Below are 47,053 nucleotides of genomic sequence, written 5' to 3' on the forward strand. Positions count from 1 at the left end.
CGCCGGCGGAGGCGCTTGACGATCTTCTGTTATGAGTGAAAGTAACTGGTGTTGCGACGACCGTTTGAATCCGCCCAGGATCCCACCAACGTGAATGTTCGTGCGATTGCGCTGTGATTTTCAGCCAAGGTGCCAGGCTGCCGCTTTCGAATATCTGCAAACAGCGTCCTCGCGCCGAAGACGGCACGGTAGGAGAGGGCTTGATAATCCAACCGGATCGAGCTTAGAGCGGACGTTTGGCCACTGCGATCGAGGGCGGGATGTCCGCAACCAGGCGGCCAAGCAGTTTGGCGGCGATCATCACCGCCATCGGCTGGATGCAGCGTGTCGATGAGACCGGCAGCGTTGAGCCTGGCCACATGGGCGGTCACAAGAACGCGGTTTCGGGAGACCACGCTGTGTGGTTATCGCAGCGGATCAGGGACCGCGATTTCACCATCCGCGGTCTCGTTGCCGAGCTCGCCCGTCGCGGCCTGAAGGTCGATTACCACTCGGTCTGAGACTTCGTGCATGCCGAGAAGCTCAGCTACAAAAAAGGCGTGGGCGGGTGGCGAACGCGATCGACCCAAGGTCGCGAGGCGGCGAGCGCAGTGGACAAAGTACCAAGATCGCGTCGAAACTGAGGGGCTGGTCTTCATCGACGAGGCATGTACCAGGACCGACATGGTGCCCCTGCGGGGATGGGCGCCGCGCGGACACAGACTTCAAGCGAAGGTTCCTCACGGCCGCTGGAACGCGCCACGCGGCTCAAATAGACGTCAACCCTCGCTCAAGAGGGCCGCAGAGCTACGCTTACTATTCAGAATTAAGCTGGCACTGAAATAGGCAAAGCTGTCAGCTCAAGGGCTGTACACCCTCCGCGCTTCAATTGAGACATGTGAAGGGATCTGCGCGATCGCGCCGTCACCAGAGATTGAGACGCTGCCGCCTCGCAGCAAGGATGGTGGCTCAAGCCGCATCCTTACAGCGGCGCGCGGGGACCGAATAGCCACTGACGGCCGCGCTCTCTAAGGCCCCCGAGGTCGGACTGCGTGAATAGGCCTAGCTTACTCTTCCCAGCTGAGCGGTGCGACTGCCTAATAGAGAGATAGTTTCGGCTGCTGTTTGCGTTCGGGCGGGCTCGGCTGTGAAAGCCACCATGGGTTATGACCCTCCCCGGTTGAGATGCAACGTTCACCGGCACCTTCTTCGCCAACAAGGCGCTCCAGCGCGAAGATACGTCCTGGCGTAGGTTCGTTTATTCCGCAATATGGCGCACCGCGCAGGTCCAAATCGTGCTCGCCATATTAAGCAAACGCAAGAGTACTACCACTCTTAGTAGGTTCGCCGTGACGGGCTTCTCAGCTAACTAGCGGAGATGAGACCCACATGGGGAAAGACGTGGCCCGTGACGAGCCGCCCGTTATAGGGCGGCTGCGTCTGAAGATAACGTGCTTGTTCGTCGAACCAGCTGCCGAGGAGGCAACCATGGCTAACGCACTCGACCAGTCGCGCAAAATGGAACGTTTCGAAATCCTCGAGTCCAATGTTCGCTCATACTCACGTTCGTTTCCTGCCATTTTCAGCCGCGCTCGCGGCTCTATTATGCTAACCGAAGATGGCCGAAAGGTCATTGATTTCTTCTCTGGTGCCGGAGCACTGAACTACGGCCACAACAACCATCCTAGCACCGCTTTACCGCTCGCGGTAACAGGAAGACAAGGTGCAAAATGAAACGGCCCAATCCGCTTCAAATTTCGCGCTTCCTCCAAGTGTATGACACTGCCGCTATTCAGAAAGGCGTCAAGCTTTCGATAGGGTTCGATTTTGATGAGTACGTCTCTATAACGAGCGGCATCCCGACAAAGGGGCGGACATACCCAAATTTTCGCCCCGATCGGTCCCCCATTAGACCCGGCGACGGTTATTGGGTCGTAGGCGCTAACGAGAATAAGGAGGTCGTTCTCGTCGAAGCTGCGAGACTATATGACCTATCGAACAGCAATCTTGCCGAACATCTTGAGAACTTGAATTTTTTCTACGCTCAGCCAAGCAAGCATGCACATCCCGGTGATCGTTGTATTTGCAAAGCCCCAATTGCGCGGCAGATCACTGGAAAGGTTGCCTATCACGGCGATCTTTGGGTGCGCAAAGATTTTAGGGGACAGGGTATGGTCAATATCACGGCCGGAATCATGCGGGGCGTTTCTCTTGCGATGTGGGCTCCCGATTTTACCTGCTATCTTGCCGGGCGGTGGTCCGTCGAGAAGCGCGTCTACGACGCATCCCAATGTGAACCGGGTGGTTCAATACTACGTCTGGTGGCAGAGGGTATTGTGGACGACGATTGGCTTTTTTGGAAAACCGGCGAGGATTTAATGAGGTCGGTCAATGCTCAGACAGAAACGCGGTGACACTGCCGCCGCGACAATCACTGGACGCTCTTCTCGCTGACCGGATCGCGCAAAACGCCGCTTATCGCAAGTGGAACGCTGCGACATGATCGGTTGGATGCAGGCCGCGAGTGGAATAGTAAACGAGATAGTAGGTTTTATCGTTCAACGAGAACGAAATTCGTTAGTGCCCAGGCTCCTGCTGCGCTAAATAATCAATGCCCCGCAGCCGCGCCTCTGGCGCAATGCCGCGAAGGGCGCGGTAGTGGTCGCCCTTATGAGCAAGGCAACTCAACCGGTCTCACCGTAACCACTTTGGTGAGTGGTCGCGCTGGTCTCGATCCCATGAGCTACGGCGAGGTAAGAAGGAGAGAGGGATGTGATCCATCCCGCAGCACGGTTGGCTACGAGGCGACCCGCCATCGCCGAGCGATTGCGAGACGGCAGGCGCCCGAGCTTCGAAATGTCCACGGCAAGTTTCGCGAGTTCTGTTGGCATGCCGACCAACCTACCCGCAACGTTTGTGGCGACAGATCTTCAAGGTGCTCTCTGGCTCAGAGGAGGCGCGCAGGAGGTGGACCCGGCAGGCCAAGCATGGTTCTGAGGAGAGCTTGGCACTATAGTCTTGCTTCGGCCTGCGAACTTGCACGGATCGAGAAAGGGCAACGGTCAGTCTTCGTGTTGGAAAGTTTCAGCCGATTCCACGGCGTCGCGCCGCAGGATGTGTAGAGTCTTCCGATGGATTAATTTGACTGTTGTTGCGGTTTAAATGCGCGAGGTGCGCTAAAACAATTGGGCACAGCAAGCTTCATATTACGGCTCAATTGCGGCTTTCAGGCGATCACCTGAGCACACTGCTACTTCATATCTTGCGAACTGCACTCTCGCGACCAGCGTTCCCCGGGGCAAGTCAACTCCTCTCTTTCGATAGTCGTCCTGAACAAAGGCGCATGCCATTGCTCTTACCAAGCGCCGCTGAATCAGAGATGCCTGCTCAGAATGCAACACCAGAGGTATTTTCTTTTCAATGCTTCCGACGCTTGTGAGCCATCCCGAGAATTCAGGCGACCTGCCTTTGCTCAACTACGGTCCCGGTTGTTGTGAGTGTTCACACTTCGCGCAATAAAAGGGCATTCACTGCGGAAAGGACTCGCTCATTGCGTCGACTGCAAAGCAGATTGAAAATGCGCTGACGTCAAAGATGGATCGGATCGAGTTGGCCCGATTTGCAATGCGCAGCTCAGTTTGGAGCGAGAGTTACCTATGAATGCACGTGTCCAGCGAAGTCGATTACCGGCGGCTATCGCGTCCAGACTTGTGGTACCGCTTGTGGCAGCGCCGATGTTCTTCGTGTCGGGGATGGAGCTTGTGACCACTGTCTGCCGGTCTGGTGCGATCGGCGCCTTCCCCACTGTGAATGCTCGATCGGTTGAGAAGCTCGATAACTGGCTAACTCGAATCGACCATGATCAGGCTCAGCTAGACCGGCCGGCAGCCCCCCATTGTCCAAACTTGATCGTACGACACCCGCGAATAAAGGATGATCTTGCCTGTCTCATTCGTCACAAGGTGGAAATTGTGATAACCAGCATGGGATCGCCCAGCTTGGTGACCGACGCCTTGCACGAAATCGGCTGTTTGGTGCTCGCCGCCGTTCCGTCGCTCCGCCATGCTGAAAAGGCGATCCGGGCCGGTGCTGACGGCTTGGTTTTGCTTACCGCGGGAGCGGGAGGCCATACCGGCTGGGCGAATCCGTTTGCGTTCGTGAGGGCCGTTCGTGCCGCGTTCGACGGTCCTATTATCCTTGCGGGTGGCATAAGCGATGGAATTGCCCTTGCGGCAGCACGTTTGCTTGGCTGTGATCTCGGGTACATGGGGACTCGCTTCATCGCAACACGAGAGAGTATGGCAAGCCCTTCCTACCGCGAAATGTTAGTCGCCAGTACGCTGGACGACGTGGTCTTGACCAAAGCCTTTACGGGATTAGAAGTTAGTATGCTAAGGCCGTCGATCGTAGCCGCAGGTCTGGACCCTTCTAAACTCGACGAAACCATCTCCCAGCCACGTGCCGCGCAGATATATGGCGGGAACGATTCGAGCGAAGGGCCACGGCGCTGGGTTGATATCTGGAGTGCAGGTCACTCCGTTTCTGGGGTGAGCTCGATCGTTAGCGCGGCTGAACTGATACGAGAGATCGCCGAACAGTACAACGAGGCTGTACTAGATGCGATTCCGCAAATACGATAGATAATGCGGCCTCTCTACTTCGGTCATCATGCTGTGGAGCGAGCCGTGCGCGTTGTCATTGGATAGATTAGGTAGTCGTCCGTTAAGAAGCCGAATTGAGCGGGACTGGAGATGCAAGCGTATGCGATAGCTGGATCATGAAGAGGCACAAGAGTTCTCTGAGCCAGGCGAGGATACGGCGGAAGTTGTGTCCGACTGCTGAGAGCACGACGTTAACGGCGTCGCCGGCGCGGCCTTTGAGATAGCAGCGGCCAAGGTGACCTTCGGCCTTCAGATGTCCGATGATGGGCTCGATGGCGGAGCGGCGCCGGAGCTCGCGCTTGATGGCGCCGAACACGCCGCGCTTCTGGCCCGAAATGAAGACGCGACGGGGATTTTGCGTGTCGTGGCCGCGATATCCCTTGTCGACATAGGCCCGCTCGATCGGACAGCCGGTGAGCGCCTCGGTGCGGTCGATGACGTCCCGCAGGGTATGACCGTCGTAGGGATTATCGGGCAGCGACCTGGCGTGCAGTACGAACAGGCCACCGGGCGCCCGGCGGCTGTTGGTGACGATGGAGGCCTTCACGCCGAACTCGTAAGGCGCGGCGGCCTTGCCTTTGCCGATGCATTCCGCCTCCGGGGCATGGAAGGAATAAAGCTTCCAGCCGCGCTGGCGCTGCTGCTGGGAGCGGATTTGCACGGCCCGGCCAAGCGGGAGGGCGAATGCCTCCTCCAGTGCCGGCTGGCCCTCGATCCTGCGGCGGGTGTCGCGGATGATCAGGCCGAGCCGGCTGCGCAGAATGCGCAACTGCCGCTGATACCGGACGCGCACCGCGAAGGCTGTTGACATGGTGGACGCTGACGCGTTGACCACATGCCCACAGCAACGGCAGCAGACAGAGTCTCTAGCAGCATGATAGAAAGTGATCAGGAGCGGTCAGCTTCCGAACTACCAAACCGGCTCAGGTGGTCCCGCTCCGCGGGTCCATTTTACGGATCGTATCGGTGGCGACCTGCGTCTAGCGCGCTGTCGACGACAAATTATTGTGCCCGAGCAAGACCTGGATGATCCGGATATCGGTTCCGTTCTCGAGAAGATGCGTCGCTAAGCTGTGGCGCAGCGTGTGGAGCGTGACGCGCTTGGTCAGGCCCGCAGCGTTCACCGCCGACCGACAGGCGGCGTGCAACACGGTCTGATCGATCGGATGATCTTCGTCATGACCAGGGAACAGATAAAGCCGCGGCCGGGCGAGCCGCCAGTAGGTGCGCAGGATGCCCAGCAGCTGGGGCGACAGCATCACGTTGCGATCCTTCGCGCCCTTGCCGTGGCGCACCTGGATGACGCCGCGGGCGCTGTCGATGTCTTCGATCCGCAGTCCCGCGACTTCGGAGGCCCTGAGTCGGGCCGCATAGGCCGTGGTGAGCGCGTCGCGGCTCTTCAGGCTGGACACAGCCTCGAGGAACTGAACCACTTCGTTGGCGCTGAGAACGACCGGCAGCTTGCGCGGTTCTCGCGCATAGGGATGCGCTCCGGGATGAGCGCCTCGCCGAGCGTGGCGCCGTAGAAAAACCGCAGCGCACGGACGATCTGGTTCAGCGCTGGCCATGAGATGCCGGTCGAGACCAGATGCACCTGGAAGGCGCGGACGTCTTCCAGCTCTAACCGGTCAGGCGATCGGCCGAAATAGCGGCTGAACTTCGAAACCGCGCTGATGTAGGATCGCTGCGTCGCCGGCGACAGATTGCGGAGTGTCATGTCCTCGATCATGCGGCGGCGAAGAGGGCTCAAATGCTCAAATCGGTCATCTCAAACCGCGGCAGCGGCTTCGTTCAATCCACAAACGGAAATTGCAAGGTTTGGGGGCCTCAAGCCCCCAATCCCTACAATCTCAAATGCCACCGCAACCGAAAACTGAATCCTGCTCAATCGCTTAGAGCCTTGTTCACGGACGACTCCTTTCCGAAGAGCCACTGGTCCAACTGGGGGGCGATCGTTGGATCGAGCAAGCTGCGCTTTGCCATCCAGTCCTCGTTGAAAATCGTGCTCAGATATTTCTCGCCCCCATCGGCGACCAGTGTTACGACAGTACCGGTGAGCTTGCCTGCGGCGATGAATTCCAGAGCTTTGTAGATAGCTCCGCCGGAAGACCCACCGACTAAAAGTCCTTTGCGCCTAGCGATGTAACGCGCGGTCTCGAAAGCTTGAGTATCGGTCACCTGTACGCCCTCATCGATGCATCCATAGTCCAGGACTTTGCCGACCGCGTCACCCGCGGGCATGCCAGTGCCGGACTGGTAATAGGCATGCGCGGGTTTTCCGAAAATGATGGATCCAGCCGGCTCCACACCGATCGTGCGCACCGTCTCTTTGTAGCGCTTGAGCCGTTGCGCAATACCGCTCATTGACCCGCCGGTCCCAACGCATCCGACAAACGCGTCGATGCCGTTGGGAAGTTGAGAGATCAGCTCATCAACGAGAGCGGCGTAGCCTTCCGGATTTGCGGGATTGTCAGATTGGTTCATGAACAGTGCGCCGCTAAGATCTGCGGCGAGCTGTGCCGCTAGGCGCTGCCTCTCGACAACGGCGACTTCGTTTTCAGCAAACTCGCCTTCGACGTAGCGGATTTCGGCGCCGAGGGCCTGCATCATCCGGACTTTGTCGGGTGCCGCATGGTGGTCGACCACGGCGATGAAGCGCAGGCCAAAGTCCAACGCGGACAGAGCCAAGCCTATACCGGTATTACCAGAAGAAGATTCAACAATGGTGCCGCCTGGAGCGAGGCGCCCATCCTTCAGTGCAGCCACAACCATGCTTCGCGCCATGCGGTCCTTCATCGAGCCGCCGGGATTGTTTTTTTCGATTTTTAGCATCAAACGGGTGTCCCGGTTGGGAATATCAATCGACATTACCGGCGTCCGCCCGATCAACTGCGTTATGGTCTGGTGCAGCATAGCGTGCCTCTCCTCCTGCTTTGTAATGAGTGGAACGACCCTTGTGCTGCTCTCCACGCCACAGCGGGCGGGCCGGGGCCAGTGGTGGAATTTTGTTTCGAGGTGACCCAACTGCCGCCGCGATAGGCTGGTTCTAGTCAGTAGCTTGCTCGGCGCGGATGCGCTGCACCGCATATTCCATCGTGCCCTTCACGCATTGCACGGAGGAGGAGATGCCGAGGATGCCGCGGATGGACGGCATAGCGACGCTGCGGCGCGGGCGGAAATCCGTAATCTGCTGCTGAGAACGCCCTCATCCAAGCAGGCACCGCCGGTCGCGCCGGCAATGTAGGCTCGCTGAGATTTGGGTGCCTGGAATGCCTTGCCAACACAAGGGTCAAAAGGAACACAATGATCACACTTATCCTCCCAAACCGATCTTGCGTTCAAGAATGTTTTGAGGGCCGCTTGGGCCGAAGTGAGTCGCGCCCGTATCCCGAAACCCCGACTTCAGGTAAACAGCTCTAGCTGTCTCATTGCGTACATTGACGCCAAGCATGAGACTGTTAACAGATGGACGGTTTGTAGCGACCCATCGAGCGGCAAGTTTGATCGCTGCCCTACCATATCCATTGCCCTGGCATGCTCGGTCCACGCAAAGGCTGTGCAAAGTCATCGCGTTTGGGAGGGCCCATTCAGGCAACGCTGCCCCTTCTCGGAGAACAAAAAAGCCGACGATCTCATCGCTGGCGACGATTGAGAAGGCGTGCGCAAGGCCAGCCCATGAGTTATTTTGAAGTTCGGAGAAGACCAACTCCAGTGAGTCCACAAAGTCTTCTTGCTCTGGCTCTATCTTTAGATGGGCCACCACCGCGTAATCAAAACGAGACAAGCTTTTCAGCGCCGCGCGCATACTAAGTCTCCGTATCAGCCGCCGTTTTGCCCTTTGGCGAAAAGGGAGAGAATGATATCTCGCTCGAGACATGATTATCGTTGTAGCTCGTTGGGTTCTGACGGCAGGCTCTCAAAACTCGTGCCAATTGACGCAGTCCAATGAATGTCCATTTATAGTATTAATTTCAAAGGCTTACATCATGGCGGGAAGAGGCGAGGCGCTGAGAGCATATGTCGCGGACTCGACAAACCTAACAGACAATTGTCTGCCATTTCCACGATGCGGTACCCCTCGTGCCTCGCTGGGTGAGAGCTTGTCGCCCACTCTCGGGTTCAATTCCGACGCGCCAGGTCTAGTTCTGCCCGTGCCGTCAACATTCAGTCATGCAGCGGGCTTGGCATTAGTGTGATCTCCCAACTGTGACTACTCAACTATCAGGCTACCGTTCAGGCGCTCCCGTTTCACGACCAGAAAGCCGGCATTGTGCGAACCTCACCGGGCCAGCAAAGCTTGCCGCCTTTAGGACAAGCAGTCGCGCATCTTCGCGGTGCTCGCGTCAAGCGCTCAATAGCCTCGTCGCAGATCAACCAAATTCTTCAGCGGCAGTCCTTTAAGGTAGCGTTCGATGTTGTCTGCAACAATTTCAAACGCTCGCTCCACATAGTCTGTGACGATTCCTGAAATATGTGGCGTTACAATCACGTTTGCCATGCCCCACAGCGGGCTATCCTGCGGCAGCGGCTCGCGCTCGAACACGTCGAGCATCGCGCCTGCGAGTGTGCCCGCCTGTAGGGCGCCAATCAATTCGGACTCCACGACGACGCTGCCCCGGGCGATGTTGATCAAGAATGCATCACGTCGCATACATGCGATCTCGTCGGCACCGATAAGACCGGCTGTCTCCGGCGTAGCTGGCACGGACAGAACCACGAAATCGCAGAGCGGCAGTAAACCCTTCAGCTCATCGGAGCCGAACAACCGGTCGATACCTTCGACCGGGACTGAAATATCCCGCTTCGCACCCAAAACAGTCATCCCCGCGCTCTTCGCGCGCCGAGCGATCGTCGTCCCGATCGAACCCAACCCGACAACGCCAAGCGTTTTGTCGGCCAGTGGCGTTACCGATCGAAAGTTCCATTTGCGGTCCGCCTGCTCGCTCAGAAGTTTGCGAAAATCCCAATTCAGCATCGTCACGCCGCCCATGACGTAATCCGCAATTAAGCCGCCATGCATCCCACGAGCATTGGTCACGATTATGTCGTCCGCTCTGTCACGGATCGGTAACATGGAATCAACACCCGCGCTAAGGGATTGGAACCAACGCAGTTTCGTTGCCCGGTCGAACAATTCGACTGGGAATTGATAAGCAAGCAACGCGTGCGCCTCACCTATGTATCGCTCTAGCCGATCAGAATCCGGCGCCACAATGACTCGGACTTGCGGAAAACGTTCACCCAACACTCGCGCATAAGCTTCGGCCTCAGGGTGGTTGATGACAATGGTGAAGGGGGGGCTTTCAATCGTCATGTTACCTTCATGGCTATGCGTTGGCGGATGTCTCGACACCAATTCTTGTTCGGCCAAGACACCCTCCTGGTGAATCGGAGCGAAGATCTGCACAAACCGATGCATAGGGCCGAAGGTATGTGCGCCTTCGTGGGCTCGGCGAAGCGCCTGGGACTCGCGTCAGCAAATGCCGTTCCAGACCCGCGGAATTTAGCGAAATTAAAATTGGAAATTCTTTGATGGGGCGCCGCCACTGTCCGAAATTCTGCGTCCTTGCATTGATTCCACAGAATTTGCTCACACTTCGGCCTTGCCGCGGGATAGTCAGCAGTACAAGCCCCTGAAATATTTCCCTATGCTGGGTCAACGCGGAGCATCGTTCAGCCTAACAACACATCATGATGATCGCCTTTCGGACGGTGGATGGGAGGGAATGGAGTGGCGGATGATGATCCTGTCGGGCTTCCTTCACAAGGCGCAGCACGCGTCGGCGTTCGATTAAAACGAGCGCGCCGACGGACGAGCGCAAGCGGTCGGGGAAGCTCGTCACGAAATCGGCGAGACGCAGACAAACTTCCTGCCCCTCGATTGGTCTTCGATTGCTTGCAGCTTCGGCCGATGCCCCTCAGTCAGGCCGGGAAGGTCGTCAAACACTAGTATCTGCAGCGAGCAGCTAGGACCCGCGCCGATTCCGATGGGTAGGATTGTTAATGACTCGGTTGCCCGCGCCGCGCTTTCCAAGACCAACGAGAAACAACCTGATTCCTGCAGGCGAAAGACGTCCTCGAGCAGGCGCAAGACATCATCCGCCCTGCGGCCCTGCACCTTGACCCGCTATGGCGTTGACGCTTTGCGGGGCGAGGCCGAGATGGCCCATCACTGGGATCTCGCAATCGACCTGGAAACGCACCATTTCGATCCGCTTGCGCCCTGCCTTGAGCTTCACGGCAGCCGCGCCCCGCTGCAGAACTGGCATGACGGATCGTGTCCTCAATGCCGAGGTGAAAGCTGAGAAAGCGCATATCGGCGACGAGCAACGCGCGCGGCTTGGTACGAGCGACCGCTTCCACGTGGTGGTTCATCACCGCCATACTGATTGGCAACGTATTATCGAAACCGAGGGCAGACATTGCCGACGCTGTCGGACGACGAGCATCATCTCGACCACCGGATCAGCGATGTGAGCCGTCGCCGCGTCATAAGTGGTCGTCATCAAGCAGAGGGCCTTCCGCTTTCCAACGCGTCAGCAGGAATGGTCACCTGAGTGGCCGGCTATTCGGATATGTGATTCGGATATGTGACTCATCGCACGCATCCTGACATCCGGATTCTAGTTTAGTCTGCACTGGCGGTGCGAAGCGGCATGGGTTCGGCTCGCCCGCATCTCCCACTATCGCTTAAGTGATAGCGCCCGGCTCCGTCGCGATTCACCGAACAGGTCGACACATCGACGATCCGGTCGTCGGGGTTAAAGACGAGGGCCTTCGACTTCAGGTGTTCAAACCGCACAGGATGATCTGGCGTATAGCTGATGTGCGTCCAATCGCACCATTAACGACAAAATAGCGCGAGCCGGGTTGGTAGCAAGGCGAAATCACCGCCGACATCTTCGCGTTCCTCACCTGCGAACCGATCGCCGAGGTGGTACGCATCCATTCAAACCGCGAGCGAAGAGGCCGGTATCAAACCTGGTGGCACGTCTTGGCTTGCTGACCGCCCGACGTTGCTGCTGGCTTTCAAGCCATCGTCCGCCTCGTTCGCAATAAGCTTCATAGACCTCGGTTCCCCGTTAGCCGCCACTTGGTAGAAGTAGAGCGCGCAACGAGAACGGCTCCGCGGCCGGGACGGAGCGTCAGCTCTCCAGCTAATCCAACTTCAGCACCTCGCCGGAAGTTGTGTTCGATCAGTATTGGAGGGGCAAGCGCTTGCGCTGCGGCGATTAGTCAGCGCCATTGGCAAGCGGCGAAGAAATACCGCGGCGGCGGCAGGCGGCCTCGATCGTATTCCTGAGCAGGCACGCGATGGTCATCGGACCCACTCCGCCCGGAACTGGTGTCAGCGCGCCGGCGACGCTGCGCGCACCTTCGAAATCCACATCGCCGACCAATTGCTGCTTGCCGTCGCGTTCAATGCGATTGATGCCGACGTCGATGACGATTGCACCGGGTTTGATCCAATCGCCACGAATGAACCCTGCCCGTCCGGCCGCGGCAACCAGAATGTCCGCACCACAACACACCAAAGGAAGATCCTTGGTCCTGGAGTGCGCTATGGTAACCGTACAGTTTTCTCGTAACAGGAGTTGTGCCAGCGGCTTCCCGACTATGTTTGAACGGCCGACGACGACTGCGGAAAGCCCGGCAAGATCCTTACGGACGCCCTTGATCAAAAGCATACATCCGAGTGGCGTGCATGCGACCAAAGCGGGTGCGCCGAGCGACAGGTTGCCGACATTGATAGGATGGAAACCGTCCACGTCCTTTGCCGGATCGATGGCGGCAGTCACTTTCTGGGCATCAATGTGAGGGGGTAGCGGCAGTTGAACGAGAATGCCGTCAACGTCTTCGGCCGCGTTCAGGCGCTTGATCAACGCCAGGAGATCACTTTCACTGGTTGAGGCGGGCAGCTCGTGATGGAACGATCGCAATCCCGCTTCGACCGACCTGCGCACCTTGTTGCGAACGTAAACCGAGCTTGCAGGATCATCGCCAACGAGCACAACGGCAAGACCAGGGGTCGCCCCCCGTTCCACGAGAGTTTCGACGGCACTGCACAACTCGTCGTGAAGCTGCCTCGCAGCGTTAACGCCGTTGATCAGCACTGCGCTCATCTCCCGTTTGCCCGTATCGTGATGCTCATCGAAAGACCACCGTGCGATCGCCGTTCAACAGGACCCGGTTCTCGGCGTGAAACTTGACGGCTCGCGTCAATACTGCGGCCTCCACATCTCGTCCGACCGCCGAGAGTTCCTCGGGCGTGAGGGAATGATCAACGCGTAAGACGTCTTGCTCGATGATCGGCCCCTCATCCAGGTCCGCGGTGACATAGTGGGCTGTCGCGCCGATCAACTTGACACCCCTTAACTGGGCTTGATGATACGGACGCGCTCCCTTGAAGCTCGGCAGGAACGAGTGATGGATATTGATGACCCGTCCGGACATCTTCTGACAGAGCCCATCCGACAAAATCTGCATGTATCGGGCCAAGACAATCAAATCGATGCGTTCCTGCTCGACCCGCTCCATTAGCTTTGCTTCCTGGACGAGCTTTGTGTCGGCAGTGATCGGCAGATGATGGAAAGGAATGTCGTAGGACGCGGCGAGGCGATAGAAGTCCTTATGATTTGAAACGATCAACGGAATTTCGAGATCGAGCATTCCCGTGGAATATTTAAACAGAAGGTCGTTTAGGCAGTGTCCGGCGCGGGAGACCATAATCATGACCCGTGGCTTCGAACTGGAATCATGCAATTGCCACGTCATGTCAAATGACTTTCCGACTTCGGAAAACTCCGACTGCAAGCGTGAGATTGCGATTTTATCCAGCGCGTCGAATGAAATGCGCATGAACAGTTTTCCGACGCTGCGATCGGAGAATTGAGCGCTGTCTCGGATATTGCATCCATGGCTCGTGAGGAAGCCAGAGACAGCGTGAACAATGCCGATCCGCTCCGGACAGGAGAATGTCAAGACAAAGTCGGGCCGATTGATTTGTTCCTTCAATCCCGGGACAGGCGAACTCTGTGCAAAGGGGCTGGTGGATATGATGCTAATTTTAGACATGACACTTACCGATCAGGAAGCCGACGCAGACAGGGCCCCAGCACCTTCGACGTCCTTCACCCGATTGTTGGCGGGATCATAGAACGCGCGTAGCGAAGCACGGGCGGGCACACGCACGCCTGCGACCTCGACCTCCAATTTGCCGCCCTGCAAATAAGCCGCATCGACTCCTCCGCCGTCGGGGTTCTCGACATAGCCCAGACCAAGAGAGGCTCCGATGCTGTGACCGTACATGCCGGACGTCACGCGTCCTACGAGCCGACCATCGTGCCAAATTGGTTCATTGTGGTAGAGCAGCGGCGCGGGATCCTCTAGAGCAATGTGGACCATCTTGCGCTTGGGCCCGGCTTCCTTCTGACGCAGCAAGGCATCGCGCCCAATAAATCCTTGCGGCTTCGACCAAGCGACGGCGAAGCCGAGCCCGGCCTCCAGCGGGGTATCTTCGTCCGTGATGTCGTGTCCCCAGTGCCGGTACCCCTTCTCCATTCGCAATGAATTCATCGCGTGATAGCCGGCGAGGCGCATGTCGAATGAAGCACCCTCTTCCAGAAGAACGTCGAATACGCCCTGGACGAACTCGGTCGGAACGTACAATTCCCATCCCAGTTCGCCGACATAGGTAATGCGGCTTGCCCGCACCTTGGCATAACCAAGATCGATGACCTTCGAGGTCGCGAATGGAAATGCACCGTTCGACAGATCGGCATCCGTCAGCTTGCTCAACAAACTCCTGGACTTCGGACCCATCACACCGAGGACCGAGTAAGCCGAACTAACGTCGACGGCCACCGCCCGGGCACCTTCCGGAATGTTGCGGTTCAACCAGGCCAAGTCCCTGACCTGCGTGGCGACGGCGGTTACGATGAGGAAGCGCTTTTCGCTTTCGCGGGTGATCGTCAGATCCGCCTCGATGCCACCACGCTCATTGAGCCACTGAGTGTATACGATGCGCCCGACCGGAACCGAGACGTTATTCGCACAGATCCTATTGAGAATGTGCTCGGCGTCCTCGCCCTCGAACACGAGTTTGGCGAAGGACGATTGATCGAATAGCCCGACGCTCTCGCGCACCGCGAGATGCTCCTCGGCGGAATAGTCGAACCAATTTTGCCGCCCGAAGCTATATTCGTACTTGGCTTCGTGCCCCTTTGGCGCATACCAATTGGGTCGTTCGAAGCCCGCGACCTCACCGAAGCAGGCCCCCCGCGAGAGCAAGCGATCGTGGAGTGCGGAACGTCGGACACCTCTCGCTGTCTCCGGCTGCCGGAACGGCCAGTGCATTGCGTACAGCAAGCCGAGCGACTCGACCGTTCGATCGCGGAGATAGCGACGGTTCGATTGGAACGGCATCACGCGTCGTATATCGACGTCCCACAGGTCCATCGGCGGGTGACCATCGACGATCCAATCGGCAAGCACCTTGCCTGCTCCACCCGCAGAACGTATACCAATGGAATTGAAGCCCGCCGCCACGAACAGATTTCGTACCTCCGGCGTCTCGCCAAGCATATAGCGATCGTCCGGGGTAAAACTCTCCGGTCCGTTGAAGAACAACTGGATTCCCGTCTTCGCCAGCATCGGAACGCGACGGATCGCCCCCTCAAGCAGCGGCTCGATGTGATTGAGATCATCCGGCAGCGTATCGAACTCGAAACTCTCGGGTATCCCCTCCATCCCCCAAGGCTTCGCAACGGGTTCGAACCAGCCGACCAGCAGCTTGCCGGCATCTTCCTTAAAATAGGTGCAAGCATCGGCATCACGCAACACGGGAAGATGCCTTTTGATCTCGGGCAGCGGCTCGGTGACAATATAGAAGTGCTCGGCCGCGTGAAGCGGGATGGTCGTACCCGCGCTTGCACCGAGGTCCCGCGCCCACATGCCCGCGCAATTGACCACAAATTCGGCGGCGATTTCGCCGTCCTTCGTGCGAACACCGACCGCGCGACCATTTTCGATCACGATCTCGGTTACAGCGGTGCCCTCAAATATCTTCGCCCCACGAAGCTTGGCGCCCCTCGCGAGCGCGTGCGTCGTGTCCACCGGATTGGTCTGCCCATCCTTGGGAAGATGAACCGCACCCACAAGATCTTCGGTTGCCATTGACGGCCAAAGATCGCCCGCCTCCTTCGCCGTGAGGACGTTTACCTCCAACCCAAAACAACGAGCCATTGACGCTCCGCGCTTCAACTCCTCGAAGCGCTCCTGATGTGTCGCAATTGCCAGTGACCCGATCTGGCGGTAGCCAGTGTTTTGACCCGACTCTCGTTCGAGCTGCCCATAGAGTTCGGTCGTATATTGGGCCAACCGCGTCAGATTGTGGGTTGCCCCGAGCTGACCCACCAAACCGGCCGCATGCCATGTCGTTCCGGAGGTGAGTTGCTTACGTTCAAGCAGCACGACATCGGTCCAACCGCGAAGAGTCAGATGGTAGGCCAGACTGCAACCCATGATACCGCCGCCAACAATGACGACCTGAGCCGACTTTGGAAGATCCGTCATACCTAAAGCTCCAACGACCATTCGTGAAATCCTGTATCAGTTTTTCACAAATGTGAATATTAATTTCATACTTGCGGGTGTTTTTTTCCAAATCGTCCCTTATAAAGAATCAGCGCCGTTCAGGCGGCCGTATTGCTCGCGTTCCAGCGATTGAGCCGCGATTGACGTCAGAAAGCGGCTTGCTTGACGAGGCTGCAGGGGCGGCTTGTCCTGACAGCAACGCGCCCCGCTTGAGGACCAGAGACGATGGCGACTAGATCGATACGCGCAGCTGATGAATGGGCGGCCTCTGAAGCGAAAGGTGACTTGGATCTGGAGGCCGCCGTCGGAGGACAGATTCGCGAGTTACGCAAGCTCAAGAAGCTGACACTGGCCCAGCTTGCTCAAGCCGCCGACATTTCGGTCGGCTACTTGAGTCAGCTCGAACGAAACCAATCGAAGCTGCCGATCGGGGTATTAAAAAAGCTGAGCGACGTTCTCGGCGTGCACATGAACTGGTTCTTCAACGGCAATATGCAGGCGACGGCCGACGAACGGGACGTCGTCGTTCGCAAGGCGCACCGCCGCCGATTAACCTTCACCGGCCTCGGGATCGTCGAGGAGCTTCTCTCTCCCAATCTCGCCGGCCCGCTAGAACTGCTCATGAGTACAATTGAGCCGGGCGCCGACAGCGGGGAATACAGCCATGACGGCGATGAGGCGGGGGTGCTAGTCGCGGGGCAACTGGACCTGTGGGTCGACGGCAAGCTGTTTCAGCTCGAGGAAGGAGACAGCTTCTCCTTTAGCAGCACTTCGCAACATCGCTGCGCGAACCCTGGGACGGTGCCTGCTAAAGTCGTGTGGGTGATCACTCCACCGCACTACTAGCAAGGCTCAGCGTTTCGAAAGCGAGACTCATCAAAAGGTCGCTTAGACCGAATGCACGATATGCAAAGTGATTGAAAACCCGCGGGCGTGTACTAATCGAGCAAGAGAAACGGCGTACCGATGGCTCGTCATGACTTAATCACTTGGCGTCCTTGGGACGGTGGTGGTGCAACGATCGTGGATCCATTCCCGAGAGACCGGATCGCACGATAAATAGCTAGGAGCCGGCCGCAACAGAAATCAATACGTCGAACGGCTTGCGATCGGCACCGTGAAGAACCCCATGCCAATTGAAGTGTAGACTCGCGCGCGCAGCGAGCCTCCCCTTCTGGCGCGCTCTTTCGGTTAGCGATGGCGATGCTCTGCTTGTGATCGCGACGAGTGCCGGGCCCTCGTAATTGTTTGGCACAGTCCGAGGCATGCCCCCGTGTCATCTCAACCAGTTCGCAGTTGGTGACGAGCCCCTCGCCATTGCTTTTGTTGTTTTGGGTCCAAAGCAGCGCCCGCATGTTTTCGGGGCTACCAAGCATCACATCATGAAATTACTTCCTGAATATTCACGTTGACAGAATTGTTGAGACTATTTATTCAGACGGTAGTCTTGTCATTGCGAATTCCAGTGCTCACCTAGCCACGCGCACTTCGCACAGCAAAGTGTGGTGGGCGACGGAGCGTAACCGTTGCCGCAGGCTCCGAGGATATGCCGCGATGTTGCTTTTCGCCCAGGAGCAACAATTACCGGTTACGATCGTGTCCGGCTTTTTGGGTGCTGGCAAGACGACTCTTCTGAACAACATACTGCAGCACACCCGGCAGCGGCTGGCTGTTCTCGTCAACGATTTTGCCGCGCTCAATATCGATGTGAAGCTCGTTTCATCGCAGAGCGACTCCATCATTTCTCTCACAAATGGATGTGTTTGCTGCAGCATCAAGGATGATCTCTTAAGTTCAATTCTGTCTATCGCGTCTTCCGAGCCGGGGTTTGACGGAATTTTGCTCGAGACGAGTGGCGTGTCGAATCCGATGGCTATCGCCGATGCATTTATGCAGCCGGCGGTATCCCGCCGACTGAAGGTTGATCGTACGATTTGCGTTCTCGACGTCGAGAATTTTCCGAGGCTCAACTTCGAAAACACTGAGTTGGCGATCGATCAGGCCGCGGTCGCTGACTACGTGTTGCTCAACAAGACCGACCTGGTGACGCCAGGAGCCGTCGACGAAGTTATCGCGACACTCCGCGGCGCGTTGCCGATGATGAGAATTATAAAAACGCGCAATGCCGTCCTTCCGGCGTTCATGTTGCTCTCTGATCCCGATGTTGAGGCGCGCCACCAGCTTCGTTCGGCTCGTAAGACGACGTTTCGCTGTGACCAAGCCGAAAGTCCATGCCGCAATCGAGCCTGTGCCGACTGTAGCGGGACCTACATGACTCGCGATCACTCCGGCACGTTTGAGAGCTGGTCCTGGTCAGGAAATGTCGGCAGCCAAGCCAACTTCGCTGCGATCGTAAAGGCTCTTCCTGCGTCGATCCTGCGCGCAAAGGGTATCGTTCGATTCTCGGATTTGGCGAATCAGAGCGGCGTTTTCCAGCTGATCGGCAAGCGCTCGACAGTCGATCTACGCCTTTCATCCTCGGGCGATCAGAGAAGCGAGCTCGTTTTCATAGGAATGCGCGGCGAACTGCCAACCGGCAGACTCACCGAAATCTTTGAACGGCAGATCAACAGCGCTTGACGCCTGGAATCAGGCAGGAGGAGCACAGATGGGTGCAGACACGATTTTTCACGGCGGCCCGATCGTCACGATGGATCGCGACCAGATGCAAGTTGAAGCGGTCGCGATATCTAATGGAAAAATACTGGCCGTTGGACCTTGGGAAGCCGTAAGCAGCTACCGTAATTCCGAAACCACCATGGTCGATCTCGATGGGCGCACGATGCTGCCTGGCTTCGTCGAAGCACATGGCCATCCTCTGCTCAGCGCTCTTTGTTGGGGCGATCCGGTGGTGGATATTCGATCAGTGCACACGCCTACCTACGAGGCGGCACTCGCCAAGATCAGAAGAAGAGTTAGCAAGGCAAAGGAAGGAGATTTCCTTTGGTTCCTCGGCCTTGACGCCCAGCTCCACGTGGGCGCCAAAGAGCCTAGCAAAGCAGAGCTCGACGAACTTTCACCCACGATTCCGATCGCCGTGCAGGTGTCGAACATGCACGGAATATTTCTTAATACCGCGGCCCTTAAGGCGCTTAAAATTACACGAGCAACTCCGGTCGTTCCTGGGGGGCATGTTCGTTACGACGAGAATGGTGAACCATGGAAATTTGAGGAGCGCTCGCGCGACTATATCGTCGAGAGTTTCTACGCGATCTGTGGCGAGCAGCGAGGGATCGACTCGTTACGGGATTGGCTGTGGAAGTTCTCAAAGTCTGGATATACAACCAGCTCGGAAATGGGACTGACGCCAATGACCAGTGTCTTCTACAAGAAGACTCTGGAGCGCGAGCAAATGCCCATTCGGGTCTTTTGCTATCAGAGAGCCGTTCCCGGAGGAATCGAGACGATTCCCTTTGAGGGAGGAAACGATCGGTTTGCCATGACTGGCATCAAGATGTGGGGTGATGGGTCCGTCCTCATGGGGAACGTCTGGTTGACGAAGCCATACCTCAACAACGAAATCACCCTTACGAGCATGGGTCTTCCGCGCGATAGCGTCGGCCATATGAACTACAAGCCCGAAGAGCTGAAGCGAATAATCAGGGCTTACGCGGCCCGCGGGCATCAAATGTCGGTCCATACGCATGGCGATCGCACGATCGACGCGGTTCTGGATGCGTACGAGGTGGCGCTCAAAGACTTTCCCGAAGCAAAGCGTCCATTTCGGCTCGAGCATTGCGGAACGTTGCGCGAAGACCAAATAGACCGCTGCAACAAGCTGGGCGTCGTCTGCAGCTTCTTCTTGCCTTACCTGTATTATTGGGGCGAAGCACTCCGCGACGCGCTCCTTGGACCGGAAGCGGCCGCAAAGTTTGTGCCAGCCGGGAGCGCAGTCCGAAAGGGGATGCGGAGTTCGCTCCACTGCGATCCACCAATGACTTGGCCGCATGCGCTTCTTTGCCTACATCTAGCGACAACTCGTCGAAGCCGGGCCGGAAACGTCATTGGTCCGGATCAGATCATGGACATCGACTCGGCCCTCCGCTCCGTGACAATCGACGCCGCCTTCCACCTCAGAAAGCACAACGAAATCGGGAGCATTGAGGTCGGCAAATATGCAGATTTCGTGCTCCTCGATAAGAACCCACGTACCGTCGATCCCGAGCACGTGCTCGATCTCAAGGTCCTCGGCACGTATGTCGAGGGAGAACGAATTTGGGAGTGCTCGGCCCATGAAGCGACGACCGGACGCGAAGCGGCATAGCGCGGGCGACGCAAGTCTCAAGAATGCATGTCCGCTTCGCGGGGACTCCGTGGGCGCCATTGCCTCATCTCGTCGTTAACTGCGAGTCCTCGTGTGATGGAGCTGAGCATGCATGCCATGCCGCGACGACGCCGAACACGCGAGGCTCCACCAAGGGCGGTAAGAGGTCGGTCGCTGGGTTGGCGGCCGAGCTCGCGGTCGGCGAGACCACGATGCGGCGTTGGCGCGGCCGGGGCGCCGTCGCCGACTAGCCGCATGCGCCAAAGACCCCGCGAACCAGTTTGAAGGCGGTCGAAGAGTCGCAGGTCCGCAACTCCGGCTATTCTGCGCCGACAGGTTGTTCTGCACCGATCTTCCTTGTGGTTCAGCCCCGACGCGTGAGAACTCCGTCGGAGTTTCCGATATTTTCTGCCGGATGAGGCCGCCGATGAGGCGGCAATCGCGTCCGTGCTTTGCCAAATCTGAAGATTCCATTGCGGAGTTCGCCGCCACAGCATCGTCGGATCGGCTCTTCCGCCGATTGCCATCTCCAGCATTCGCACGCGCGGTGCCCTGCACCCATCAAGGCAACGCAATCGGTCGCGTCAAGGCGCCTTCGCGCCTCAGCTTCCCTACCCAGGTGTGGCAACCCCGCTGTCGATCAATTCCAGCGCCAGGCGCGGCGGGGCGGCTGCAATCCAGCGCTGATGGATGAACTTCGCCCAAAAACCCTGCGGCCCGAATGTATCTTGCCTTGTCCGCGGGTTCGCTATGCCAGCGCGAGCCGTGGAGAGCGGGCCAACGATGGATTTCCGGCGTGGCCGGACGTCCTTAGAGCGAACGTCAGGAATTCGGGAGGGAGAAACTGAGGCATGGCGCAGAAGTTCGCGATGATGACGCACGAGATGAACACGGTCTCGCCGCCGCCCACGCCAATCGAGGCCCTTTTGCGCGTGGTACTCCTGTGATCGGCGGCGACGACCTGGCGCGGGTCGCCGAGGCGGCGAGGACTGGCCTGAAAGCGGCGATTCTGCCGGTCGTCGACGAGATCGCCCAACGTGTACTGGGCCATCGGCTGCTGACCGTGATGCGTCTGCACGCCGCGACCGTGGAGCTCGAGCGCCTCTACAGCAGCGACGCCGAGGCTTATCCCGTAGGAGGGAGGAAGTCGAAGCGCGGCCTGCCCTGGACCGAGCATGTACTAGTGCGAGGCGAGGTGTTCATCGGAAGCCAGCCGCACAACCTTGAATCGGCCTTCGATGACCATGCGAAACTGGCGGGTCTCGGGCTGGGCTCGGTAATCAATACGCCGATCCTGTTTGACGGACGCTGCCTGGGCGCCCTGAACCTTCTGCACGAACCCGGCCGCTATCGCCCCGGCGACGAGGCGGTCACCAAGCCGCTCGCCTATTTGCTGACCCCACTGCTGCTCGCCGCATGACCACGCTCGTCACCACCCTCCCGAGATCCGACTCGTTCACAGGCGGCATTCTGGCGGCTCTCTGCGGCTCCAAGAAGAGCCTGTCGCCCGGCGCGCCGATAGCAGGCGCGCTCTTTCCATCCGCGGCGGTCGGCAAGGTGATCCTGCCGCTCGTGGTCCTCCACAAGATCCCGCTCGCCGTCCGTGCCGAGCTGGCTCGGCGCCACGCGGCTCGCGAGGCGACAATCAAAGGCGAGGTCGCGCCATGAGTATCGATTCCCTGTCGGGGCTGGGCACGGCCCACCGCCTGGCCTCGATGCGTCCGACCATTGCCGGGACGAGCCACGTCGTCTCCGCGGGCCACTATCTCGCGGCGCAGTCCGCGCTGCAGATCCTCGAAAGTGGCGGCAACGCGACCGACGCTGGCGTGGCCGCGGGCCTTGTGTTGAGCGTCGTGCAGAGCGAGCTTGTTAACGTCGCCGGCGTCGCGCCGATCATTCTCTACCTGGCCGAACGCGACGACGTAATCACCATCAGCGGCTTGGGCTGCTGGCCTCGCGCCCTCGATCCAGATTTTTTCATGCGCGGGCACGGCGGCACGATCCCGGAGGGGGTCCTACGGACTGTCGTTCCAGCCGCGCCGGACGCCTGGATCACGGCTCTGGCTCGCTACGGCACCATGAGGTTCTCGGAGGTGGCGCAAAGCGCCATCGGTTTCGCACGTGATGGTTTCGTCATGTATCCGCTGATGGCGGAGCTGCTGCAGACCTACGCCGACAGCTATGCGAGATGGCCCAGCTCCGCGGCGATCTATCTGCCGGAGGGACGTCCGCCCGAGGTCGGTGATCTGTTCGTCCAGTCCGATCTTGGCCGCACTCTGCAGTACATGGCCGACTGCGAGACGGCGGCGCGAGGCCGGAGCCGTGTCGAAGGCCTGAAGGCCGCTCGAGACGCCTTCTATCGGGGCGACATCGCGCGAACGATCGTGGCTTTCCACGAGGAGAATGGCGGCTTGCTGTCGATGGAGGATCTGGCGGACTTCCAGGTCGGCATAGAGCCGGCGGTCAGCGCCAAGTTCCGTGGATCGACGATGTACGCCTGCGGCCCCTGGTGCCAAGGCCCGGCGCTGCTGCAGATGCTGACAATGCTGGCGGGCGTCGACCTGGCTAGTCTGGGCCACAACAGCAGCGCCTACGTTCACACCCTGGTCGAGACCATCAAGCTGGCCTTCGCCGACCGGCATCGCTACTTCGGCGACCCGCGCTTCACGGATGTTCCTTTGGGCTTGCTGCTCGACCCGGCGTACGCCGCCGGCCGGCGGGAGCTCATCGACCCGCGCCGGGCCTGGCCCGACATGCCACCGGCTGGCCTGGGCGGCGGTGCGAGTATCGACGGCGGGGTCCTCGCGGCCAACAAGCTCGCCGCGCTCGACACCTCCTACCTCGCGGTTATCGACCGTCGGGGCAACGTGTTCTCCGCCACTCCCAGCGACGTTTCGTACGACACACCGGTGGTCACTGGAACCGGGCTGTGCCCGTCTTCGAGGGGCAGCCAGTCGTGGGCCGACCCGCGGCATCCTTCAGGCGTCGCGCCCGGCAAGCGGCCGCGCCTGACACCCGCGCCTTTCCTTGCCCGAGCGGCGGATGGCGCCTTCACCGCCATGGGCACTCCGGGCGGCGATGTGCAACTCCAGGCCCTGCTCCAGGTCTGGCTGAACCTGGAAGTCTTCGGAATGCAGCCGCAAGCCGCGGTCGAGGCGGCTCGGTTCGCGAGCTACAGTTTCCCAGACTCGTTCGAACCGCACGCTGCGCATCCGGGCCGCCTCAACATTGAAGAACGCCTAGGCCCGCAACAGATTTCCGATCTCCGGATGCTGGGTCACGATGTTGCGGTCTGGCCGGACTGGGCGTGGCGCGCGGGTGCGGTATGCGTCGCCCGCCAACGGGCTGAGGGAACGCTCGAAGCCGCCGCGGATCCCCGTCGCCCGGCCTATGCGCTTGGCCGATAGGCGGATCAAGGGTGTTATTGTCACATCCGATGAAGCGGACAATAGGTAGCTCGTTCAAGTAGCGGGCGGCGAGGTTCAGCTAGCTCCGGCCAATCCGTTGGCCGCGTAAGAGTGTACTGCTGTTTGTCCCGAGCGGTGCAAAAGAGACTGTTGAGGCGGCTCTTTCCAAGCACGCCCGTTGGACCAGTACCCGTTTATGTGCCAGATTGTTTCGCGAGATTCCTCGTGATCACAAATCTCTCTCGATTCGGGCCGTCCGCACCGAGCCGATGCACCTGAATCCTTGTGCTTTGATTGCCATCTGACGCCGCCTCGTCCGATAAGCGGGTGCCAATCTGGACTACCCGGTCGATTCATCGCCTCTGCGTCCGGCCATTCAGTCCGATACGAACGAGGCCCTCTCGGCCTTCACGGATCCGGAGATGAACCGATGCACCTCTTGGACCCGGCGTGTTTGGTGTGTATCGGGATGAGAGGTGATCCAATAGTTGCGCACGAACCGGACCTCGGGCAGCAAGCGCTTTAGTTCCGGATAACGTTGCGCAGCATAGTCGTGGAGGATTCCTATGCCATGCCCGGCGCGAACCGCTTCCATTTGCGCGACCACGCTACCGCATTCGTATCGACGTGACATGAGGCGACCGAGAACGGAAGCATAATCCAAGGCGCGGCTGTAAGTCATGTCCTCGACATGCGTCACGAACAAACGGCCGGCGAGTTCATCCTGGCCCGTGATCAGGCCCTCGCGCCCAAGATATTGCTCCGCCGCATAGACGGTGAGTGTGTAGTCGGTCAGCTTCGACAGGATTAGTCGCCCCTGTTTGGGGCGATCCAACGTAATAACGATGTCGGCCTCTCGCCGCGACAGCGAAAATGTGCGTGGTAACGGCACCAATTGAACAACGAGCCTCGAATGTTTCGCGGCGAGCATGCCGAGCCGATCTGCAAGGAAATAGTTGCCAAGACCGTCGGGCGCACCGACGCGTACGGTACCTGCGAGTGCTTGGCTGGTAGCGCCGATTCTGGAGCCTACCCTGAGAAATTCGCTCTCCGCGCGCTCCGCTGCCGCGACCAACGCCTCGCCCGCCGCGGTCAGAATGCACCCGGACGTATGTCGTTCGAGCAGCTTGGCGTTCAAGCTTCGCTCAAGGGCACTAAGCTGCCGCGCTACCGTCGCATGATGCAATCGAAGACTCTTCGAGGCCTTCAGGATTTGTCCTGCTCGCGCGACCTCAAGAAATATCCGAACCCGTTCCCAGTCCATCGACTACAGTTTCTGCACAACGGAGCCGCACATTCGCTTGTTGATGCACGATTGTATGCGCTGCATACCAACGGTGATCAAGCTCTGTTTGCAGGGAAATGCTCAATGCCGACAAAGATTCCGAATTTCATCAATGGCGAGCTGGTGTTAAGCCGCGGCACCCGTACCGTGGCCATATACAATCCCGCCACGGGCGAACAGTCGGGGACGCTTGGATTGGCTTCGGTCCAAGACGTCCGTGCGGCGGCGACGGCGGCACGAAAGGCGTTTCCGGCCTGGGCGAGCACCCCTCCGTTGCGCCGCGCCCGAATTCTCAATCGCTTCTTGCGAATTCTAGAGGATCGGATCGACGAACTCGCCCAAGTAATTACGGGCGAGCACGGCAAAGTGCTGTCGGACGCAAAAGGGGAGATTCAGCGCGGCATGGAAGTCGTGGAGTTTGCCACCGGCGCACCTCATCTTCTCAAGGGAAAGGTGACCGAGAACGTCGGAGCTCGCGTCGAAGTTACTCTCTACGTCAACCGCTCGGCGTTGTTGCCGGGATTACACCATTCAATTTTCCGGCGATGGTACCGATGTGGATGTTTCCGGTCGCCCTCGCGTGCGGCAACACTTTCATTCTCAAGCCGTCCGAACGCGATCCGTCCGCCTCGCTCATACTGGCGAAGTGGCTGAAGGAGGCCGGATTGCCCGATGGCGTCTTCAACGTCGTTCATGGAGACAAGGAAGCGGTCGACGCCATCTTGTCCGACGCCAACATAGTGGCCGTGAGCTTTGTCGGGTCCACTCCGATTGCCCGCTACATCCACGAAATGGCCACTCGAAACGGAAAGCGCTGTCAGGCGCTTGGCGGCGCCAAGAACCACATGATCATCATGCCGGACGCCGACATGGATCAGGCGGTTGACGCGCTGATGGGCGCCGCCTACGGCGCCGCGGGCGAGCGTTGCATGGCGATTTCGGTCGCGGTCCCGATCGGAGACACGACCGCCGACCGGCTGATCGAAAAACTTGCGCCCAAGGTTCGCGCTCTGAAGATCGGCCCGGGAGCGGATCCCGATGCCGAGATGGGGCCGCTTGTGACCAAACAGCATCTCGACAAGGTTCGCGGCTATATCGATATTGGTGTAGACGAGGGAGCAAACCTGATTGTCGATGGGCGGGACTTCCGGCGCCAGGGTTACGAGAAGGGATATTTCATCGGCGGGACGCTGTTCGACTACGTCACGACCGATATGAAGATCTACAAGGAGGAGATCTTCGGACCGGTGCTCGCCATCGCACGCGCCAAATCATACGATGAGGCCGCCGAGATGATCAACGCGCACGAGTTCGGCAACGGCACCGCCATCTTCACGAGGGACGGAGATGCCGCGCGCGAATTTGCGCATCAAATTCAAGTCGGGATGATTGGCATCAACGTACCGATCCCGGTTCCGATGGCATTCCACTCATTCGGCGGGTGGAAGGCGTCCCTGTTTGGTGATCACAACATGCATGGACCCGAGGGGATACGGTTCTACACTAAATTAAAGACGATCACGACACGGTGGCCTACTGGCATTCGCTCTGGAGCTGAGTTCGTCATGCCGACGATGAGTTGACGGCGAAGTGCACGGATCATCGATCTTCGCTAACGGGCTCAGCGGGTCGCGGCTTCGCGATGCAATGTCCGAGCGTTGGAGCCGCGATGGTCGGTCTCGGGAACGCCTCAGCATATCGACAAGGGCTTCGTGCACTATGCGTTCCGATGTCTCCAACGCCGGTGCCCACGGCAGCCCGCTTCTCGTTCTTCCCAGGCGTCCCGGCAAAGAAAATGCACAGTTCATGCGGGCTGGCGCAGGTAACGACGGCTAGCTTAGCGGTGAGATCGAACCTTCCCTGATTCCGCTGCTCCGCCATTGCCAGACGCGTAAGCGAGGAGGCAATCCAGAATGTCTCGCGGAAAAGATACTGAATTGCTTCGTTTCGCTCGCGACCCGGGCTCATCGCTTCCGCCTTCGCTCCTTGAGCTTCGGCGGACAGGTCGCGATGGCCCGGGATGACGACCATTGTCAGATCACCCCACCCGCGTCCCCGACGCGGCGCTGGTGGTAGTCGGTGTCGCCAAACGAGTTCTCAATCATGGTCAGGCGCTTGAAGTAGTGGCCGATCTTCGCCTCCATGGTCATGCCGATGCCGCCGTGGAGCTGGATCGCCTGCTGTCCCACGAACTTCAGCGACTTGCCAATCTGCACCTTGGCCGCGGCAACCGCGCTGCTGCGCTCCTTGGCGTCCTCAAAATCAACAGCCATGGTCGCAAACATGGACATCGATCGCGCCTGCTCGGTGGCGACGAACATATCGGAGGCGCGGTGCTGCAGCGACTGAAACGAACCGATCGGCACGCCGAACTGCTTGCGCGTCTTGATGTACTCGACCGTGGTCTTGAGCGATTCGTCCATCAGGCCGACAGCTTCGGCGCAGAGCGCGATGCGGGCTTCGTCGACCACGCGCTCGATCAGCGCGAGCGAGTCGTCGGGATTGCCGAGCGCCGCATCGGCGCCGATTTCGACGCCGGTGAAAGTGATGTCGGCGGCGTGCAGGCCGTCTTGGGTCGGATAGGACTTCTTGGTCACGCCCTTGGCGTTCGCCGGGACCAGGAACACGCCGATGCCAGACTTGTCGCGGCGGTCGCCCTTGGTGCGGGCTGTGACAACCAGCGTCTCCGCGTTCTCGCCGTTCAGCACGACGAACTTCTCGCCGTCGATGACCCAACCGTCGCCCTTCTTCGCCGTCGTGGTGACGTCGAACAGATCGTAGCGCGAGTTCTTCTCGAGCTGGGCGAACGCCAAAGTCTTGCTGCCGCCGATGATGCCAGGAACGTGCGCGGCCTTCTGCGCATCGCCGCCGGCATGGCGCAGGAAGCCGCCGCCGATCACGACGGTCGCCAGATACGGCTCGAGCACCAGCGCCTTGCCGAGCGCTTCCATGACGATCATGGTCTCGACACCGCCGCCGCCGAAGCCGCCATCGGCGTCCGCAAAGGGCAGGCCCAAGAGACCCTGCTCTGCGAGCTTGCCCCAGACGGCTTTGCTCCAGCCTCCCTTCTCCTTCATATACTTCTTGCGCTGCTCGAAATCGTAGGAATCGGTCAGCAGACCGTCGATGCTTTCCTTGAGAAGCCGCTGCTCCTCGGTCAAACCAAAATCCATGCTGCTCTCCAAATGGGCGGGAATTGCCCTGCCCTCGGCTCACCCTCAGACGTCGACCCCGGGAAGGCGGGGAACCAATAAACGCGGCCGCCTGCCGTGCTCGCGACCGCCGCGGCCTGTTGGATCCCGCCCCACCGCGCAATTGCGTAATTCGCGGGTCAAACTCCTAGCACCGCTTTGGCAATGATGTTTCGCTGAATCTCGTCGGAGCCGCCGTAGATCGAGACCTTGCGGTTGTTGAAGTAGCTCGGCGCGATCTGGGCGGTCCAGTCCATGGCTTCGTTCGAGCCGTCGTCGCCGTGCACGTCATAGGGTGCTGCGAACGGGCCGATCACTTCCATCAGCAGCTCGGTGGTGGTCTGCTGGATCTCGGAGCCCTTGATCTTCAGCACTGAGGATGCCGGGTTGGGCTTTCCCTTGCCGTGCTTGCCTTCGTCGGCGACGACGCGGAGCTGGGTCAGCTCGAGCGCCTTGAGCTCGATCTCGCAGGCCGCGAGCTTGTCGCGGAAGGCCGCGTCCTGGATGATCGGCTTGCCGCCGGATTCGACCTTCCCGGCGAGATCGCGGATGCGGCGCAGCCGCTCCTTGGAGAGGCCAACGCGAGCCAAGCCGGTCCGCTCATGGCCGAGCAGGAATTTTGCGTAATCCCAGCCCTTATTCTCCTCGCCGATCAGGTTCTCGTAGGGGACCTCGACGTCGTCGAAGAAGACTTCGTTGACCTCATGGCCGCCATCGATGGTCTGGATCGGGCGCACCGTGACGCCCTTCGACTTCATCGAGAACACGATGAAGGAGATGCCCATCTGCTTCTTGGCGGAAGGATCGGTGCGGCAGAGGCAGAAGATCATGTCGGCGTGCTGGGCCAGCGTGGTCCAGGTCTTCTGGCCATTGATGATCCACCTGTCGCCGCTGCGCTCGGCCTTAGTCTTCAGCGAGGCGAGGTCGGAGCCGGAGCCGGGCTCGGAGAAGCCCTGGCACCACCAATCGTCGACATTGGCGATGCGTGGCAGGTACTTCTTCTTCTGCTCCTCGTTGCCGAAGGTGTAGATGACCGGACCGACCATGCTGACGCTAAAGGCGAGCGGTGGCTGTGCCGGATAGGACTGTAGCTCCTCGGTGAAGATGTAGTGCTGCACGCTTGTCCAGCCGGTGCCGCCATATTCCTTGGGCCAGTGGCTGACGCCCCACCCCTTCTTGTTGAGGATGCGCCACCACGTCACCATCTCGTTCTTGGAGAGGTGGCGGCCCTCGACCAGCTTGCGCCTTGTATCCGGCGGCACGTTGTCGCGGAAGAATGTCCGCACTTCCTCGCGAAACGCCTGCTCTTCCTTCGTGAATGCGAGATCCATCGTGTCCTCCTGTAAGGGGCGCCCCGAAGGTCGGGACCCATAACCGCCAAGCCTTCGTTGTTACGAAAGCCACTCCCGTCCTTGCCCCAAAATCCGGCCGCGGAGCATGGGTCCCGGCCGCGCGTGCGCAATTACGCAACTAGGTTACGGCAAGACCTCGAACAAACCCGCCGCGCCCATGCCGCCACCGACGCACATGGTGACGACCGCGTATTTGGCTTTGCGGCGACGGCCCTCAATCAAGGCGTGGCCGGCCAGGCGCGCGCCGGACATGCCGTAGGGATGGCCGATCGAGATCGCGCCGCCGTCGACGTTGATTCTTTCGGGATCGATGCCGAGCTTGTCGCGGCAATACAGCACCTGCACAGCGAAGGCTTCATTTAGCTCCCAGATATCGATGTCCTCGACCTTGAGGCCGTGGCGCTTGAGCAGGATCGGCACGGCGAAGGCCGGGCCGATGCCCATCTCATCTGGCTCGCAGCCGGCGGTGACGAAACCGCGGAAGATGCCGAGCGGCTTGAGGCCACGCTTGGCCGCTTCCTTGTCGCTCATGATCACGGAAGCGCTGGCGCCGTCCGAGAGCTGGCTGGCATTGCCGGCGGTGATGGTGAAACCTTCGCCGCGCACGGGCTTGAGTCCGGCCAGTCCTTCGGCCGTGGTTTCGGGGCGCGGGCCCTCGTACCGCGACAACGTCACCTCCTTAAAGGAAACCGCGCCGGTCGCCTTATCCGTCACCGTCATCTGGGTCGTGACCGGCGCGATCTCCTCCCTGAACTTGCCGCCCTGTTGGGCGGCCGCGGCGCGGCGCTGGCTCTCCAGCGAATATTCGTCCTGCTTCTGGCGCGAGATGCCGTAGCGTTTGGCCACCACCTCGGCCGTGTCGATCATGGGCATATAGGCATCGCCCTTGATCTTGAGCAGCGCCGGATCTCGCATGTGGAACGAATTCATCTTGTCGTTCTGCACGAGGCTGATCGACTCGCCACCGCCGCCGACCGCGATCTCGACGCCGTCGAAGATCACCGAACGCGCCGCGAGCGCGATGGCCTGAAGTCCCGAGGCGCATTGTCGGTCAACCGTGGCGCCGGAAACGGTAACGGGCAGGCCAGCGCGCAGCAGCGCCTTGCGCGCGATGTTGCTGCCGGTTGAACCCTGCTGAAGCGCCACCCCCATCACGACGTCCTCGACCTCCTTGGGGTCAATCTTGGCGCGGGCGACGGCCTCACCGATAACGTGGCCGAGCAGGGTCGCGCCCTCCGTGGCGTTGAGCGCACCGCGATAGGCCTTGCCGATCGGGGTGCGGGCGGTGGAAACGATGACGGCGTCGGTCAAGAACGACCTCCTGATGCGGGTTGGGTGAATTGTGACTATTTCTGCTGCCGCGCCCTCGGCCATTTACCGTGAGTTCGTTGGGCGGTCGCGAAACTCCAGTGCGTGCGGGCGGTAGTCAGCGGCTGCTTTTGACAAAGACGTTGGGCACGCGCCCTGGACGATGGTGTCGCCCCAACCCGCGCCCTGAAGATAAAACTGTTCGCCGGGATAGGTCATGGTTCCGCAACACGTCACTCGTCATTCCTGGGTGCGATCACCGGGGCCGCGGCAAGTGCGGCTCGATGACAGACTCCGTCGCGAGCTATGATGCGCAATTGCGCGACGTGGAATAACGGCAAAGAGGTAGCGATCATCACGCCGCTTTCGAAGCCGCCGCGAGCGACGCGAAGGTCTTGCCTTCGGCCGCGAGCTTCTTCAGCAGCGGCGCGGGCTCGAGGCTGGGGTCGTTGGTCTCCTTGGCGTAGAAAGAGAGACGATCGGCAATGTGCTTGAGGCCGACGGTATCGGCCCAGAACATCGGGCCGCCGCGGTAGATCGGCCAGCCATAGCCATAGAGCCAGACCACGTCGATATCGGACGGGCGCGCGGCGATGCCTTCCTCCAGGATCTTCGCGCCCTCGTTGATCATCGGATACATCATGCGCTCGAGGATCTCGTCGTCACTGACGACGCGCTTTTTGCGGCCCATGCGCAGCAGCGTCTCATCGATCAGCTTCTCGACTTCGGGATCCGGCAGCGCCGAACGGGAGCCGGCTTCGTATTTGTAATAGCCCTTGCCGGTCTTCTGGCCGAAGCGCCCGGCTTCGCAGAGCGCGTCCGCGATCTCCGACTTGATGCCGCGGTCCTTGCGCGAGCGCCAGCCGATGTCGAGGCCGGCGAGGTCACCCATCGCGAACGGCCCCATCGGCATGCCGAATTTCGTCACGACGGCGTCGACCTGCTGGGGCAAGGCACCTTCGAACAGCAACTTCTCCGACTGCTTGCCGCGCTGGGCCAGCATGCGGTTGCCGACAAAGCCGTCGCAGACGCCGACCACGGCCGGCACTTTTGCGATTTTCCGTGCGATGTTGACCGCGGTCACGAGGGCATCCGGCGCGGTCTTGTCGGCGCGCACGATCTCACACAGTTTCATGACGTTGGCGGGCGAGAAGAAGTGCATGCCGAGCACGTCCTGCGGACGCTTGGTCGACTTCGCGATCTCGTCGATGTTCAGGTACGAGGTGTTGGAGGCGAGCACGGCGCCCGGCTTGACGTACTGGTCGAGCTTGCCGAACACTTCCTTCTTCACCGCCATGGTCTCGAACACGGCTTCGATGACGAGGTCGGCATCGCCGACGTTCTCGATGCCGACGACGCCGTTGATCAGCGCCATGCGCTTGGCGGGCGCGTCCGCCGGGATGCCGCCGCGCGCCGCGGTCGCTTCCCAGTTCTTCTGCATGATGCCCATGCCGCGCTTGAGCTGCTCCTCGCCGGTCTCGATCAGGGTGACGGGAACGCCGGCATTGGCAAAGGACATCGCGATGCCGCCGCCCATCGTGCCGGCGCCGAGGATGGCGACGCGGTTCACGGGCCGCGGCTTGGTCCCTTCAGGAACACCGGCGATCTTGCTGGCCTCGCGCTCGGCGAAGAAGGCATAACGCTGCGCCTTGGACTGATCGCTGGCGACGAGCTTCAGGAAGCCCTCGCGCTCCTTCTTGAGGCCCTCGTCGAACGGCAGGTCGAGGGCGTAGCCGACGGCGTCGGCCGCTGCGAACGGCGCTTCCAGGCCGCGCGACTTCTTGGTCATGGCGGCGACCGCATTGGTGAAGATCGAGCGGTCGGCCTTGGCCGCCGCAATCTTGGAGTCGTCGTCACGCAGACGGCGCAGCGGACGCTTTTCAGCCAGCAGCTTTCGTACGAAGGCTTCGCCTCCGGCGGCCGGGCCCTCGACGATCTCCTCGATCAGACCGTTCTTCAGCGCTTCCGCAGCGCCGATCGGATCACCGCCGACGATCATCTTGACCGCAAGCTCCGGCCCGACTGCGCGCGGCAGGCGCTGGGTGCCACCGGCGCCCGGCAGCAGGCCGAGCTTCACCTCGGGCAGGCCGAGCTTGGCTTCCTTCACCGCAACGCGGAAATGACAGGCGAGCGCGACCTCAAGGCCGCCGCCGAGCGCGGTGCCGTGGATCGCGGCCACGACCGGCTTCGGTGAATTCTCGATCTCGGAAAGCACGTCGTTGAGGGCGGGCGGCTTCGGCGGCTTGCCGAATTCAGTGATGTCGGCGCCCGCGATGAAGGTGCGGCCGGCACAGGTCAGCACGATGCCCTTGATCGCGGGATCGGCGACCGCGGCCTTGATGCATTCCAGAATTCCGCCGCGAACCGCGGCGCTCAGCGCGTTGACCGGAGGGCTGTCGACCGTGACGATCCCGACTTCGTCATGACGCTCAAGCTTGACCACTTCGTTCACGGTGGGCTCCTCAGTGAAACAATAAAATCGGGTGGGTAGCGGACCAGTTCAGCTAGCAAGGCTCAAACGCTCGGTGCGATGCCTCGAACCAGCTGCTGATGATGACTGCCAGACATACGCTCTGCCGTCGGTGTGAGTCGCAAGGGACGAATTTCCGGGGGACTGATTTATTGCCGAACTGGTTGGGTTGCCCTGTGGGGCCGCACTAGTTCGGGTCCGAGCAGCATCAGGTTGCACCGCCACCGGATTAATTGCTGCAAATCCCGCCTGCTGCGTCGGAAACACTCGGCATGCTTGATCATGCGGAGGCGGTAAAAGTATTTAAACATGCCTAGCTACCATGTCCTTGGGACAACCGTCCTTATTGGAACCCCATCCGAACAGGTTCAGTTGGGAGGCAGTAGAGTAACAGGAGGTCCATATCGATTAATGCAATGGCCCGGAGATTTATGCTGTATTTCTGCGCAACATCCCCTTTTTCGGCCGGAGTTGATCATGAGCCGTCGGGCTACTCGATTCGAGCAATCACGACGGATTTTGCGCTGTTTGCGAGTGCCGATTGCCTAGCACCATAGTGGCATGAGCCAAAAACCAGACCCCCTCCGTAGTCAATCGAAGGTCGCACGACAGCGATTTCGCCGAGCTCGGGCGAACGGCGAGCGAGCGTTAACCCAACCGCGCAACCGTTGGACTTGGGGTCGGGAGCACAACAGCCAGTTCAACCGCTCGCTGATCCGCTCGACCGGGCAGCGACTTCGAGGTATTCGAGAATGAGACCCGTAAAGCGCTTGAGGAACGGAATGGCCTGTGCTTCCTCACCGTTCTCGCTCGCGCGCCGCTTTTCGTGGACCGGTACAAACGGTTACCAGAGACAACAGTAGTCCCACGCTCGCCATTGCGGACGTGACCCGAGCGACAGCTCCTAGCGGAAGGTAAGCCATGGCCAACGACCCTGTCGCAGCCGGGATACCCCAGGGCTGTACCCACGGCACTCGGCCGGCTCAAGTTCGCCTAAAATCTTCTTGCTGATTTCGTCGTCCGGTCCTCGCCGGTGCGCGCCCGAAGATAGTATCTGGACATCGCTGATCTCCGCGACGGGCACCGCGAGCCTCTCTCGCAGCCTGTACCCCCTCGCGGCAAAACCCGACCGGCACTCTTAGTCTCAGCTTCTTTAGGCGGAATCGAGGTGGCGTGATTTGCGAGGCGCCGCACGCACACAAACGACGGAATGCGAAATCTGCAACGCGCTCCGCCTTACGTTCCATTGTTCAGGACTTGTTACTTTAGGGCCGCAGGCCCAACCAGGCGTGCGCCAAGGGCGCGTCGCCCCAAGGCAAAATGGCACCCGGAGAGCGAGCATAGCGCCCCAAGGGGCACACTGGTCGAATGCAGCGACGAGACCGGCTGGCCCTGCTTCGGCCGAAGTCTGACCCGAACCTTTTTCGATTAAATGCCGTTTCAGTTCAGCTTTCGGAACATCGGGACCCCGGATCGGGCCTGTTTTTGTGACGTTTCGGATTGGTACCCCAGTCGTCCCGCTGCGGAACGCCAACAACAAACATATCGAGGCAGTCTTCCGTCAGTCGGAATCGCAGGAAGTTATTGTAAGCGCCGATACGAAGCGAACTGAAGGCATCGTTTCGATTCTAAAGACAGGCGATGATATATGCAACCGAACAGCGTGCTCCCAACCAGAAACACGATCGCAACATCTCGGCGGTGAGCAAGAAGCACCTCCACATCTAGCACTACTCTCCCCGCCAAGCGAAGTGCTCTTTGTTGAGCCTATAGCGCGCGGCGCAGATGAGGACGCCTACATGGGCGGCCGCACGGACGTCGCTAGATAACTAGATCTTGAACCTGGTCGAGACCTCCTGCTTGATTGTGTAACCGATCAGGGACACTCCAAAAAGGCGGCTATCAACGCGTAGACGTCTCGGGCCGGTAGAGCAGCGAGATGAGGGCGGAAAGCAGGAAGTAGATCTCGCCTATCAGCAGGGAGAAGTCCCAGTTCGTGAAAGCGAAGAAGACGTTCTTGAGCGTCAGCCCCTTGCAGGTCGAGAATGAGGGGTATACGGCGCAGCTACTGTTCTTGGCATCAGTATAACCCGACATAGCGCCGAGCTTCAGCGCCTCACGGGGATCAACGAAACCAACCGAAACATCTTGTGTGAGCTGGTGGGTCGGATCCAGGAATGCCCCTCCGCAGCCCGACCATCAGCGGCCACTCATGAGGACAAGTAGAAAAAGGCAAAACCTGCTCTATCGTCCAATGCGACCATCGCGTTCGCAGTCTGGCCTACGACTAGAAACATTCGGAGAGCATGCCCGCTAGACCTCGATAATAAACGAAGCCTTGCCATCGCGCGGCAGCACTGAAGATACCCCCTCAGAAAAGCAACACCGGCCGGAGTTTATGGCTCCGGCCGGTGTTTTAGCGCGTTTTACTTGCCGAGCTTGCCGAGTTCGGCGGTCAGCTCCGGAACCGCCTGGTAGAGGTCGGCGACCAGGCCGTAATCGGCAACCTGGAAGATCGGCGCGTCCTCGTCCTTGTTGATCGCGACGATCACCTTGGAGTCCTTCATGCCGGCCAGATGCTGGATCGCGCCGGAAATGCCGACCGCGACATAGAGCTCGGGGGCCACGACCTTGCCGGTCTGGCCGACCTGCCAGTCGTTCGGGGCATAGCCCGCATCCACCGCCGCACGCGAAGCGCCGACGCCGGCGCCGAGCTTGTCGGCGAGCGGCTCGATGTACTTTGCGAAGTTCTCGCGGCTCTGCATGGCGCGGCCACCGGAGACGATGATCTTGGCCGAGGTCAGTTCGGGACGATCGCTCTTCGCGACTTCCTCGCCGACAAAGGACGACAAGCCCGGATCGGCCGCCGCCGCGACGCTCTCGATCGACGCGCTGCCGCCTTCACCCGCTGCGGCGAAGGTGGAGGTGCGCACCGTAATGACCTTCTTGGCGTCCTTCGACTTCACCGTCTGGATGGCGTTGCCGGCGTAGATCGGACGCTCATAGGTGTCGGGGGCGACCACCTTGGTGATCTCTGAGACCTGCATGACGTCGAGCAGGGCCGCGACGCGCGGCATCACATTCTTGAAGCGCGAGGTCGCGGGCGCGACGATGGCGTCGTAGCCGGGAGCCAGCGAGACGATCAGCGCGGCCAGCGGCTCGGCCAGATCGTGCGCGTAAAGCGCGCCGTCGGCGAGCAGCACCTTCTTCACACCGGCAAGCTTTGCGGCGGCGTCGGCCGCAGCCTTGGCGTTCTCGCCGGCCACCAGAACCTCGACATCCGCGCCGAGCGCCGCCGCTGCGGTCAGGGCCTTGTTGGTCGCATCCTTGAGCGACGCATTGTCGTGTTCGGCAATCAAAAGCGTCGTCATCAGAGCACCCCGGCTTCGTTCTTGAGTTTCGACACCAGCTCGGCGACGTCCTTGACCTTGACGCCCGCCTTGCGGCCCGCCGGCTCGGTCGTGTTGAGAACCTCGAGGCGCGCGGTGAGATCGACGCCGTAATCGGCGGCCGTCTTGTCCGCGATCGGCTTCTTTTTGGCCTTCATGATGTTCGGCAGCGAGGCGTAGCGCGGCTCGTTGAGACGGAGATCGGTGGTGACGATCGCCGGTCCCTTCAGCTTCACGGTCTGCAAGCCGCCGTCGACTTCGCGGGTGACCTTGAAGTCGCTGCCTTCAACCTCGAGCTTCGAGGCGAAGGTCGCCTGCGACCAGCCGAGCAGCGCGGCCAGCATCTGGCCGGTCTGATTGCTGTCGTCGTCGATCGCCTGCTTGCCGAGAATGATCAGGCCCGGCTGCTCTTCGTCCGCAATCTTCTTCAGGATCTTGGCGACCGCGAGCGGCTCGACCGCACCCTCGGCCTTCACCAGGATGCCGCGATCGGCACCCATGGCGAGACCGGTGCGGATCGTTTCCGACGCCTGCGCCGGTCCGATCGAGACCACCACGACTTCGGTCGCCTTGCCGGCTTCCTTCAGGCGCAGCGCTTCTTCGACCGCAATTTCGTCGAACGGGTTCATCGACATTTTGACGTTGGCGAGTTCAACACCCGATCCATCGCTCTTGACGCGGACCTTGACGTTGTAATCGACCAACCGCTTTACCGGCACCAAGACCTTCATCGATCCTCTTTCACTCAATCTGGGAGGGAGTTATCACGAATTGATTGAGTCCATCCGCGTGGATCGCGACCAAAGCGCAGATTTTGTGCGCTACAGGTCACTCAGACGCAGCAAAGGGGCGGTGCTCTAACTCGTCTTCCGCGTGAGGGACATGATTGCGTCCAAATAGTTGCGGCTGGCGACCGATCAGCGGCAGCAGATGGAAGCAAGCCGAACAATAGATCCTGCCACGGCCGAGACAGGACGGGTCGAGCACTCTCGCGTGGAAGGAAAATGCCCCTAAAGACCGTCCATCATGCGCCGCAAACATCCCGGCTGGTCATGACGTTAACACACTCCAGCCGCCCCCTTTGAGGCGGGCCAAAGCGCAGCCTTCGGTTTCTACGCGCTTCGAGCCGCGGACTGTCAAACCAGACCAACGCCACGTTCAGCAACGCGTTCACAGCGAACGCCGTCCGCTAGGCGATCAGCAAATAGTGCCGCCCTTAGCGGCCATTGCGCCAGAATCAGTCCCGTCCTTTCACGCTTAGTCAAATTGCAGGACGTTCGAAGCGTCATTCGGGCAAGCGACCAGCTCGGCCGGGAAATAGTCCCTATGATGGCGTAGGTTAGGGCTGTGCACGATGCAGCTACGGACACAACGCACTATGGCAGCAGAGGCGGCCAAGGCGGATTCTGCAACAATCAACATCGCTGCACGAACTGCAAAGAGCGCCTCCTTTTTTCTACTGCGACTGCGCGCACGCCCAAACCGCTGCACCAAAGCTTAATGCGACTGCCATAAGCACCGCTGGCGCCGCCGCGACCGCAGCCACTCATCTCAGGCGGTCAACACGACGTGCGCATTCTCGTCGAGCAGCAGCGGGGCGCGATATTAGGTGATCGGTGTCTCGGAAGGTCAGCGCGTTGCGGATCAAGGTCAGCTGGGACGAACTTGTCCTTCACGTTCACCCGCATGCCGCGCTTGGCGACGTGCGGATCGACGAACACCTGGTAAAAGTTGGTCTACCGGACCGCAAGGGACACCGCCTTCTCCAGCTTGCGGAGCCACTGCGCCACCGTGGTTTTTTGATGGAGGACCAGCAAAGATCGCCATGATTTCCTTGCCGTTGGTGACGCAATCGTTGTTCTTGAGGAGTTTCGGTTGGTAGCGAGTTCAGGTGCCTCGAGAGCGGCGCATGCCCGGGCAAACTGACCGTCATTGCCGATCATCAGCATCATCTCATCCTCCGCGCAGCGAAACACACGGACTGCCAACGCACCATTGCCCCAAGTCCGCCGGCTGGGCGGGCTATTGCCATTCACGAATAATTTGGAGATCGTGGTTGAGCGAGGTCATCGCGGCGTCGAGCAGGGAGACATCGATGTGCTGCCCTGCCCCGCCATTGACCTCTCGGTAATAGAGGGCCGACAGGAAGGTCGATCGAGACGTTCATGCCGGTCATGTAGTCGACGATCGAAGGACCGACTTCATCGGCCCCGGACACGGCCCGCCGTCCATGTGGCCGGTGACACTCATCACCCCATAGCCTGGAAGACCCGGTCATAACCGGCGCGCGGCGCATAGGGCCCGGTCTGGCCTGTGACGACCACTAGATGATGCTGGGATTGATCTTCTTGAGGCCCCCACTCGTAGTCGAGCCGAAACGCTTGAGATCCCAACCTCGTAGTTCTCCATGAATACCTCTACGTCTTCGGTAAGCTGACAGATGATCTCCCGCCCACCGGGCTTGGCGATGTTGACGGTAACCGAGTTCTTATTGCGGTTTGCGCAGAGATAGAATGTTGTTGTTCTCCTTGACCCCGGGGATCGGGTCGGTGAGGAAGTCCGAAGGCGCGCGCGTCGTCGCCGGTGCCGGGCCGCTCGTTTTAATCACCTTCGCGCCGATATCGCCAGCATCGGCGCCGACAAGGGCGCAGGCGAGCACACGCGTGAGGTCAAGGATAAATTGATGCCAGAAAGCGGCAGGACCAATAGGAAGGTTTTCTCCTCAATGACTCTTCTGAGGCGGAACACGTCCGTTCGCGCCTCAAGCGCCGTTCGTATACTCGCGATGCCATTGTGTTCGAATTCGATGGCCCGCATCGCCCGAAGCAGAGAATGCCCTGGTCCTGGTCAGTAGTGCTTCCACGGAAATGATCGAGCCGACACATGCAACTCTTACGATTCGCCCTCGCGCTTGCTTGCATGATTCCGCAAGACTACGAGCGCGTCCACTGCGACCCCGCTTTTGGCAGTGAGTAGAAATGGATTGACGTCGATCGAGGCGATGCGACCATCAGCATCGGCGATCAAATTGGAAAGTCCAACTAACGCACTGATCACAGAGCCTTTGTTCAGGGCCGGCCGGCCGCGGTAGCCCTTTATCTTCACGCCGGCCTTGGTGCGACGGATCAACTTTGCGGCCTCGGTGGCATCGATCGGCGCGCCGGCGAGCGCTACGTCTTTCATCAACTCGATATCGACGCCCCCCGTACCGAATAGCACCACCGGTCCCATCTCGGCATCAAGCGAGGCGCCTATCACGAGCTCGAGATCGGCCTTGACCTGCTGCGTGATCAAAATGCCTTCGAGGTGCGGCTTCCCCTTCAATTTCTTGACGCGGGCGGCGATGTCGTTGAATGCCTTTTTTACCTCGGCAGTGCTATTGAGATTGAGCACCACGCCGCCGATATCCGATTTGTGCAAAATGTCCGCGCTGACTACTTTTGCCACGACGGGAAAGCCGACCTTCTTGGCGACGCTTGCAGCCTCGTCGGCCGTCCGTGCTATTGCCTCCTTCGAGATCGGGATGCCATAAGCTTTGAGCAGCTTTTTGGAGGCGATCTCGTCGAGCGCGGCGCCGCTGGCACTATTCAAGGTCTTTTCCAGGACCGCCCGGGCCTGGGGGTTGGAAGAGGAAATAATATCCGGCACGTCCTTTTCGAGTGCGGCATAATCGATCAGCGCCTTGATTGCGCCGACCGCGCGGTCCATACCTTGCATGACAGCGATGTCAGGCAATGTCTTGCGCAAGGCAGTTGTATGTTCGGTAAAGCCCATGGACACCGGGCTGATGTAGATTACGGGCTTCGTCGCGCTGCTCGCCATGCCGTTGACGATGCGCAAATTGCGCTCGCGCAATTCATGCGGCATCTTCGGCAAGTCGGCGTCAATGATGACGATGTCGACATCCGAGTCTTCGATCATGATTTCGATCGATTTGATGTAAACTGATGGATCGACAACTGCTGCAAATCCCGCGTCCAGCGGATTGCCGATAATCGAGCCCGGCCCGAGCATCGTTGCGAGCTTCTCGCTGGCATTCTTGCTGAGTGGAGGAAAATTGAGCCCCACCGAATGGAATGCGTCAATCAAGAGCCCACGCTTTCCGCCGGACAGCGTCACCGCAGCGAGGCGGTTGCCTTTAGGCAGTTGCGCATGAACGAAACATTCGGTGGTTTCCACGAGTTCGTCGAGTCCACGTACTCGGATCACTCCCTCGCGCGTCGATATTGCATCGAAGGACTCGATTGAGCCCGCCAGCGACCCGGTGTGCGCCATGGCGGCGGCGCGTCCGCCTTCGGAACTCCCGAGTTTCAACGCAATAACAGGTTTGCCAGCAGCACGCGCTGCTTTGCAGGCATTCCGAAAGGTCTGAGCGTTTCGCACGCCCTCGAGGTAAACGACGATGACTCGGATGGAAGGATCGGCGGCGAAATATGTCATCAGATCCGGGGTCTCTAGCCCGGCCTCGTTGCCTGTGGTGACCATATAGCCGACACCGACGCCGCGATCCTCCAACGCCTGGCGAATCATCATCACGATGGCTCCGGATTGGCCCGCGATTGCGACCGGCCCCTGCTCCATGGTGACGATCCGATCGTCGAGATTAGTGAAGAGCTTTTCGCCCGCACTCAGATTGCCGAGGCAATTTGGGCCTGTTATTGCAATGCCTGTCTCACGCACCGCGACGTTGAGTTCGGCGGCGAGCCGCTGACTCTCCTCGTCCTGCAGCTCGCTGAAGCCCGAAGTGACGATCGTTGCCGACCGAGCGCCCGCCGCGGCAGCATCCCGCACGACTTGAACCACGAAACGCGCCGGCACCAGCACAAGCACATGGTCCGGCTTTTCCGGAAGGGAAACAAAATCCTTGTAACAAGTCACTCCCCAGACCACGTCTCTCCGTCCATTTACAGGGTAGAGCCCGCCTCGATACTTGTACTTGATGAGATTGTTCCAAATGCGCTCGGCATAATTGCCGGGCTTGTCGGTGGCGCCGACCAGTACAATATTGCGCGGGTGCAGCATCGCATGAATGCCGCTAATGATATGACTCGCATCGGGTGCGGGTGACCAACTATCCGACGAAACGGCAGTAGTCGATACGTGTGCTTCCATAGTTCCAGTTCTTCCCTGTAGCTCTTCCGCCGAGACCCTGTGCTTCATGGTCTCAGCTTTGCGCCTCTCGCTTGCAGGGACCTCAAGACACCGCCCGGCGCTCTAAGGTGGTCGCGGGCCGACGGCTGAAGTGAGCTAAATGAGGGCACACCGATAGTACCACACAATCCTCGGCAAGGGTGCCTGCGTCGGCCATAATGCACTGGTCACCAGTGTCCAATGCTAGAGCCCTCTTTGAACCGTGAACGCCGAGGCGCAGCGATCAACATGCGAAAAAAGAGCAGCAAAATTCCAGGTAAACGCAATCGACGCTGCATCAGGATCGAACGAAGGATCAATGCAAACAGCACGACAATCACAACTCCGAGCAGCCGAATGGGTAAGCGTCTAGGCAAGAGACAATGGACGCCTGGTGTCGCGACCGAGTCTTGGCCGACCTTCGGGCAATCACCTCTTTGTTCGTATACTAGCCGGGTCAGCAGCCGCGTTTCTTCGATGTGGGCCATCACATAGCCGAAATTCACCGCGCGATTAGACGAAAGCGAGGATTTCTCGTTCGACAGGTCTCCAGACCGAGCACGGGTATGAGCGCAAGTGAGGCGGTTTGCTGAGAGATAGACAGACTGTCCCCATGCAGCGGCCGCACTACAACTCGGCTGCGGCCGAATAACCCCCGTCCGGTCAGTTTGTGCGGGGCCGCAAGTCTGCCACTTTCCCGTTCTTCCGCGGCCATAACCAGAACAGGTTGCGCCTTCGACAAGTTCGTCGAACAGGTCGGCGTAGATCGGTGCGTTGAAGGAAGGATCATCGAACTTGAGTGAGAGATAGTCAGGGCCTTCCCTCCGCGTGCTTCGACCAGGCAGCCTCGATCTCGTCCGGCCCATATAGAGACGGCGGCTCGGACGGTTTTGGCTGGAGAGTTGGCCTTTGCCGAAGATACGAAAAGCCTGCCAACCCCAGAGTGATGATCTCGCCCTCGAAATCGTTGCTGACCTTCTTACGATGTTAGCCACGTCATTTCTCCTGGCGTGCTTCAAGCCCGCGACCATCGCGGCCTCGTCGTATGGCGATCTCCACTCGCGGTTTAGTCTGCGCATTGTAGATCCTGTCTGAAGGCGGAAAACACTTCTTCAGCTCGCTCCGCACCGACACTTATGGCCAACTCCACTTTCGAGCGGACGATAAGCTCAATTCGAACGCCTGAAACCGGTAGTTCGCGGAGGGTTGCAGCTATGTGACAGGTCCGAAGCCACGAGACGCCGCAGGGGCACTAACATTTCACTCCCGCCAGCGGATTTGGTAACTCGTGCTCAACTCGAAAGTCCCGATAGCGCTCCAGATGCATGCTTAGCACCGAGCGGGTCCGCCAGGGATCGTCAAGAAACGCCTTGCGTTCTTCGAGCCAGAATGCATCCGACATCATGCGCGGCCTGAGCGCGTCAAAGACTGCCTCGGTTTCTTCCCGTAGGATGTGCCAAAAGCATGTGCCTGACGGTTTATAAATTTCGTTGAGGCACAGTGCGACCTCATGAAGGTGGCAGACGAAGCACGCGTCGATGACGAATGAGCGCACGATACTGATATCGTCGTCAAAGGCCGTTGGTAAGATCCCCGTCCGAGTGAAGGGCTTGAGATCGTACCCTCGTTCCTTGAGCAGGGGAACAAAGCTGCGGGCGTCGCCGAAATCACGAAGTAGCAGTTTTTTAGGGCGGCCGATTTGGTCGAATAGAATTGTACTGTTCTGCTGATGCGCCTCAACGGCTAGTCCGTAAAGCAGATACATGGTGAGTATCGGCCCGATCACTGTCCTCACATAGGCACGGAAGAACGAAGACACGACGGGTTCGTTTTCACCGCTGTCTCTCGCAATCAATTCGCAAATGAGCGGGCGACCGTCGATCGGGCTCGCCGTAAGGAGCGCTGCCACAGTGACCGGTAATAGTCCATCATTTCGCGTCAATGCACCGGAGTTGCGGTAGACAACTGAAAGAAAGCGGCCCGGATGCTCGTCGCCTGTTACGGGGTGGTGAAGGATTGCCCCCAGTTCTTCTGTGAATATCTCCAACCCGTCCGAGAGGCGCCGCTCATTTGATAGAATTTGGGAGATCAAAGTGCTGAGACGCGGTCCCATGTAAATTGACTTGGCCTGCAGAATGCGCTGCTCGCTGGTCATCCAAATCGCCACCGGCAATTTGATAAACGGTCTCGGCTCCTGAGTGTCCGGCAGCATTGTGCGGAACGACATTGACGGCAGCGTTACGATCTCCGGGCCGTTCGGGTCGAAAACTCCGGAACTTATCTCGGACGCGAATTCACGGCGCAGACAATTGTCTAGGTGCCAGATATGGACAGGCAGGGGCAGCCAGTCCTCAGCGGACTTTCCACGTTTGCTCAAGCTTTCGGCCCATTCGCACGAGAGCTCCGGGAAGTTTTGTGAGAACCATTCTGAATAACTGCCGACATGCGGCATCTTCTCCACATAGCACCATTCTTTGCGTAACGCGGCTATTCGGACGCGCACGCGAGCACCGAACTCAGGCGACAAGGCAGCGACGTCCTGGGGCGGCAGGCCGGATTTGGCCTTCCATGTCGGGTAGAAGGGATGACCCTCCAGCGCTCCCCACTGATCGAGAGCAATTGCGCTCAGGTGCGGCGGCAGATTCTGGAGATACTCTAGGAAATCCCGGGCTCCTGCTTCGGCTATTTTAGCTCGAATCTCTGCGCTCCAGTGTTCCCGGTAACTACGTGCGAGGGCGTCGTTACGCATGCTGTCCTCGACGTCACGGATTAGACGCTGAACGTCGTCCGTTGCGGGCGTGAGTGCCAAAGCGGGCGCGATCTGTCCGATGAGATCGGAAGGATTGTCGATCCGGTAGCGAGCGCCGGTCTCGTCTATTACTTCGATTGAACCCCGATTTTGAAACGTTCCGGCAGGCGCACGGTGCAAATCCGTAAAATGCAGGACCTCGCGTGATCGCCAAATGGGGAGCCATGCTTCGTTGCTTTCCCGAGCCCACATCAATGCATCGGGGTCGAGGAGACGCTCGGCGAATAGACAGCGGACCAGCCGGCGGATGGCATTGCGCGATGCGCCCAACCAAAGCTCCGAGGTGCGCGCCTTAATCCCAGCGTCTGCCGAAGAAGCCGTCCTCTCCTCCATCACACTTCCTCCAGCAAAATGGCGAGCAAACAGGCCGACGCGCTCACCGTGAAGAACGCGGCGTTGTAGCTGAGCGGCTCACTAGGGTTTTGCGGGAATGGCCTCTTCGAGTTTCGCGGCCAGTTACATGAGCTGCGACTTGAGAGGTCAATGCCTCGGGCTGACATCAGCCCTAGAATTCGAAACACCTTCAACCTGAAATTGATGTGACAGAGCAGGATAACCAGCGCCAAGCCCATTGACCGGGCGGAGAGTAGCATGAGAACAGATGATTTAATGTCCAGTCTGCGCTTGTGCCTCTGGGAGCACCTCTGCAAGGGCGTGCTGATGCCGTACGGCATAGACGAACGACCTGCCGTGTCATCATTCGACAAAGGCAGGAGTGACACAGCTTGAATCGGAACCGCCCCCAACGTTTTGGTCTTTGTGATCAATTTGGATGTTCCTCCGTGAGTAGCGATGACAAGCCCGCAATCTCTCAGCAATCGGTGTGCCACGACAGCGTGCGCGATCTCGCTTAAGAGAGAGACAAAGAGGGGGACATTTCGCCTTTCCGCCAGCCGCTGGAATGATTGCGCGGCGGAATGTCGAGTCTCGACCGTATGGGTCTGGAAGCGGACATAGTGGGCTCTGCAAATGCCCTGCCGAGCGTGGCACCGCCAGTGCATGATGTGAACGCCGACTATTTTTGTCACGCGCTACCAGGTCGTGCGGCATCGCGCGCGACTCGAGAACGAGGTGTATTCGATCCTGCACGCGTAATTGGTCCCGAAGTGCCCGCACGCCGATCTGTTCGACGCTCGCGGCCGGGTGTGGGTGGCCGCTCAACAGCTTCCAGACGATGAGCGCTCAGCGATAGATCGGCACGTGCCCGAGCTTGGGCGGCTGGCGGAAGACCTCGCCCTGCTCGACCGCGAGATCGCGCATCGACAATTCCGCGGCCAACCGATTGATAACGGTGACCGGCGCGAATCTGTCGGTCGCCGCCGGCATCGTGGCGGCGATCGGCGACCTCAGCCGGCTCAATAGCCCGCCGAAACTGGTGAGCTATTTCAGGCTTAGTCCGCTTTGCCGCTTGGCCAAATGGGCGTGGTAGGCCCAAGGGACGCTCGGGAGACTTGCAGATCGGCTCGCCCCATGCACCCCACGATGATCGTCGATGAAGGCGATCATGGGCTTGGACCTGCGGTTGAGCTCCGCCATCGCAAACCAGCGCTCGCTGTGCGCAGAATTTGTTTGGCCTGCCGAAGCTCGCGCTTCTCCCCTTTCCAGCCCTTCAGCGTTCTCGGGCCTGTCGGTCGGGACGGCGGCCCACTACCCGCTATCGACCTCGGCCTTATTGGCCCAGTCGTCCAGCCTCTGCGGCGTGCAGCCGATCTGACCGCAATCGGCGTCACTGCCGCCCTGCGCGAAAGGGTGTTCCCTGGCGTGATCCAGACTAGGAACCGCTCGGGTCCGGCTTGTCGCCTCGTTCCTCATGGCTCCCTCCTCTCAAGATTTTGAGCCTCTGGCAGCCCAGTGGCGGTTCAAAAGGGATGTCCCGATCGGTGTTGAACTACGTCGGGCCGACGTTGCCGGGATGAATGTTACGCGGCCCTCGAGACGTGGGCAACGGGCTTGATCGTCATGCGATCGTGGTGAGCTTGAAGGGCTGCACGCAGAACCGACAATTGCTTATGCGCCTTCAATCGTCGAAAGCCCTTGTTGGCCTCGATCATGCCGGCCGCGACCCATCGCAAGGCCATACCGGCATCCCGCCAGCGTTTGACGTTGCGCGTGACGCGGCGAATGGTGCCCATCATGTTCTCGGCGATGTTGGTACAGGCGAGCGATCGACGAAGCTCCTTCGGCAGCTTCAACCGGACGACAGTCAGGATTTC

Annotated in this window: 32 protein-coding genes, 7 pseudogenes and 1 other annotated feature; of the genes and pseudogenes, 13 read left to right on the forward strand and 26 right to left on the reverse strand. The window is 59.6% G+C overall.

What is annotated here, in order from left to right; translation table 11 throughout:
- Nucleotides 1-236: 236 nt before the first annotated feature.
- The 4 genes from AC0L21_RS34280 to AC0L21_RS34295 all read left to right on the forward strand — a co-directional run bounded on the left by AC0L21_RS34280 (nt 237) and on the right by AC0L21_RS34295 (nt 4,619).
- On the forward strand, nt 237-500 hold the full coding sequence (locus AC0L21_RS34280) for a hypothetical protein (protein ID WP_445818640.1): 264 nt from the start codon (nt 237-239) through the stop codon (nt 498-500).
- 967 nt (nt 501-1,467) lie between these two features.
- Nucleotides 1,468-1,713 carry a hypothetical protein gene (locus AC0L21_RS34285; RefSeq protein ID WP_473266132.1) on the forward strand — a complete coding sequence of 82 codons (246 nt, stop codon included), beginning with the start codon at nt 1,468-1,470 and terminating at the stop codon, nt 1,711-1,713.
- Nucleotides 1,710-2,393 carry a hypothetical protein gene (locus AC0L21_RS34290; protein WP_473266134.1) on the forward strand — a complete coding sequence of 228 codons (684 nt, stop codon included), beginning with the start codon at nt 1,710-1,712 and terminating at the stop codon, nt 2,391-2,393. The genes AC0L21_RS34285 and AC0L21_RS34290 overlap by 4 nt, the downstream gene beginning before the upstream one ends.
- Before the next feature lie 1,320 nt (nt 2,394-3,713).
- Nucleotides 3,714-4,619 carry an NAD(P)H-dependent flavin oxidoreductase gene (locus AC0L21_RS34295; protein WP_473266135.1) on the forward strand — a complete coding sequence of 302 codons (906 nt, stop codon included), beginning with the start codon at nt 3,714-3,716 and terminating at the stop codon, nt 4,617-4,619.
- 82 nt (nt 4,620-4,701) lie between these two features.
- On the opposite strand, the pseudogene AC0L21_RS34300 reads toward AC0L21_RS34295, so the two are convergent.
- From AC0L21_RS34300 to AC0L21_RS34340, 9 genes and pseudogenes are all read right to left on the reverse strand, one after another.
- Nucleotides 4,702-5,424: pseudogene (locus AC0L21_RS34300) on the reverse strand (transposase family protein); the annotation flags it as partial.
- 199 nt (nt 5,425-5,623) lie between these two features.
- A pseudogene (locus tag AC0L21_RS34305) lies at nt 5,624-6,369 on the reverse strand (site-specific integrase); the annotation flags it as partial.
- A gap of 155 nt (nt 6,370-6,524) precedes the next feature.
- A complete protein-coding gene (locus tag AC0L21_RS34310; protein WP_473266136.1) occupies nt 6,525-7,553 on the reverse strand; it encodes a cysteine synthase family protein in 1,029 nt (342 codons plus the stop codon).
- Between the two features lie 400 nt (nt 7,554-7,953).
- Entirely contained in the window at nt 7,954-8,445 is a 492-nt protein-coding gene (locus AC0L21_RS34315; protein ID WP_473266138.1) for a GNAT family N-acetyltransferase, read from the reverse strand.
- Between the two features lie 546 nt (nt 8,446-8,991).
- On the reverse strand, nt 8,992-10,011 hold the full coding sequence (locus AC0L21_RS34320; RefSeq protein WP_473266140.1) for a D-2-hydroxyacid dehydrogenase: 1,020 nt from the start codon (nt 10,009-10,011) through the stop codon (nt 8,992-8,994).
- Between the two features lie 531 nt (nt 10,012-10,542).
- Nucleotides 10,543-11,183: pseudogene (locus tag AC0L21_RS34325) on the reverse strand (3-methyl-2-oxobutanoate hydroxymethyltransferase); the annotation flags it as partial.
- A 689-nt stretch (nt 11,184-11,872) separates the two neighbouring features.
- Nucleotides 11,873-12,763: a bifunctional methylenetetrahydrofolate dehydrogenase/methenyltetrahydrofolate cyclohydrolase FolD gene (gene folD / locus AC0L21_RS34330; protein ID WP_377789769.1), complete on the reverse strand. Its 891-nt coding sequence runs from the start codon at nt 12,761-12,763 to the stop codon at nt 11,873-11,875.
- Nucleotides 12,764-12,788: 25 nt separating this feature from the next.
- On the reverse strand, nt 12,789-13,643 hold the full coding sequence (gene purU, locus AC0L21_RS34335) for a formyltetrahydrofolate deformylase (RefSeq protein WP_473266185.1): 855 nt from the start codon (nt 13,641-13,643) through the stop codon (nt 12,789-12,791).
- A gap of 84 nt (nt 13,644-13,727) precedes the next feature.
- Nucleotides 13,728-16,214, reverse strand: coding sequence for a GcvT family protein (locus AC0L21_RS34340; protein ID WP_354133204.1), 2,487 nt, complete (start codon nt 16,212-16,214; stop codon nt 13,728-13,730).
- Nucleotides 16,215-16,460: 246 nt separating this feature from the next.
- On the opposite strand from AC0L21_RS34340, the gene AC0L21_RS34345 reads away from it, so the two are divergent.
- The 6 genes from AC0L21_RS34345 to AC0L21_RS34370 all read left to right on the forward strand — a co-directional run bounded on the left by AC0L21_RS34345 (nt 16,461) and on the right by AC0L21_RS34370 (nt 23,906).
- On the forward strand, nt 16,461-17,081 hold the full coding sequence (locus tag AC0L21_RS34345; protein ID WP_473266143.1) for a helix-turn-helix domain-containing protein: 621 nt from the start codon (nt 16,461-16,463) through the stop codon (nt 17,079-17,081).
- A gap of 708 nt (nt 17,082-17,789) precedes the next feature.
- Nucleotides 17,790-18,815 (forward strand): CobW family GTP-binding protein, encoded by a 1,026-nt coding sequence (locus AC0L21_RS34350; protein WP_473266145.1) that lies wholly within the window; start codon nt 17,790-17,792, stop codon nt 18,813-18,815.
- A 28-nt stretch (nt 18,816-18,843) separates the two neighbouring features.
- Nucleotides 18,844-20,499, forward strand: coding sequence for an amidohydrolase (locus AC0L21_RS34355; protein WP_473266147.1), 1,656 nt, complete (start codon nt 18,844-18,846; stop codon nt 20,497-20,499).
- A gap of 943 nt (nt 20,500-21,442) precedes the next feature.
- The gene (locus AC0L21_RS34360) at nt 21,443-21,919 is read left to right on the forward strand and encodes a GAF domain-containing protein (protein ID WP_473266149.1); all 477 of its coding nucleotides are present in this window, start codon (nt 21,443-21,445) and stop codon (nt 21,917-21,919) included.
- On the forward strand, nt 21,916-22,167 hold the full coding sequence (locus AC0L21_RS34365; RefSeq protein ID WP_473266152.1) for a bile acid:sodium symporter: 252 nt from the start codon (nt 21,916-21,918) through the stop codon (nt 22,165-22,167). Before AC0L21_RS34360 ends, AC0L21_RS34365 begins: the two co-directional genes overlap by 4 nt.
- On the forward strand, nt 22,164-23,906 hold the full coding sequence (locus AC0L21_RS34370) for a gamma-glutamyltransferase family protein (RefSeq protein WP_473266154.1): 1,743 nt from the start codon (nt 22,164-22,166) through the stop codon (nt 23,904-23,906). Before AC0L21_RS34365 ends, AC0L21_RS34370 begins: the two co-directional genes overlap by 4 nt.
- Nucleotides 23,907-24,282: 376 nt before the next feature.
- Here AC0L21_RS34370 and AC0L21_RS34375 read toward each other — a convergent pair whose 3' ends face one another.
- Complete coding sequence (locus AC0L21_RS34375) at nt 24,283-25,170, reverse strand: LysR family transcriptional regulator (RefSeq protein ID WP_473266156.1); 888 nt, start codon at nt 25,168-25,170, stop codon at nt 24,283-24,285.
- 105 nt (nt 25,171-25,275) lie between these two features.
- Here AC0L21_RS34375 and AC0L21_RS34380 point away from each other — a divergent pair.
- Nucleotides 25,276-26,774, forward strand: a pseudogene (locus tag AC0L21_RS34380) (CoA-acylating methylmalonate-semialdehyde dehydrogenase).
- A gap of 450 nt (nt 26,775-27,224) precedes the next feature.
- Here AC0L21_RS34380 and pimD read toward each other — a convergent pair.
- The 15 genes and pseudogenes from pimD to AC0L21_RS34455 form a co-directional block, all read right to left on the reverse strand.
- Nucleotides 27,225-28,364: a pimeloyl-CoA dehydrogenase small subunit gene (gene pimD, locus AC0L21_RS34385; protein WP_473266158.1), complete on the reverse strand. Its 1,140-nt coding sequence runs from the start codon at nt 28,362-28,364 to the stop codon at nt 27,225-27,227.
- Nucleotides 28,365-28,522: 158 nt separating this feature from the next.
- The gene (gene pimC / locus AC0L21_RS34390; protein WP_473266161.1) at nt 28,523-29,713 is read right to left on the reverse strand and encodes a pimeloyl-CoA dehydrogenase large subunit; all 1,191 of its coding nucleotides are present in this window, start codon (nt 29,711-29,713) and stop codon (nt 28,523-28,525) included.
- Nucleotides 29,714-29,857: 144 nt separating this feature from the next.
- Nucleotides 29,858-31,045 carry an acetyl-CoA C-acyltransferase gene (locus AC0L21_RS34395; RefSeq protein ID WP_473266164.1) on the reverse strand — a complete coding sequence of 396 codons (1,188 nt, stop codon included), beginning with the start codon at nt 31,043-31,045 and terminating at the stop codon, nt 29,858-29,860.
- Nucleotides 31,046-31,397: 352 nt separating this feature from the next.
- Nucleotides 31,398-33,494, reverse strand: coding sequence for a 3-hydroxyacyl-CoA dehydrogenase NAD-binding domain-containing protein (locus AC0L21_RS34400; RefSeq protein ID WP_473266166.1), 2,097 nt, complete (start codon nt 33,492-33,494; stop codon nt 31,398-31,400).
- 778 nt (nt 33,495-34,272) lie between these two features.
- Nucleotides 34,273-34,581: pseudogene (locus AC0L21_RS34405) on the reverse strand (ArdC-like ssDNA-binding domain-containing protein); the annotation flags it as partial.
- Nucleotides 34,582-35,414: 833 nt separating this feature from the next.
- Nucleotides 35,415-35,609 (reverse strand): hypothetical protein, encoded by a 195-nt coding sequence (locus AC0L21_RS34410; protein ID WP_473266167.1) that lies wholly within the window; start codon nt 35,607-35,609, stop codon nt 35,415-35,417.
- A 329-nt stretch (nt 35,610-35,938) separates the two neighbouring features.
- Nucleotides 35,939-36,883, reverse strand: a complete 945-nt coding sequence (locus tag AC0L21_RS34415; RefSeq protein WP_473266170.1) for an electron transfer flavoprotein subunit alpha/FixB family protein — start codon at nt 36,881-36,883, stop codon at nt 35,939-35,941.
- A complete protein-coding gene (locus AC0L21_RS34420) occupies nt 36,883-37,632 on the reverse strand; it encodes an electron transfer flavoprotein subunit beta/FixA family protein (RefSeq protein WP_473266171.1) in 750 nt (249 codons plus the stop codon). Before AC0L21_RS34420 ends, AC0L21_RS34415 begins: the two co-directional genes overlap by 1 nt.
- A gap of 1,005 nt (nt 37,633-38,637) precedes the next feature.
- Complete coding sequence (locus AC0L21_RS34425) at nt 38,638-38,853, reverse strand: hypothetical protein (protein ID WP_473266173.1); 216 nt, start codon at nt 38,851-38,853, stop codon at nt 38,638-38,640.
- Nucleotides 38,854-39,175: 322 nt separating this feature from the next.
- Nucleotides 39,176-39,397 (reverse strand): annotated as a pseudogene (locus tag AC0L21_RS34430) (CoA transferase); the annotation flags it as partial.
- Nucleotides 39,390-39,560 (reverse strand): hypothetical protein, encoded by a 171-nt coding sequence (locus tag AC0L21_RS34435; RefSeq protein ID WP_473266175.1) that lies wholly within the window; start codon nt 39,558-39,560, stop codon nt 39,390-39,392. The gene AC0L21_RS34435 and the pseudogene AC0L21_RS34430, both read right to left, overlap by 8 nt.
- Nucleotides 39,561-39,793: 233 nt before the next feature.
- Nucleotides 39,794-42,013: an acetate--CoA ligase family protein gene (locus AC0L21_RS34440; protein ID WP_473266178.1), complete on the reverse strand. Its 2,220-nt coding sequence runs from the start codon at nt 42,011-42,013 to the stop codon at nt 39,794-39,796.
- A gap of 206 nt (nt 42,014-42,219) precedes the next feature.
- Nucleotides 42,220-43,110, reverse strand: coding sequence for a DUF736 family protein (locus tag AC0L21_RS34445; protein ID WP_473266179.1), 891 nt, complete (start codon nt 43,108-43,110; stop codon nt 42,220-42,222).
- A 173-nt stretch (nt 43,111-43,283) separates the two neighbouring features.
- On the reverse strand, nt 43,284-45,173 hold the full coding sequence (locus tag AC0L21_RS34450; protein WP_473266180.1) for an IucA/IucC family protein: 1,890 nt from the start codon (nt 45,171-45,173) through the stop codon (nt 43,284-43,286).
- Nucleotides 45,174-46,022: 849 nt separating this feature from the next.
- Entirely contained in the window at nt 46,023-46,199 is a 177-nt protein-coding gene (locus AC0L21_RS34455) for a hypothetical protein (protein WP_317246504.1), read from the reverse strand.
- On the opposite strand from AC0L21_RS34455, the gene AC0L21_RS34460 reads away from it, so the two are divergent.
- Both AC0L21_RS34460 and AC0L21_RS34465 read left to right on the forward strand, forming a co-directional pair.
- The gene (locus AC0L21_RS34460; RefSeq protein ID WP_473266186.1) at nt 46,168-46,269 is read left to right on the forward strand and encodes a hypothetical protein; all 102 of its coding nucleotides are present in this window, start codon (nt 46,168-46,170) and stop codon (nt 46,267-46,269) included. The genes AC0L21_RS34455 and AC0L21_RS34460 overlap by 32 nt on opposite strands.
- A gap of 5 nt (nt 46,270-46,274) precedes the next feature.
- Nucleotides 46,275-46,388 (reverse strand) — a sequence feature (AL1L pseudoknot).
- Complete coding sequence (locus AC0L21_RS34465) at nt 46,333-46,554, forward strand: hypothetical protein (RefSeq protein WP_473266183.1); 222 nt, start codon at nt 46,333-46,335, stop codon at nt 46,552-46,554. (Overlaps the previous feature by 56 nt.)
- Nucleotides 46,555-46,759: 205 nt before the next feature.
- On the opposite strand, the pseudogene AC0L21_RS34470 reads toward AC0L21_RS34465, so the two are convergent.
- Nucleotides 46,760-47,053, reverse strand: a pseudogene (locus AC0L21_RS34470) (IS256 family transposase); the annotation flags it as partial.

The sequence above is a fragment of the Bradyrhizobium sp. WSM4873 genome, assembly GCF_055811355.1.

Coding starts and splice junctions, on each gene's coding strand:
- AC0L21_RS34445 (WP_473266179.1), bottom strand. CDS start 43,110: ATGCGCAGACTAAACCGCGAGTGGAGATCGCCATACGACGAGGCCGCG.
- AC0L21_RS34425 (WP_473266173.1), bottom strand. CDS start 38,853: ATGATGCTGATGATCGGCAATGACGGTCAGTTTGCCCGGGCATGCGCC.
- AC0L21_RS34290 (WP_473266134.1), top strand. CDS start 1,710: ATGAAACGGCCCAATCCGCTTCAAATTTCGCGCTTCCTCCAAGTGTAT.
- AC0L21_RS34465 (WP_473266183.1), top strand. CDS start 46,333: ATGAAGGCGATCATGGGCTTGGACCTGCGGTTGAGCTCCGCCATCGCA.
- AC0L21_RS34340 (WP_354133204.1), bottom strand. CDS start 16,214: ATGACGGATCTTCCAAAGTCGGCTCAGGTCGTCATTGTTGGCGGCGGT.
- pimC (WP_473266161.1), bottom strand. CDS start 29,713: ATGGATCTCGCATTCACGAAGGAAGAGCAGGCGTTTCGCGAGGAAGTG.
- folD (WP_377789769.1), bottom strand. CDS start 12,763: ATGAGCGCAGTGCTGATCAACGGCGTTAACGCTGCGAGGCAGCTTCAC.
- AC0L21_RS34285 (WP_473266132.1), top strand. CDS start 1,468: ATGGCTAACGCACTCGACCAGTCGCGCAAAATGGAACGTTTCGAAATC.
- AC0L21_RS34370 (WP_473266154.1), top strand. CDS start 22,164: ATGAGTATCGATTCCCTGTCGGGGCTGGGCACGGCCCACCGCCTGGCC.
- AC0L21_RS34355 (WP_473266147.1), top strand. CDS start 18,844: ATGGGTGCAGACACGATTTTTCACGGCGGCCCGATCGTCACGATGGAT.
- AC0L21_RS34415 (WP_473266170.1), bottom strand. CDS start 36,883: ATGACGACGCTTTTGATTGCCGAACACGACAATGCGTCGCTCAAGGAT.
- AC0L21_RS34295 (WP_473266135.1), top strand. CDS start 3,714: ATGTTCTTCGTGTCGGGGATGGAGCTTGTGACCACTGTCTGCCGGTCT.
- AC0L21_RS34440 (WP_473266178.1), bottom strand. CDS start 42,013: ATGGAAGCACACGTATCGACTACTGCCGTTTCGTCGGATAGTTGGTCA.
- AC0L21_RS34375 (WP_473266156.1), bottom strand. CDS start 25,170: ATGGACTGGGAACGGGTTCGGATATTTCTTGAGGTCGCGCGAGCAGGA.
- AC0L21_RS34350 (WP_473266145.1), top strand. CDS start 17,790: ATGTTGCTTTTCGCCCAGGAGCAACAATTACCGGTTACGATCGTGTCC.
- pimD (WP_473266158.1), bottom strand. CDS start 28,364: ATGGATTTTGGTTTGACCGAGGAGCAGCGGCTTCTCAAGGAAAGCATC.
- AC0L21_RS34310 (WP_473266136.1), bottom strand. CDS start 7,553: ATGCTGCACCAGACCATAACGCAGTTGATCGGGCGGACGCCGGTAATG.
- AC0L21_RS34315 (WP_473266138.1), bottom strand. CDS start 8,445: ATGCGCGCGGCGCTGAAAAGCTTGTCTCGTTTTGATTACGCGGTGGTG.
- AC0L21_RS34365 (WP_473266152.1), top strand. CDS start 21,916: ATGACCACGCTCGTCACCACCCTCCCGAGATCCGACTCGTTCACAGGC.
- AC0L21_RS34450 (WP_473266180.1), bottom strand. CDS start 45,173: ATGGAGGAGAGGACGGCTTCTTCGGCAGACGCTGGGATTAAGGCGCGC.
- AC0L21_RS34345 (WP_473266143.1), top strand. CDS start 16,461: ATGGCGACTAGATCGATACGCGCAGCTGATGAATGGGCGGCCTCTGAA.
- AC0L21_RS34410 (WP_473266167.1), bottom strand. CDS start 35,609: ATGTCGGGTTATACTGATGCCAAGAACAGTAGCTGCGCCGTATACCCC.
- AC0L21_RS34420 (WP_473266171.1), bottom strand. CDS start 37,632: ATGAAGGTCTTGGTGCCGGTAAAGCGGTTGGTCGATTACAACGTCAAG.